General features: G+C 71.4%; 55 protein-coding genes (2 of these 55 cut by a window edge). 13 read left to right on the top strand and 42 right to left on the bottom strand.

The window, feature by feature from the left end; all coding sequences use genetic code 11:
- Together NP095_RS01975 and NP095_RS01970 are read right to left on the bottom strand one after the other, a co-directional pair.
- Window positions 1–137, bottom strand: the 5' end (the start) of a protein-coding gene (locus NP095_RS01975) for an ABC transporter permease (protein ID WP_232417702.1). It extends 922 nt beyond the left edge of the window; the window shows 137 of its 1059 coding nt (coding positions 1–137); it begins with the start codon at window positions 135–137; its stop codon lies off the left edge, out of view.
- The gene (locus tag NP095_RS01970) at window positions 134–1036 is read right to left on the bottom strand and encodes an ABC transporter ATP-binding protein (protein WP_232417703.1); all 903 of its coding nucleotides are present in this window, start codon (window positions 1034–1036) and stop codon (window positions 134–136) included. Before NP095_RS01970 ends, NP095_RS01975 begins: the two co-directional genes overlap by 4 nt.
- 95 nt (window positions 1037–1131) lie before the next feature.
- Between NP095_RS01970 and NP095_RS01965 the strand changes: the two genes are divergently transcribed.
- The gene (locus NP095_RS01965; RefSeq protein WP_232417704.1) at window positions 1132–1740 is read left to right on the top strand and encodes a hypothetical protein; all 609 of its coding nucleotides are present in this window, start codon (window positions 1132–1134) and stop codon (window positions 1738–1740) included.
- A 49-nt stretch (window positions 1741–1789) separates the two neighbouring features.
- Here the strand turns inward: NP095_RS01965 and ccsB are convergent, their stop codons facing one another.
- The 15 genes from ccsB to NP095_RS01890 all read right to left on the bottom strand — a co-directional run bounded on the left by ccsB (window position 1790) and on the right by NP095_RS01890 (window position 18664).
- Window positions 1790–2731 (bottom strand): c-type cytochrome biogenesis protein CcsB, encoded by a 942-nt coding sequence (gene ccsB, locus NP095_RS01960; RefSeq protein ID WP_232417705.1) that lies wholly within the window; start codon window positions 2729–2731, stop codon window positions 1790–1792.
- Window positions 2728–4305, bottom strand: a complete 1578-nt coding sequence (gene resB / locus NP095_RS01955; protein ID WP_232417706.1) for a cytochrome c biogenesis protein ResB — start codon at window positions 4303–4305, stop codon at window positions 2728–2730. The genes ccsB and resB overlap by 4 nt, the downstream gene beginning before the upstream one ends.
- The gene (locus NP095_RS01950) at window positions 4302–5063 is read right to left on the bottom strand and encodes a cytochrome c biogenesis CcdA family protein (protein WP_232417707.1); all 762 of its coding nucleotides are present in this window, start codon (window positions 5061–5063) and stop codon (window positions 4302–4304) included. The genes resB and NP095_RS01950 overlap by 4 nt, the downstream gene beginning before the upstream one ends.
- Window positions 5060–5635 (bottom strand): TlpA family protein disulfide reductase, encoded by a 576-nt coding sequence (locus NP095_RS01945; RefSeq protein WP_232417708.1) that lies wholly within the window; start codon window positions 5633–5635, stop codon window positions 5060–5062. The genes NP095_RS01950 and NP095_RS01945 overlap by 4 nt, the downstream gene beginning before the upstream one ends.
- The gene (locus tag NP095_RS01940; protein ID WP_232417709.1) at window positions 5632–6282 is read right to left on the bottom strand and encodes a histidine phosphatase family protein; all 651 of its coding nucleotides are present in this window, start codon (window positions 6280–6282) and stop codon (window positions 5632–5634) included. The genes NP095_RS01945 and NP095_RS01940 overlap by 4 nt, the downstream gene beginning before the upstream one ends.
- Window positions 6283–6298: 16 nt before the next feature.
- Window positions 6299–7618 carry a glutamate-1-semialdehyde 2,1-aminomutase gene (hemL, locus tag NP095_RS01935; RefSeq protein ID WP_232417710.1) on the bottom strand — a complete coding sequence of 440 codons (1320 nt, stop codon included), beginning with the start codon at window positions 7616–7618 and terminating at the stop codon, window positions 6299–6301.
- Between the two features lie 19 nt (window positions 7619–7637).
- Complete coding sequence (hemB, locus tag NP095_RS01930; protein WP_232417711.1) at window positions 7638–8606, bottom strand: porphobilinogen synthase; 969 nt, start codon at window positions 8604–8606, stop codon at window positions 7638–7640.
- An 80-nt stretch (window positions 8607–8686) separates the two neighbouring features.
- Window positions 8687–10294 (bottom strand): bifunctional uroporphyrinogen-III C-methyltransferase/uroporphyrinogen-III synthase, encoded by a 1608-nt coding sequence (locus NP095_RS01925; protein WP_232418553.1) that lies wholly within the window; start codon window positions 10292–10294, stop codon window positions 8687–8689.
- 65 nt (window positions 10295–10359) lie between these two features.
- A complete protein-coding gene (hemC, locus tag NP095_RS01920) occupies window positions 10360–11283 on the bottom strand; it encodes a hydroxymethylbilane synthase (RefSeq protein WP_232417712.1) in 924 nt (307 codons plus the stop codon).
- Window positions 11280–12578, bottom strand: coding sequence for a glutamyl-tRNA reductase (locus NP095_RS01915; protein ID WP_232417713.1), 1299 nt, complete (start codon window positions 12576–12578; stop codon window positions 11280–11282). The genes hemC and NP095_RS01915 overlap by 4 nt, the downstream gene beginning before the upstream one ends.
- 76 nt (window positions 12579–12654) lie before the next feature.
- The gene (locus NP095_RS01910; RefSeq protein ID WP_232417714.1) at window positions 12655–13329 is read right to left on the bottom strand and encodes a redox-sensing transcriptional repressor Rex; all 675 of its coding nucleotides are present in this window, start codon (window positions 13327–13329) and stop codon (window positions 12655–12657) included.
- Between the two features lie 105 nt (window positions 13330–13434).
- Entirely contained in the window at window positions 13435–15480 is a 2046-nt protein-coding gene (locus NP095_RS01905; RefSeq protein WP_232417715.1) for an acyltransferase family protein, read from the bottom strand.
- A 2-nt stretch (window positions 15481–15482) separates the two neighbouring features.
- A complete protein-coding gene (locus tag NP095_RS01900) occupies window positions 15483–16808 on the bottom strand; it encodes a polysaccharide pyruvyl transferase family protein (RefSeq protein ID WP_232417716.1) in 1326 nt (441 codons plus the stop codon).
- A 54-nt stretch (window positions 16809–16862) separates the two neighbouring features.
- On the bottom strand, window positions 16863–17117 hold the full coding sequence (locus NP095_RS01895) for a glutaredoxin family protein (protein WP_232417717.1): 255 nt from the start codon (window positions 17115–17117) through the stop codon (window positions 16863–16865).
- A complete protein-coding gene (locus NP095_RS01890) occupies window positions 17114–18664 on the bottom strand; it encodes a class I adenylate-forming enzyme family protein (protein WP_232417718.1) in 1551 nt (516 codons plus the stop codon). Before NP095_RS01890 ends, NP095_RS01895 begins: the two co-directional genes overlap by 4 nt.
- Window positions 18665–18716: 52 nt before the next feature.
- Between NP095_RS01890 and NP095_RS01885 the strand changes: the two genes are divergently transcribed.
- Window positions 18717–19598 carry an HAD family hydrolase gene (locus NP095_RS01885; RefSeq protein ID WP_232417719.1) on the top strand — a complete coding sequence of 294 codons (882 nt, stop codon included), beginning with the start codon at window positions 18717–18719 and terminating at the stop codon, window positions 19596–19598.
- Window position 19599: 1 nt separating this feature from the next.
- Here NP095_RS01885 and NP095_RS01880 read toward each other — a convergent pair whose 3' ends face one another.
- Window positions 19600–20217, bottom strand: a complete 618-nt coding sequence (locus tag NP095_RS01880; protein ID WP_232417720.1) for a TetR/AcrR family transcriptional regulator — start codon at window positions 20215–20217, stop codon at window positions 19600–19602.
- Between the two features lie 81 nt (window positions 20218–20298).
- Between NP095_RS01880 and NP095_RS01875 the strand changes: the two genes are divergently transcribed.
- Window positions 20299–22614, top strand: coding sequence for an MMPL family transporter (locus tag NP095_RS01875; RefSeq protein ID WP_232417721.1), 2316 nt, complete (start codon window positions 20299–20301; stop codon window positions 22612–22614).
- 226 nt (window positions 22615–22840) lie between these two features.
- Here NP095_RS01875 and NP095_RS01870 read toward each other — a convergent pair whose 3' ends face one another.
- The 9 genes from NP095_RS01870 to NP095_RS01830 all read right to left on the bottom strand — a co-directional run bounded on the left by NP095_RS01870 (window position 22841) and on the right by NP095_RS01830 (window position 29751).
- Window positions 22841–23401 (bottom strand): RNA polymerase sigma factor, encoded by a 561-nt coding sequence (locus NP095_RS01870; protein ID WP_232417722.1) that lies wholly within the window; start codon window positions 23399–23401, stop codon window positions 22841–22843.
- On the bottom strand, window positions 23394–24131 hold the full coding sequence (locus tag NP095_RS01865; RefSeq protein WP_232417723.1) for a hypothetical protein: 738 nt from the start codon (window positions 24129–24131) through the stop codon (window positions 23394–23396). The genes NP095_RS01870 and NP095_RS01865 overlap by 8 nt, the downstream gene beginning before the upstream one ends.
- Before the next feature lie 23 nt (window positions 24132–24154).
- Window positions 24155–25549 carry a lysophospholipid acyltransferase family protein gene (locus NP095_RS01860; protein WP_232417724.1) on the bottom strand — a complete coding sequence of 465 codons (1395 nt, stop codon included), beginning with the start codon at window positions 25547–25549 and terminating at the stop codon, window positions 24155–24157.
- A complete protein-coding gene (locus NP095_RS01855) occupies window positions 25546–26520 on the bottom strand; it encodes an NAD-dependent epimerase/dehydratase family protein (RefSeq protein WP_232417725.1) in 975 nt (324 codons plus the stop codon). Before NP095_RS01855 ends, NP095_RS01860 begins: the two co-directional genes overlap by 4 nt.
- Window positions 26521–26523: 3 nt before the next feature.
- Window positions 26524–26625 carry a 30S ribosomal protein bS22 gene (locus NP095_RS01850; RefSeq protein ID WP_019143756.1) on the bottom strand — a complete coding sequence of 34 codons (102 nt, stop codon included), beginning with the start codon at window positions 26623–26625 and terminating at the stop codon, window positions 26524–26526.
- Between the two features lie 133 nt (window positions 26626–26758).
- The gene (locus NP095_RS01845) at window positions 26759–26944 is read right to left on the bottom strand and encodes a helix-turn-helix domain-containing protein (RefSeq protein ID WP_154595912.1); all 186 of its coding nucleotides are present in this window, start codon (window positions 26942–26944) and stop codon (window positions 26759–26761) included.
- A gap of 211 nt (window positions 26945–27155) precedes the next feature.
- Entirely contained in the window at window positions 27156–28331 is a 1176-nt protein-coding gene (locus NP095_RS01840; protein ID WP_232417726.1) for an acetoin utilization protein AcuC, read from the bottom strand.
- Window positions 28332–28335: 4 nt separating this feature from the next.
- Window positions 28336–29118 carry a pyrroline-5-carboxylate reductase gene (gene proC / locus NP095_RS01835; RefSeq protein WP_232417727.1) on the bottom strand — a complete coding sequence of 261 codons (783 nt, stop codon included), beginning with the start codon at window positions 29116–29118 and terminating at the stop codon, window positions 28336–28338.
- A 66-nt stretch (window positions 29119–29184) separates the two neighbouring features.
- Window positions 29185–29751 (bottom strand): LOG family protein, encoded by a 567-nt coding sequence (locus tag NP095_RS01830; RefSeq protein ID WP_232417728.1) that lies wholly within the window; start codon window positions 29749–29751, stop codon window positions 29185–29187.
- A gap of 81 nt (window positions 29752–29832) precedes the next feature.
- On the opposite strand from NP095_RS01830, the gene NP095_RS01825 reads away from it, so the two are divergent.
- Both NP095_RS01825 and NP095_RS01820 read left to right on the top strand, forming a co-directional pair.
- A complete protein-coding gene (locus tag NP095_RS01825) occupies window positions 29833–30783 on the top strand; it encodes a bile acid:sodium symporter family protein (RefSeq protein WP_232417729.1) in 951 nt (316 codons plus the stop codon).
- Window positions 30780–31127 (top strand): VOC family protein, encoded by a 348-nt coding sequence (locus tag NP095_RS01820; protein WP_232417730.1) that lies wholly within the window; start codon window positions 30780–30782, stop codon window positions 31125–31127. The genes NP095_RS01825 and NP095_RS01820 overlap by 4 nt, the downstream gene beginning before the upstream one ends.
- A gap of 51 nt (window positions 31128–31178) precedes the next feature.
- On the opposite strand, the gene NP095_RS01815 is transcribed toward NP095_RS01820, so the two are convergent.
- Genes NP095_RS01815 through NP095_RS01805 form a run of 3 tightly spaced genes read right to left on the bottom strand, consistent with a single transcriptional unit; the run spans window position 31179 to window position 34889 of the window.
- The gene (locus NP095_RS01815; RefSeq protein WP_306173274.1) at window positions 31179–31973 is read right to left on the bottom strand and encodes a sugar phosphate isomerase/epimerase family protein; all 795 of its coding nucleotides are present in this window, start codon (window positions 31971–31973) and stop codon (window positions 31179–31181) included.
- Between the two features lie 25 nt (window positions 31974–31998).
- Window positions 31999–32910, bottom strand: coding sequence for a Ppx/GppA phosphatase family protein (locus tag NP095_RS01810; RefSeq protein ID WP_232417731.1), 912 nt, complete (start codon window positions 32908–32910; stop codon window positions 31999–32001).
- Window positions 32911–32936: 26 nt separating this feature from the next.
- Entirely contained in the window at window positions 32937–34889 is a 1953-nt protein-coding gene (locus NP095_RS01805; protein ID WP_232417732.1) for an SGNH hydrolase domain-containing protein, read from the bottom strand.
- 47 nt (window positions 34890–34936) lie between these two features.
- On the opposite strand from NP095_RS01805, the gene NP095_RS01800 reads away from it, so the two are divergent.
- The 4 genes from NP095_RS01800 to disA are packed head-to-tail and all read left to right on the top strand — an operon-like array spanning window position 34937 to window position 38867.
- Window positions 34937–35683 (top strand): hypothetical protein, encoded by a 747-nt coding sequence (locus NP095_RS01800; protein ID WP_232417733.1) that lies wholly within the window; start codon window positions 34937–34939, stop codon window positions 35681–35683.
- A gap of 36 nt (window positions 35684–35719) precedes the next feature.
- Window positions 35720–36358, top strand: coding sequence for a VOC family protein (locus NP095_RS01795; protein ID WP_232417734.1), 639 nt, complete (start codon window positions 35720–35722; stop codon window positions 36356–36358).
- A 56-nt stretch (window positions 36359–36414) separates the two neighbouring features.
- Complete coding sequence (gene radA, locus NP095_RS01790; protein ID WP_232417735.1) at window positions 36415–37764, top strand: DNA repair protein RadA; 1350 nt, start codon at window positions 36415–36417, stop codon at window positions 37762–37764.
- Window positions 37765–37805: 41 nt separating this feature from the next.
- Window positions 37806–38867 (top strand): DNA integrity scanning diadenylate cyclase DisA, encoded by a 1062-nt coding sequence (disA, locus tag NP095_RS01785; protein WP_232417736.1) that lies wholly within the window; start codon window positions 37806–37808, stop codon window positions 38865–38867.
- Window positions 38868–38973: 106 nt separating this feature from the next.
- On the opposite strand, the gene NP095_RS01780 is transcribed toward disA, so the two are convergent.
- Window positions 38974–39747, bottom strand: a complete 774-nt coding sequence (locus tag NP095_RS01780; protein ID WP_232418582.1) for a hypothetical protein — start codon at window positions 39745–39747, stop codon at window positions 38974–38976.
- 46 nt (window positions 39748–39793) lie between these two features.
- On the opposite strand from NP095_RS01780, the gene NP095_RS01775 reads away from it, so the two are divergent.
- Window positions 39794–40681 carry an HhH-GPD family protein gene (locus NP095_RS01775; RefSeq protein ID WP_232417737.1) on the top strand — a complete coding sequence of 296 codons (888 nt, stop codon included), beginning with the start codon at window positions 39794–39796 and terminating at the stop codon, window positions 40679–40681.
- Here NP095_RS01775 and NP095_RS01770 read toward each other — a convergent pair.
- The 3 genes from NP095_RS01770 to NP095_RS01760 form a co-directional block, all read right to left on the bottom strand.
- On the bottom strand, window positions 40665–41249 hold the full coding sequence (locus NP095_RS01770; protein ID WP_232417738.1) for a GrpB family protein: 585 nt from the start codon (window positions 41247–41249) through the stop codon (window positions 40665–40667). The two genes, NP095_RS01775 and NP095_RS01770, sit on opposite strands and share 17 nt — an antisense overlap.
- Window positions 41250–41321: 72 nt before the next feature.
- A complete protein-coding gene (locus tag NP095_RS01765; protein WP_232417740.1) occupies window positions 41322–43829 on the bottom strand; it encodes an ATP-dependent Clp protease ATP-binding subunit in 2508 nt (835 codons plus the stop codon).
- Between the two features lie 409 nt (window positions 43830–44238).
- Window positions 44239–45399, bottom strand: coding sequence for a DUF2776 family protein (locus NP095_RS01760; protein ID WP_256766105.1), 1161 nt, complete (start codon window positions 45397–45399; stop codon window positions 44239–44241).
- A 49-nt stretch (window positions 45400–45448) separates the two neighbouring features.
- On the opposite strand from NP095_RS01760, the gene NP095_RS01755 reads away from it, so the two are divergent.
- Window positions 45449–46810 carry a dipeptidase gene (locus NP095_RS01755; RefSeq protein ID WP_232417744.1) on the top strand — a complete coding sequence of 454 codons (1362 nt, stop codon included), beginning with the start codon at window positions 45449–45451 and terminating at the stop codon, window positions 46808–46810.
- On the opposite strand, the gene NP095_RS01750 is transcribed toward NP095_RS01755, so the two are convergent.
- The 3 genes from NP095_RS01750 to NP095_RS01740 all read right to left on the bottom strand — a co-directional run bounded on the left by NP095_RS01750 (window position 46789) and on the right by NP095_RS01740 (window position 50034).
- A complete protein-coding gene (locus NP095_RS01750; RefSeq protein WP_232417745.1) occupies window positions 46789–47805 on the bottom strand; it encodes a heme-binding protein in 1017 nt (338 codons plus the stop codon). The two genes, NP095_RS01755 and NP095_RS01750, sit on opposite strands and share 22 nt — an antisense overlap.
- A 108-nt stretch (window positions 47806–47913) precedes the next feature.
- Window positions 47914–49371, bottom strand: a complete 1458-nt coding sequence (gene lysS / locus NP095_RS01745; protein WP_232418557.1) for a lysine--tRNA ligase — start codon at window positions 49369–49371, stop codon at window positions 47914–47916.
- Between the two features lie 93 nt (window positions 49372–49464).
- Window positions 49465–50034, bottom strand: coding sequence for a 1-acyl-sn-glycerol-3-phosphate acyltransferase (locus NP095_RS01740; protein WP_232417747.1), 570 nt, complete (start codon window positions 50032–50034; stop codon window positions 49465–49467).
- Between the two features lie 193 nt (window positions 50035–50227).
- Here NP095_RS01740 and NP095_RS01735 point away from each other — a divergent pair, with 193 nt between their 5' ends.
- Window positions 50228–50953, top strand: a complete 726-nt coding sequence (locus NP095_RS01735) for a glycerophosphodiester phosphodiesterase (RefSeq protein ID WP_232417749.1) — start codon at window positions 50228–50230, stop codon at window positions 50951–50953.
- 89 nt (window positions 50954–51042) lie between these two features.
- On the opposite strand, the gene NP095_RS01730 is transcribed toward NP095_RS01735, so the two are convergent.
- Genes NP095_RS01730 through NP095_RS01715 form a run of 4 tightly spaced genes read right to left on the bottom strand, consistent with a single transcriptional unit; the run spans window position 51043 to window position 53943 of the window.
- Window positions 51043–51819, bottom strand: a complete 777-nt coding sequence (locus tag NP095_RS01730; RefSeq protein ID WP_232417751.1) for a type III pantothenate kinase — start codon at window positions 51817–51819, stop codon at window positions 51043–51045.
- Window positions 51816–52232 carry an aspartate 1-decarboxylase gene (gene panD / locus NP095_RS01725; protein WP_232417753.1) on the bottom strand — a complete coding sequence of 139 codons (417 nt, stop codon included), beginning with the start codon at window positions 52230–52232 and terminating at the stop codon, window positions 51816–51818. Before panD ends, NP095_RS01730 begins: the two co-directional genes overlap by 4 nt.
- Before the next feature lie 5 nt (window positions 52233–52237).
- Window positions 52238–53086 (bottom strand): pantoate--beta-alanine ligase, encoded by an 849-nt coding sequence (panC, locus tag NP095_RS01720; protein WP_232417755.1) that lies wholly within the window; start codon window positions 53084–53086, stop codon window positions 52238–52240.
- On the bottom strand, window positions 53086–53943 hold the full coding sequence (locus NP095_RS01715) for a Rossmann-like and DUF2520 domain-containing protein (protein WP_232417757.1): 858 nt from the start codon (window positions 53941–53943) through the stop codon (window positions 53086–53088). The genes panC and NP095_RS01715 overlap by 1 nt, the downstream gene beginning before the upstream one ends.
- Before the next feature lie 142 nt (window positions 53944–54085).
- On the opposite strand from NP095_RS01715, the gene NP095_RS01710 reads away from it, so the two are divergent.
- Window positions 54086–55561: a polysaccharide pyruvyl transferase family protein gene (locus NP095_RS01710; protein ID WP_232417759.1), complete on the top strand. Its 1476-nt coding sequence runs from the start codon at window positions 54086–54088 to the stop codon at window positions 55559–55561.
- A 10-nt stretch (window positions 55562–55571) separates the two neighbouring features.
- Here NP095_RS01710 and NP095_RS01705 read toward each other — a convergent pair whose 3' ends face one another.
- Window positions 55572–56307: the 3' end of an Ig-like domain repeat protein gene (locus NP095_RS01705; protein ID WP_232417761.1), read on the bottom strand. Its footprint extends 2756 nt past the window's final position; 736 of the gene's 3492 nt are visible here — the last part of the coding sequence; its start codon lies beyond the right edge, outside the window; it ends in the stop codon at window positions 55572–55574.

Genomic DNA, 56307 nt, shown 5'->3' with positions numbered 1-56307 from the left:
GAGTCGCCCTGATCGGTCAGCAGGCCGCCGAAGAGCACCAGGAACATCAGCGGGAACAGCACGGCCCAGAACAGCGTCATGCGGTCGCGGATGAATCCCAGGAACATCGCGCGCGACAGCGACAGGAAGGCCCTCACGAGCGGTACTCCCGTCCGGTCAGGTCCAGGAAGACGTCCTCGAGGGTCGCCCCCGAGGCGGTGAGCCCCGCCAGGGCGTCACGCCGGGCCAGCTCGGCCAGCACCTCGGCGGGCCGGCGGGTCGAGATCTCGGTGCGGTCGGGGTGGACCCTTACCTGGTCGACGCCGGCGATGGCCGCGGCCTCGCGCTCCTCGATCGCGCCGGGCGCCAGACTGATGCGGGTCGGGGCGTCGAGATCGCGGACCAGCGCGGCCGGCGAGTCGAGCTTGAGCAGACGGCCGTGGTCGATGATGGCGACGCGGTCGCAGAGGAACTCGGCCTCCTCCATGTAGTGCGTCGTCAGGATGACGGTCCTCCCGGACTCGTTGAGGCCCTCCAGGAAGTCCCAGAGGTTTCGTCGGGCCTGCGGGTCCAGTGCCGCGGTGGGCTCGTCGAGGAAGACGATCTCGGGGTCGTGCACCAGCGCGCACGCGATGGACAGCCGCTGGGCCTGGCCGCCGGAGAGCTTCTCGACGGGCGACTCGGCCTTGTCCTCCAGCCCGACCTCGACCAGCAGCTGGTCGACCCGCTCCGCGGGCGCCCCGTACAGGGCGGCGAACGTCGACAGCTGCTCGCGCGCCGAGAGCCGCTCGAAGAACGCCGACGACTGCAGCTGCACACCCAGGCGCCGCTGGAGGGCCGGGTCCCGCTTCCACGGGTCGTGGCCATCGATGGCGACGGTGCCGGCGTCGGGCTTGCGCAGCCCTTCGATCATCTCCAGCGCGGTCGTCTTCCCGGCGCCGTTCGGGCCCAGGAGTCCGAAGAACTCACCGGTCTCGACGGTGAACGTCAGGTCGTCGACGGCCGCCAGGTCTCCGTAGGTCTTGGTGAGGCCGGCGACCTCGATGCGTGCAGCCATGGGGCGACCCTAGACGACCAGAGCGGCCCCAGGTCCTGTCGGGCCGAACCTCCGCATGCAGTGATCCGACTCCACACAGTCGATCGGGGAATCCCTTGAAATTCCAGACTCGCGCCATCGCGGTCGTCCTGACCACCATCATCGTCACCCTGTCCTGCCAGGCGCCCAGCCACGCAGCTGACAAGAACGACCTGTCCCTGCGCTACCGAGCCTTCATCAGCCCGAAGTACACGCCGGCCACCAACCTCGTCCAGAACGGACCATGTACCCCGAAGGGCAAGACGCCCTACCGCTTCTCCGGCGACAACCGGTCGTGGTCGGCCACCAACCCGGGGGCCCGACTCGACATGGTCGTCCTGTTCGATTGGTCGAAGAAGACTGCGAAGGTCACGGTTGGTCTTCCCCTCGAACTTGTACGTGACTCGAAGGGCGCGCTCGTCGAGATCGCGCTCAAGGCGAAGAACCCGTTCTGCGACTCCACCATCAAGCCGATCGCGTCGAAGTTCGTCCTCCGCGTCGAGAAGAAGCGCGTGTCGATCTATGCGGGGAGCGTCCGTGCGGTGCCGAGCCACGAGATCTACGTCAAGCGGCAAGGCAAGAACTACACGACACTCAAGCGGGTGCAGTCCACATCGTTCTCGTGCTTGTTCACGGTGGCCCATTGCACCACAGCACCCTTGACCACGCAGTGGGTCTCCTACTGAGACCTCAGGATGCGGGCGGCTCACACCAGCGACGCCGCCCCCGTCTCTCCTACGCGTACGTGTGCTGACTGAAGACGCCGAACTCCGACGCCATGAGGTTCACCACGTAGTAGCTGAAGATGAACGTGGCGAAGCCGACGAGCGCCAGGTACGCCGCGCGCTTGCCCTTCCATCCGGCAGTGACCCGCGCGTGCAGGTAGCCCGCATAGACGATCCAGGTGATGAGCGCCCAGACCTCCTTGGGGTCCCAGCCCCAGTAGCGTCCCCAGGCCAGGTGGGCCCAGATCGGACCGGTGATGAGGGCACCGAACGTCCACAGCGGGAAGCCGACGGCGTTGAAGCGGAAGGCGAACTGGTCGATGCGGGCCGCGGCCGGGAACCGGCTGAGCACGGGGCCCACGCTTCCGCGATCCTCCGCGCGCTGCTTGATCAGGTAGAGGACGCTGGCCGCGCCGCCGACCATGAACATCGCCGCGGCGACCATGATCGAGCCGACGTGGATGTACTTCCAGAACGTGTTCAGCGCGGGCACCAGCGGGCCGGCGGGCGTGTAGGTCGAGATCGACATCGCCAGGATGAACAGGCACACCGCCAGCACGACACCGCCGAGCCACTGGATCTTCGCGCGCCACACCAGGATCATGTAGACGCTCAGCGCGATCGCGGTGCCGGTGACGCCGAACTCGTACATGTTGCCGAAGGGCGCGCGCTGGGTGGCCAGGCCGCGGGTGACCGAGCTGCCGATCAGCAGCAGTGCGGCCAGGCCGGTGAGCGAGACCGCGATGCCGACGAAGCGGTCGGCCGGGGGCGGCACCTCCTGCGGCGCGACGGCCACGGCGCCACCGGCGCCGGCGCCGACCTCAGCCGCGGCGGGCGTCTGGCGACGGGCGCTGATCCACTCGGCCACGTGACAGAAGAACGCGATGCACACGACCACGAAGCCACCACCGGTCAGGTAGTTCGAGATCTGCGCCAGCTGGTCCGTCGTCATGTGCGTTCCCTGCTCTCCGTGCTGTCATCCAGGCCCGCGCGGAACCGCGCGAGAAACTCGTCGAGATCGGCCGGCAGGTCGTCGCGCGGCACCCGATCGAGCGCTGCCACCTCCACCACGGTACGTGACCCGTCGCGGCGGGCGCGGATCCAGGTGCGCCGCGGCCGTACGAGCAGCGAGCCGCTCAGGCCCACGATTCCCAGGCCGACGCCGAACAGCGGCAGCCACACGACCGGCGTGTGCCCGATCTGCAGGCGGGCGAACTGGCGCAGCTCGACGAACTCGATCGAGCCGCCGCCGGGCAGCTTCTGGCTCTCGCCGGGGCCGAGGTCGATGCGGAAGTTGCCGTCGCCGTCCTTGACCTGCGTCATCTTGGACGTGTCGAGCGAGTAGACGGACTGCGCGGTGCCGTCGTCCAGGCCGAGGTCGCCGGTCCACAGGTTCATGCCGATTCGCGGGTTGAGGGCGCCGGGGAACACCGAGACGGACGGCTCGTCGGGATCGGCCGAGAACGCCGTGGGCAGGAAGAAGCCCTGGAATCCGAGCTGGTCGCCGTCGGCGTCCGGCACCTTCACCACACCGGTGGACGTGTAGGTCGCGTCGGAGGGCAGGAAGGGCACGGGTCCGTCGAACGCGACCTTGCCCGAGGAGTCGGTGATCCGCAGGACCGGGGCGTAGCCCTGGCCGACCAGGAAGACGTCCTCACCGCCGATGGACAGCGGGTGGTTGACCTCGATCGAGTAGTCGCCGCGGTCCTTGCCGCCCTCGGAGTAGGTGCCGGTTACCCGGAAGAGTCTCGGGGCGCCGCGGTTGTTTCCCTCGACGTAGAAGCGGGTCAGCACGTCATCGAGCTCGAGCGACCAGGGCTCGAGGTCCGTGTCGGCGTTGAAGAGCGATCCGGAGGAGAACTCGTCGTACTGCGACAGGGTGTTGCTGAAGCCCTCGCCCTCGGTGATCACGACGTTGCCGCGGTAGCCCCACAGCGAGCCGATGGCCACGCCGACGAGCGCGATGAGGATGCAGATGTGGAAGACCAGGTTGCCCAGCTCGCGCAGGTAGCCCTTCTCGGCCCGCAGCTCGCCGGAGTCACCGTCCTCGACCACGTCGACGCGGGCTCGGCCCAGGGCCTTGCGGCCCGCGGCGAGGACGTCGGAGACGGAGGCGTCGGTCTCGAACTCCGCCGACGCCGGCAGCCGCGAGAAGTTGCGCGGCGCGCGGGGCGGTCGCGTCCGCAGCGCCTTCGCGTAGACCTTGGTGCGCGGCAGGATGCAGCCGATCAGCGAGACCATCAGCAGCAGGTAGATGGCGCTGAACCACACCGACGAGAAGACGCTGAACATGCCCAGCTTCTCCAGCACGGGCGCCAGGTCGGGATGCTCGATGTAGTACCGCGTCACCGCGCTGGCGTCGACGCCGCGCTGCGGGATGAACGACCCCGGCACGGCAGCCACGGCCAGCAGCAGCAGGAGCAGCAGGGCCGTGCGCATCGACGTCAGCTGACGCCACGCCCAGCGCAGGAACTCCAGGGGACGCAATTCGGAGGCGCGCTCGTCGCGCCGTTCGCGGGGGCTCACAGGGGGACCTCGAATCCACCGATCCAGTGCTGCAGGGAGATGACCAGGTCCTGCCACCAGCCCGTCACGAGCAGCACGCCGGTGACGATCAACAGCACGCCGCCGGCGGTGGAGACCGCCCGTTGGTGGCGGCGGACCCAGCCGGTGAGGCGCAGGAAACGACTGAGGAACAGGGCGGCGAGCACGAAGGGCAGGCCGAGCCCGAGGCAGTAGACCAGGGTCAGGAAGGCGCCGCGTCCGGCGGTGGCCTCGTTCGCCGAGAGTGCGAGGACGGCCGCCAGCGTGGGCCCGATGCACGGCGTCCAGCCGACGCCGAAGACGACGCCCAGCACGGGTGCGGCGAGCAGGCCGACCCGGCGGACGCCGTGCGCCCGCACGTCGCGCTGCAGCAGCGGCACGAACCCGAGGAAGGCGACGCCCATCACGACGAGCAGGACGCCCGCGCCGATGGAGATCTCACGCTGGTACGGCAGCAGCTCCTGGCCGACGGCCCCGAAGAGGGCCCCTCCGGCGACGAACACGGCACTGAAGCCCAGCACGAACAGCACGGCGCCCAGCACGATGCGGCGACGTCGCGCCGACTCGAGCTCGGTGACGGCGACGCCCGAGACGTAGGACAGATAGCCCGGAAGCAGCGGCACGACGCAGGGGCTGAAGAACGAGACCAGTCCGGCCAGCAGAGCGACCGGCACCGTGAGGACGAGGTTGCCCGAGGCGGCGGTGTCCAGGAACCAGTCGCCGACGTCGGTCCCGATCACTGGGTGCTCTTCTTGGTCTGCTCGACCAGTCCCCGCAGCGTCGCGTCGGTGAGCTCGCCCATCACGCGGGCGGCGACCTTGCCGTTGGAGTCGACGATCCACGTCGTCGGGATCGCCACCGAGGGCAGAGTGTCGGCGAAGGCGGCCTGGTTGCGGCCGGCGGAGTCGTCGATGCTCGGGTAGGTGATGTCGAACTTGGCGTTGAACGCCTTGGCCGAGGCCGGGTCGTCCTTCGTCAGCAGCCCGACGAACTGGACGTTCTGGTCGGCCAGCTCAGTGGAGGCCTTCTGCAGGGCCGGGGCCTCCTTGCGGCACGGTGCGCACCAGGAACCCCAGAGGTTCACGACCAGCACCTTGCCGGCGAAGTCCTCGGTGCTGATCGACTGCCCGTCGAGGTCCGTGCCGCTCAGCACGGGAGCCGGCTTGCGCTTGCCCGGGTCGATGAAGGTGATCTCGCCGCTGCCGCTGATGAAGCCGTCGTCACCGGTGTCCTTGACGCCGCCGATGCAGGCCGAGAGAACGAGCGCCAGCAGAGCGACCACCGCGAGTCGCGAGAACCGCACGGCAGTCATGCCCCTCCGACGAACTTGCCTCGCAGGGCATCGGGGATGAGGTGACCGGCGGGCTCGCTGTAGACCAGGCCCGTGAACGTGTCGTCCTCGAAGGTCAGGGTCGTGAGGCTGGCCAGGTTGCACTGGCGGTTGCGCGGATCGTGCGCGAAGCGGCCCTTCTCGTAGGACTTTCGCGCGATCCACACCGGCAGCTGGTGCGACACGATGAGTGCCTCGTGACCGCGCGCCGCCTCGCGGGCGTCGTCGATCGCCAGCAGCATGCGGGCGGCGATGTGTGCGTACGCCTCGCCCCAGGACGGGCGGAACGGATTCCACAGCCACGGCCAGAAGCGCGGGTTCAGGAAGGCCTTGGGGCCGACGCCGACGGTGCGGCCCTCGAACTTGTTGCCCGCCTCGATGACGCGCTCGTCGGTGTGGATGGGCAGCTTGAGGATGTCGGCGACCGGGCGGGCGGTCTGCTGGGCCCGCTCGAGCGGGGAGGCGACCAGGTGCGTGATGTCGTTCGACTTCAACGACTTCGCGACCGTGGCGGCCATCTCGTTGCCGAGGTCGGACAGGTTGTAGCCCGCCAGCCGTCCGTACAGGACCCCCGAGGGGTTGTGGACCTCGCCGTGGCGCATCAGGTGGACGATCGTGCGGGTGCTCATCTGGTGTTCCTTCGTGTCAGCGGACCGCTGCTGCCGCCGCGCGCGCGGCGGCGGGCAGGGCCTCGGCCAGTCTAGACAGTGGTGCGGAGTCGACCTCGGGGTCGTGCGCGGCGGACAGGAACCACGCCTCGTAGGCGCTCGGCGGCAGGTAGACCCCCGCGTCGAGCATGGCGTGGAAGAAGGCGGTGTAGGCGGCGGTGTCCTGCGCCTGGGCGCCGGCGAAGTCCGTGACGGGGGTCGAGACGCCCCAGAAGACGCTGAACATCGTGCCGGCGCTCTGCACGACGTGCGGCACCCCGGCCTCGGCCAGCGCGTCGGTCACGAGCTTCTGCACCTGCGACGACGTCGCCGCGAGGCGCTCGTACACCTCGGGGGTGGCCAGCCGCAGGGTCGCGAGGCCGGCGGTGGTCGCGACGGGGTTCCCCGAGAGCGTGCCGGCCTGGTAGACGGGGCCCACCGGGGCGAGCAGGTCCATGATCTCGGCGCGGCCGCCGAACGCGGCTGCGGGGAAGCCGCCGCCCATGACCTTGCCGAAGGTCATCAGGTCGGGCTGCCAGCCCTCGGTCGCGCCGTCGATCTGCCAGTACCCGCTGCGGGCCGCACGGAAGCCGGTCATGACCTCGTCGGTGATGAACAGGGCGCCGTGCTCGGCGCAGGCCTTCGAGAGGTGGGCGTTGAAGCCCGGCTGGGGCGGGACGACGCCCATGTTCCCGGCTGCGGCCTCGGTGATGACGCAGGCGATCTGGTCGCCGTACTGCGCGAACGCCGCGTCGACGGCGGCCGGGTCGTTGTACGGCAGCACGATCGTGTCGGCGGTGACGTGGGCCGGGACGCCGGGCGTGCCGGGGATGCCCAGGGTGACGACACCGGAGCCGGCCTCGGCCAGCAGCGCATCGACGTGACCGTGGTAGCAACCGCTGAACTTCACGACCCGATCGCGACCGGTGAAGCCGCGGGCCAGCCGGATGGCCGACATCGTCGCCTCGGTGCCCGACGAGACCATGCGGACCCGCTCGACCGGCGTGCGGGCGACGATCTCCTCGGCCAGCAGGACCTCGGGCTCGGCGGGGGTGCCGAAGCTGGTTCCCCGGGCGGCGGCGGCCGTGACGGCCTCGATGACCTCGGGGTGGGCGTGGCCCAGCAGCATCGGGCCCCACGAGCCGACGAGGTCGACGAAGCGGTTGCCGTCGGCGTCGGTCAGCCAGGCGCCTGATCCCGAGGCCATGAAGCGCGGGGTGCCGCCGACGGCGCGGAAGGCGCGGACCGGCGAGTTCACCCCGCCCGGCGAGACCTGCTTCGCCCGGGCGAACAGTGCCTCGGATGCCGTGGTGCTCATGTGTGCTCCTTGGGTGCGCTCAGCGGGTCAGGCGGCGAGCGACCTCGGCCGCCCAGTAGGTCAGGACGATGTCGGCGCCCGCCCGGCGGATGGACACCAGCGACTCGTCGATGGCGCGGTCGCGATCGATCCAGCCCTGGGCCGCGGCGGCCTCGATCATCGCGTACTCGCCGGACACCTGGTAGGCGGCGACGGGCAGGTCGACGGCGGCGCGCACGTCGGCCAGGACGTCGAGGTACGACATCGCCGGCTTGACCATCACGATGTCGGCGCCCTGCTCGACGTCGAGGAGGGTCTCGCGCAGCGCCTCACGGCGGTTGGCCGGATCCTGCTGGTAGGTCCGCCGGTCGCCCTGCAGGGACGAGTCGACGGCCTCGCGGAAGGGGCCGTAGAACGCCGAGGCGTACTTGGCGGCGTAGGCGAGCACGACGGTGTCGAGGTGACCCACCTCGTCGAGCGCGGCACGGATGACGGCGACCTGGCCGTCCATCATCCCGCTGGGCGCGACGACATGGGCCCCGGCCGCGGCCTGCGCTACCGCCATCTGGCCGTAGATCTGCAGGGTCGCGTCGTTGTCGACCCGGCCCTGGTCGTCCAGCACGCCGCAGTGGCCGTGGTCGGTGAACTCGTCGAGGCACAGATCGCTCATCACCAGCAGGTCGTCGCCGACCTCGGCGCGGGCGTCGGCGATCGCGACGTTGAGGATCCCGGCAGGATCGCAGGCGCCGGAGCCCTGGGCGTCCTTGCTCTCGGGGACGCCGAACAGCATGACTCCACCGAGCCCGAGCTCGACGGCCTCGGCGTACGCCTTCTTGGCGGACTCGCGCGAGTGCTGCACGACGCCCGGCATGCTCGTGATCGGCCGGGGCTCGGACGCGCCCTCGGCCACGAACATCGGCAGGACCAGCTGCGAGGGCGCCAGCCGCGTCTCGCGGACGAGCCGGCGCATGGCCGCGGACGACCGCAGCCGGCGAGGACGTTCGATCATGCTGCCTCCTTCGGGGCCGGGCTCCGCCCGGTCGCGTGGGGAATCCACGTGACCGGGCAGACCGACCCGACTGACGGGCCTCAGGCCTTGCGGCGCGAGGACGGCTTCTTCTGCGACGGGCGCAGGACGGGCTCGCCGGCCTCGAGGAACTGCACGCGACGCTGCTCGCCGAACTGGGCGAGGGCGTCGGCCAGCTCCTCGGCGGACGGCTGCTCGGCCAGGACGTCGACCCGCAGGCCGTGCTCCTCGGCCGTCTTGGCCGTGGCCGGGCCGATGCAGGCGATGATCGTCGTCGCGTGCGGCTTGCCGGCGATGCCGACGAGGTTGCGCACGGTCGAGCTCGACGTGAACAGCACGGCGTCGAACTTGCCCGACTTGATCGCCTCACGGGTCGGCGCCGGCGGAGGCGAGGCCCGGACGGTGCGGTAGGCGGTGACGTCGTCGACCTCCCAGCCCAGCTCGACCAGGCCGGCCGCGAGGGTCTCGGTGGCGATGTCGGCGCGCGGCAGGAAGACCCGGTTGATCGGGTCGAGCAGCTCGTCGAACGGCGGCCAGTCCTCGAGCAGGCCGCGACCGGACTGCTCGCCCGACGGCACGAGGTCGGGACGGATTCCCCAGGTCTCGATGGCTTGAGCGGTCTTCTCGCCGACGGCGGCGATCTTCAGGCCGCTGAAGGCACGGGCGTCGAGGCCGTACTCCTCGAACTTCTCGCGGACGGCCTTGACGGCGTTGACGCTGGTGAAGGCGACCCACTCGTAGCGACCCTCGACGAGGCCGCGGACGGCCTTGTCCATCTGCTGGGGGTTGCGCGGCGGCTCGACCGAGATGGTCGGGACCTCCTCGGACACGGCGCCGTACATGCGCAGGCGCGCGGCGAGGCTCTGCGACTGCTCCTTGGTGCGGGGCACCAGCACGCGCCAGCCGTACAGCGGCTTGGTCTCGAACCACGACAGCGCCTCGCGCTGCGCGACGATCTCGCCGACGACGATGATCGCCGGCGGCGCCATCTGCGACTTGGCGGCGTCGGTGGCGATGTTCGCCAGCGTGGAGACGACGGTCTCCTGACGGGTCGTCGTGCCCAGGCGGGTCATGGCGACGGGCGTCTCGGGCGAGCGGCCGGCCTCGACCAGGCCGGCGGCGACCTCGCCGATGCGGTTCACGGCCGAGAGCAGGACGAGCGTCTCGTGACGCGCGGCCTCGCTCCAGTCGATGTTCGCGTCGCCGACGCTGACGACCTTGAACTCACGGTGCTGCTTGTCGGTCAGCGGCACGCCGGCGTAGGCCGGGACCGCCGAGACCGACGAGACGCCCGGGACGACCTCGAAGGAGATGCCCGCCTTGGCGCAGGCCATCGCCTCCTCGGGTCCGGTCGCGTACGTGAACGGGTCGCCGACCATGAGGCGCACGACGTGCGCGCCGGTCTTGGCGTGCTTGACGACGAGCTTGCCGCGGGCGGTGTGGTTCAGGAGCTCGCCGGCGGCGTTGGTGCCGCCGTCGACGATCTCGGCGTCGGTCGTGACGAGCGCCTGCTGTTCAGGCGCTTCGATGATCACGACATCGGCCTCGGCCAACAATTCGACGGCTCGGACGGTCAAGAGGCTGGCGTCGCCGGGGCCCGCCCCGACGAAGCTGACCCGCCCGGCGGAGGGCCGGGTGGTCGTCGCGGGAGTCGAGGGGGACGTGGGCATCGCGGAGGTGGTTGACACGCTCTTCCTTGCTTTCATCAGTGGCGGAGTCTCGTGCGAGTGGGAGGTCATGCGGTGGTCGCCGATCCCATGAGTTGATCAGCGCCGTCGGCCAACATCTCCTGGGCCAGGCGACGCCCGAGGGCGGCCGCCTCTGCAGGAGCACCGACGGCGGATCGTCGGATGACAGGTGCGCCGGAGGGATCTCCGACGACGGCGCGCAGCCAGAGTTCATCTCCGTCGTCCCCCCAGACGACGTCGGCGAGGGCTCCGACGGGCGCGGTGCACCCAGCCTCGAGGGTGGCGAGGAGGGTGCGCTCAGCCGTGACGGCGGCCCGGGTGTCCGGGTCGTCGAGCACGGCGAGCAGTGCAGTGGTCGCGTCATCATCGGCGCGGCACTCACAGGCGAGGGCTCCCTGGCCGGGAGCGGGCAGCATCTGGATCGGGTCGAGGATCTCGGTCGCCTCGTCGGCGCGGCCCAGCCGCAGCAGACCGGCGCGAGCCAGCACGATGGCGTCGAGATCACCGCTGGTGACCTTGCCGATCCGGGTGTCGACGTTGCCGCGCAGCGGCGCGGTCTCGATCCCGAGTCCCAGGGCGTTGAGCTGGCTGATCCGGCGCGGGCTGCCGGTGCCGACGCGGGCGCCGCGGGGCAGCTCGCCGAGCGTGAGCCCGTCGCGCGCGATCAGGACGTCGCGGGGATCCTCGCGCTGGGGCACGGCCGCCAGCGTGAGTCCCTCGGCCGGCGCGGTGGGCAGGTCCTTGAGCGAGTGGACGGCCAGGTCGACGCGTCCCTCGAGCAGGGCCTCACGGACTGCCGCGACGAAGACGCCGGTGCCGCCGATCTGCTCCAACGGCGCGCTGGAGCGGTCGCCCAGGGTCGAGATCTCGACGAGCTCGACCTCGACGCCGTGCGCCTCGCGCAACCGGTCGGCGATCCAGCCGGACTGCGTGGTGGCCAACAGGCTGCCACGGGTTCCCAGACGGATCATGAGGCGTCACCTCCCGGGTCGGTGACCGCGTTGACCGCGGCCGGGTCCAGCCGGAACAGGTGCGCCAGGGCATCGGCGTACGTGAGGTTCTCGGGGCCCTCGACGAGCTCCTTGACGCGGACGGTGGGCTGGTGGATGAGCTTCTCGGCGACCCGGCGCATGGCGCGCCGGACCTCGTCGAGCTGCGCCTCGTCGAGTCCGCTGAGGCGCGACTGCAGGCGGGCGGTCTCGGAGCTGACGACCTCGGTGGCCATGGTGCGCAGCGCGACGACGGTCGGGGTGACCTTGGCCTGCTGGCGACCGGCGAGGAAGGCGTCGACCTCGGACTGGACGATGCGGCGGACCTGCTCGACGTCCTCGGCGACCGAGTCGGCGGCGGCACGCTCGGCGAGCACCTCAATGTCGATGACCGAGACGTTGTCGAGAGCGCGCACGTCGGGGGCGACGTCGCGGGGCAGGGCCAGGTCGATGACGGTGAGGTCGCGGCCGTCCGGGGTGGCCCGGGCGATCCGCTCACGGTCGAAGACGAATCCGGTGGCGCCGGTGCACGTGATGAGCACGTCGGCGGCGGACAGCTCGACGTCGAGCGAGTCCCAGCGCACGGCGCTGACGCCGTGGCTGGCCACGAGCTCGACGGCACGCTGGAACGTGCGGTTCGCGATCCAGATCCGGGACGGCTCGACGCCGGACTCGATCAACGTGCGCACCGCCAGGCGGCTCATCGTGCCAGCGCCGGCGATCAGGAACCGGGCCTGCGGCGCGGACACCGCGTCGGATGCGGCGGCCAGGGCTGCGGTGACGATCGAGGGCGCGAGGCGGTCGATGCCGGTCTCGGCGTGACCGCGCTTGCCGATCCGCAGGGCCTGCTGGAACAGCGCGTTGAGTCCGGCGCTCATCGTGGACTCGGCCTGGGCCCGGTGCAGGGCCTCGCGGACCTGCCCGAGGATCTGCGTCTCGCCCAGGATCATCGAGTCCAGGCCGGCGGCCACGCGGAACAGGTGCGCCACGGCGGCCTGGTCGTAGTGGACGTAGATGTGCGGCAGCAGCGCGTCGCGGTGCAGGCCGGACTGGTCGGCCAGCAGCTGCGCGACGTCCTCGACGGAGCCGTGGAAGCGCTCGGCCTCGACGTACACCTCGACCCGGTTGCAGGTGGAGATGACGGCAGCCTCGGTGATGGCCGGGATCTCGAGAGCCTGGTGCGACAGCTTGACCGTCGCATCGGTGTCGAGGGAGACCTGCTCGAGCAGGTCCACGGGCGCGGACTTGTGGGACAGACCGACGACGAGAACACTCATGCCGCCACCCCCGTGGGGACGCAACGGTACGACGGCGACGCCATGAGGTGCCGTCGGTTCACTCGCTGAAGCTCGCTCATGAAAGCACCGCCTCCTCGGCCGGCTCCGCCTGACGGCGGTGATGCGCGTGGTAGCCCAGGATCTGCAGCTCGGCGGCGACGTCGACCTGGCGCAGGTCGACCTCGGCCGGCACCCGCAGGGCGGTGGGCGCGAAGTTCAGGATGCTCGTGATGCCCGCGGCGACGAGCGCGTCGGCCACGCTCTGGGCGGCGGCGGGCGGCGTCGCGATGATCGCCAGCGAGACCTCGCCGACCGCGATGACGTCGGCCAGCGCGTCGATCGCACGGACCTCGTGGCCACCGACGACGGTGCCGACGAGGGCGGGATCGGCGTCGACGACCGCGGCGACCTTGACGCCACGGGCCCCGAAGCCCTGGTAGGCGGCGAGCGCGGAGCCGAGGTGACCGGCGCCGACGATGACGACGGGCCAGGGCTGCGTCTGCCCGACGACGGTGGCGATGTGACCGGCCAGGAAGCGGACGTCGTAGCCGACGCCGCGGGTGCCGTAGGAGCCCAGGTGCGACAGGTCCTTGCGGACGATCGCGGAGTTGACGCCGGCTGCGGTGGCGAGGTGCTCGGACGAGCACACGTCCGTTCCGGACGCGGCGAGCTCGTCGAGGGCACGCAGATACAGCGGGAGCCGGGCGACGGTGGCGTCGGGGATCCCAGCGGGGCTGCGAAGAATGGTCACGGTGCTCCTGCGCCGCGGAATGACGGGAATTTTGGGCCGTGACGCGCCGTCAGTCTAGGAGTTTGGGAACCCTTTCACAAAATCGAGAGCGGCGGCAGCCCTCGTTCACGCGTCGTCACTGACGAGGGTCCCGACCCGCTCCGTGATGCGGTTCCACAGGAACGGAGCGAGCGATCGAGTGAACGTCGCAGTGAAATGATGACCATCGCGATAGACGTTCACGCCGCCGATCATCGAGGGGCAGACGTCGCGCAGGCAGTAGAAGTCCGTCATGTCGATGCGCTCGGCGCCCTCGGTCATCCGGGCCGCGTCACCGAAGGCGTCGCCGTACGGGAACGCGGCCTCGCGGCGCACCGCGCAGGTGTTCTCGTCCCAGCGGTCGACCCGGTTCAGGCACGTCGCCGGAGGCGACTCGTGGTCGGGATTGTCGACCACGGCGGCGACCGGAATCCCCAGCGACGTCGCGGTTTTCCACGCCTCGGACAGACCTCTGGCGCGTTCCTTCGGCGAGCCGGCGAGGTTGCGCGAGTAACCGGTGGTGACGATGAGGTCGATGTCGTCTCGGTTCTCGCGGATCCAGTCCTCGACGTTCTCGCGCCAGGCCGGGCAGGTCTGCAGAACCTCGGGCACGGCGGTGCGACCGGGTAGGTCGGTCGACCACGCGCAGCCGCCCTTGAGCTGGGTGGTGAGGGTGAGCTCGCCGATCTCGGCCAGGCGCAGGAACGCCGGCAGCATCGCGCGGGCGTGGGAGTCACCGAGCAGGACGACGTGCGGGACGCCCGTGGCGTCGCCGAACTCACACGACTTGAGCTCGGTCTCGTCGTTCACGACCCAGCACTCGCGGTGCCCGGCATAGTCGCGCCCCACGTCGGGACCGGCCGGGACGCGCAGCGTGGCCAGCTCGGGGTTGTCGCACTCCCCCGCGGGCGGCATCGAGGCCGCCCCGAAGCACTCGGGCATGTCGGCGTTGACGCGGCGCGTCAGCTCCTCGGCGCGCTGCTCCTCGGCGTCGCCGGCCTGCCAGCCGTACGTCGCCACCGCCACCACGACGGCCGCCGCGGCCAGCGAGGCCAGCCCCGTCACCGCAGGCCGGCGCAGGCCGCCCCGGGTGCCGAAGCGGACGGGGTTCTCGACGTAGCGGACGGTCAGCCACGCCAGCGCGAAGGTGCCGACGAGGATGCCCACGCGCGGGCCGAACCCCAGCTCGCGGTCGAGGATCTCGGGCAGCAGGATCAGCGGCGGCCAGTGCCACAGGTACATCGAGTACGACAGGTCGCCGGTCGTCTGCACGGGGCGCCAGGCCATCAGCGGCGTCGGCGACAGCCGGCCGCTCGGGGCACCCGCCGCGATGACGAGGATCGTCGCCAGCACCGGCGCGATGGCCGCGGTCCCGGGGAACGGGGTCCGCTCGTCGTAGGCCAGCGCGCACACCGCGATGACGCCGAAGCCCAGCCACGACGCCGCGATCGCGGTGCGGCGCGGCAGCCGGATCCGGTCGGCGGCCACCACGAGGGCGAGCACCGCACCGGCCCCGAACTGCCAGGCTCGGGCGGGCGTGGCGAAGTACGCCAGCTGCGGGTGCCGCGAGGTCAGCCACAGCGAGTACACGAAGCTCGCGAGCGTCACCGTCGCCAGGACGGCGAACACGACCGTGTGCCGCGCGCGGCCGGTGCGGCGCGCGACGACGAGTGCGGCGACGACCAGCAGCGGCCAGACCAGGTAGAACTGCTCCTCGACCGAGAGCGTCCAGTAGTGCTGGACGGCCGAGGGGATCCCGTCCGCCGCCAGGTAGTCGATCGAGTCGATCGCCAGGACCCAGTTCTCGACGTAGAGCGCCGAGCCGATGATCTCGCGGAAGTTCTGCGTCCACTGCGCCGGCGGCAGCCACACCAGCACGCCGATCGCCGTGACCAGCAGCACGACGTAGGCCGCGGGCAGCAGGCGACGCGCGCGGCGCGCCCAGAACTGCGCCAGGTCGACACGGTCCTCGCGGTCGACCTCGCGCAGCAGGTGACCCGTGATGAGGAAGCCCGAGATGACGAAGAAGACGTCGACGCCGATGTAGCCACCGCTGAGGCGACCCGGCCACAGGTGGAAGCCGACGACCGCCAGGACGGCGATCGCCCGCAGGGCCTGGATCTCGGGACGCATCGTCAGCGGGTGCGGCGCAGCCGGCTCAGCAGTCCTCCGCGCGGGGACTCCGCGGCGGCCAGGCGGGTTTCGAGCTCCTCGATGCGCGCCGTCGCGCGGGCGATGTCGCGATGCGCGGCGCGGGCGGTGTTCCAGGCCCGCAGGTCCAGGATCTCGGGCTCGCTCGAGCGCGGCCGGATCACGAGGCCGGGGCGGACCTCGACCTGCGCGACGGCGCGGTCGAAGGGAGCCTCGCCGGCCGGGAGGTCCAGCACGTGGCGCAGGCCGTGACGCTCCAGGAAGCCGGCGAACCGGGCCAGCCGCTCGGGGTGGTTGGCGATCAGCGGCTTGTAGTCGGAGGACTCGAAGAGTCGCTGCGGCGTGTGCTCGCGCGTCTGCGCCGACACGTGCGTGTGCGGGATCTCGAAGTACTCGCACAGCTCACGCGTGCGGCTGTCGTGCACGATCACGTGGGCGGGCGTCCCGGCCAGCAGCGACGTGATGTTGCCGTGGATGCGGTGTCCGACCGTGAAGTCGCGGTCGGCCATCGAGTCGATCCACGTCGGCGCATGGCAGTGGAAGACCGTGTGGTTGTCCCGGATCGCCCGGTGGAGCACTGACGACGGGTACTCCGGCGACGCAGCCTTGACCGCCGGACCACCCAGCATCGCGTCGAGGTCCCTGCGGTCCTGCGCGACGTACTCGGTCCTGGGGTGACGCTTGAAGACGTCGTTGACCCACCCGGCCGGGATGGGGACGCTGGGCGTGAGGTTCAGGCTGACCTTGGTCTGCTTGCCGAACGTCGGGACCGTGTCGCGGATGCTGAGGTCGCCTCCGCGCAGGAACATCGACGGGCAGCCGATCACGTCGACCTCCGAGAAGCCGAGCGAGTTCAGGTAGCCGGCGGTGCGCTCTCCGCGGACCCCGAGAGCCGGGCCGCGGGCCAAGATGGCGCGCATGAACCGGCGGGCGGCCTCGTCGACCTCGTCGGTCGTCTCGACGGTCCCGTCGAGCGCGAACTGACCGCCGACGCCCAGGATCGTCACCGGGACGGTGAGGCGCTCGATGGCCTGCGTCAGTGCGGTCAACTGGGGCAGGTAGTCCGGCCGGAAGGCGTTCGCGAGGGGGATGACGACGTGACGGCCCTCGTCGTTGAGGCGGTCGACGCTGCGCATCAGCGTGTTCAGGTTGTTGGTCTCGACGTCCACCCCGTCGACGGTCAGCGTCCGCTGGGCGGACGCCGCGAAGATCAGGTTGCCGGAGTTCCGGCCGAATCCCGAGCGGAAAACACCCATGGACGGAGGACGCAGCGGGTCGACGTACCGGCGGACGTAGATGCGATCGGACACGGCGTCAAGTCTCGCCGATCCGGTCAACCCGGACGTCGGCGGCCTCCGGTCGGGCTACGCGAGGGCCGAGCGCAGGCGGGCCGGGTCGACGCGCCAGAAATCGTGCTGACGGCCGTCGACGAACGTGACGGGCACCTGGTCGGTGAACCGCTGCTGCAGGTCCGGGTCGGCGTCGATGTCGACCCGGGCCCAGGAGTCGCCGGTCTCGGCGACGATCTGGGACACGACCTGCTCGGCCACCTCACACAGGTGGCAGCCCTCGCGGGAGTAGACGACGACCCGCGCGTCGTCGGCATGCGGGACGGTCACGTCAGCTCCTTGCGGGCCAGGGCGCGCAGCCGGCCCTTGGCCACCTTGCCCGTCGGCGAGTGCGGCAGCGCGGCGACGACCAGGATCCGCGACGGGACCTTGAACCGCGCGAGTCGCTGCGCGGCCAGCTCGCGCACGGCGGTCTCGACGGGGGCGGCATCGCCCTCGGGGTCCTCGGGGACGACGAACGCCACGACGGCCTCGCCGGTACGGTCGTCGGGCACGCCGATCACCGCGACGGACGCGACGCCCGGAGCCTCCGCGACCGCCTCCTCGATCTCGGAGGGGTAGACGTTGAAGCCCGAGACGGTGATCGTCTCGCGCAGTCGGTCGACCAGGACGAGGTTGCCGGCGTCGTCGAGCAGTCCGATGTCGCCGGTCCCCCACCAGCCCTCGGCGTCGGGACCGTCCTCGCCGTCGGGCCAGTAGCCCGAGAACAGGTTGTCGCCGCGGACGAAGATCTGGGCCGGGTCACCCGGGGCGGCGCGCTGGCCGAGGAAGTCGCGCAGGGCGATCTCGACCCCGGGCAGGGGGCGGCCGACGGATCCCGCCGGCGGCACGACGCCGGGCTCGCGACCGTCGCCGACGGTGGTCGTCACGACGGGCGCGGTCTCGGTGAGGCCGTAGCCCTGCTCGACGGGCTGACCGGACAGGGCGTGGAACGCCTCGGCGAGCTCGGGATCGAGGGCCGAGGCGCCCGACACGATCAGGCGGACACCGGCGAGGGCCTCGCGCAGTCCCTCCAGACCGACCCAGGCCGAGATGACCGGAGGGGCCACCGGCAGGTTCGTGATGCCGTGCTCGGCGATCTCGGAGAGGAGGCCGGACGGGTCGAACTCCTCGACCAGCACGACCGCGGCGCCCGCGCGCACCGACAGCGACAGGACGCAGTTCAGCCCGTAGACGTGGAACATCGGCAGCAGGCCCAGGACGACGTCGTCGGGCGTGATGACCGGCGGGTGGTCGATCCGCAGCAGCTGGTCGATGTCGGCGCTGAGCGCGCGGTGCGTCAGCATCACGCCGCGGGGCAGGCCTGTCGCGCCGGAGGTGAACAGCACGACGGCCAGCGACTCGGGATCGGCGGGCGCCACCGGGGTGCTGTCGACGGCGTGCTCGAGCAGGGCACCGAAGCGCAGCTCGCCCTCCTCAGGTGCGGCGCGGTGCACGACGATGAGCGACTCCCCCGTGTCCGCCTGGCGGACCTGGGTGATCGACTGGGCGTCGCCGACGACGATCTTGGGAGCGCAGGCCTCGACCATGCGCGAGATCTCACGCGGGGTGGCGCGTGGGTTGATGGGGACGGCGACCATGCCGCCGCGCAGGACGCCGTAGTAGGCGACGGCGAGGTCGATGCCGTTCGCCATCACCAGGGCGACGCGCTGGCCGGCGAGGACGCCACGGCTGAGCAGGGTCTGGGCGACGCGATCGGCCCACTGGTCGAACTCGGCCCAGGTGACGTGGCGATCGGTGCGCGGTTCGATCAGGGCGATGCCCTCGGGGTCACGACGCGCGGTCTCCCGCAGATCGTCACTGACATTGACGGCCATGGCGCCGAGTCAACCACATCCCGATGCTCGCCTTCGTGGATACAGTGACGCCATGTCTCCGCGCCACGCAGCAGATCCGCCCCGGAATCTGCAGGCGCGCTCGATCCTGGCCGGTCAGGCCGCGGCGGCCGCCGCCGAGGTCGAGCAGGCGCTGGCGCAGCCGGCCGACCCGACCGCAGCGGCGTTCTTCGACGTCGACAACACGATCATGCAGGGAGCCTCGATCTTCCTGTTGGCTCGCGGGCTGCACGAGCGGAAGTTCTTCTCGACCCGTGACATCGCCCGCGCCGCCTGGCAGCAGGCCTACTTCAAGTACGTCGGCGTCGAGGACCCCGAGCACATCAGCCAGGCGCGCAACGCGGCGCTGGAGTTCATCGCCGGTCACGAGGTCAGCGAGCTCGAGGAGATCGGCGAGGAGGTCTTCGACCAGTACATGGCGCAGAAGATCTGGCCCGGCACCCGCGCGATGACCCAGTGGCACCTCGACCGCGGCGAGCGGGTGTGGCTCATGACCGCCGCCCCCGTCGAGATCGCTCAGGTGATCGCCCGCCGGCTGGGGCTGACCGGTGGGCTCGGCACGGTCGCCGAACACGTCGACGGCGTCTACACCGGGCGCCTCGTCGGCGAGATGCTGCACGGCGAGAGCAAGGCCGTGGCCGTGCGCGCGCTGGCCGAGACCGAGGGCCTCGACCTCTCGCGCTGCCACGCCTACTCGGACTCCTTCAACGACATCCCGATGCTGTCGCTGGTCGGCCACCCGTGTGCCGTCAATCCCGATGGCGCCCTGCGGTCGCACGCCAAGGAGAACGGCTGGCTGATCCGGGACTACCGCACCGGACGCAAGGTCGCCTCGGCCGGCGCCAAGGCGGCCGCCGCGGGCGCCGCCGGCTCGGCGGCGTGGCTGATCGGACGCCAGCTGCGGCGACTGCGGTAGGTCAGTCCCGCGCGATCGGCGGTCGCCGACGGCTCTCCGGCGAGTTCAGGCGGTCGTAGTCCTGCTCCGTCAGCGACGGCAGGGGGCCCTCGACCTCGGGGGACAGCGCCTGCAGCAGCATGGCGAGGTACCGGCGGCGGACGGACTCACTCGAGACCGGGGAGTTGAGCCCCAGCACCACCATCCGCAGCAGCCAGTAGATGTCGAGCGGCTCGAGGTCGTGACGCAGGACGCCACGCTCCTGGCCGCGCCGGAGCAGCTCGACGAACGGCTCGGCCAGGTCGTCCAGGGCCTCGTCGGTCACCTGGCTGACGCCCACCTCGCCCAGCACCGGCGTGTAGCGGCTCACCACCTCGACGAAGCGCGCCGCGACGTCCAGCAGGTCGGCGTCCTCGTCCTCGGTGTCCTCGACCAAGGGCATCAGCTCGTCGGCGAAGATGCGGCCGAACGCCGCGCTCTCGAGTGCCGCCCGGTTCGGGAAGTGGCGGTAGACGGTGGCGATCCCCACGCCGGCCTCGGCCGCGATCTGGTCCATCGACGGGGTGGCGTCGTCGGCCCACAACCGCTGGATGGCGTCCACGATCCGCTCGGCGTTCGCCCGCGAGTCACGGCGTGACATACGTCTCCTACCCCTGGCTGGTTCGACTTCACCGCCCATCCTACGATGTGAGAGTCACCTATCACTTCGTGAGGAAGACCTGTGTCCACTCTTCTGTATCGCTGGGGCAAGACCGCCTTCGCGCACCCGTTCCGCTTCCTGGGCGTCTGGCTCGTCCTGCTCGTCGTCATCATCGGATCGATCGTCCTGAACGCTCCGAAGCTCAGCACCGAGGTGACGATCAACGGCGTCCCCGCCCAGAACGTGCTCGAGCAGCTCGAGGACGAGATGCCGGCCGCCGCCGGCGGAGCGGGCCAGATCGTCTACCGCGCCCCTGACGGAGCCTCCTTCTTCGACCCGCAGCTGGCCGGCGCCCTGGCGCAGTCCATGGACGGGATCTACGACGACGAGTACGTCGTGAACCCCGCGGCCCTCGCCGGATCGGAGCAGGACCAGGCCGCGGCGCAGAAGCAGGTGGCCGCCCAGGTGAAGGCCGCCGAGCAGGCGACCGCCGCCGTCCGCGCCGGCCGCACGCTGGACCAGCCCGTGCCCCTCGTGGTGCAGGACCAGCTGGTCCCCGGCGTGACGATCTCGCCGAAGGGCGACGTCGCCATGGCGCAGTTCCAGTTCACGAAGCAGACGATGGACCTGCCGACCGGCGCCATCGAGGAGACCCTCGACGCCGCTGAGGAGCCGCTGGAGGGCACCGGCATCGAGGTGCTCCCGGGCGCCTCGCTGCAGGAGATCCCCGAGGTGGTCGGCCTCGGCGAGGTCGTCGGCATCGTGGTCGCGGCCGTGGTGCTCTTCCTGGTGCTGGGGTCCGTCGTGGCCGCCGGCCTGCCGCTGGTGACCGCCCTGCTGGGCGTCGGCGTCGGCGTGGGTGGCGCGTACGCGCTCGGCCACTTCTACGAGCTCGGCTCCATGAGCGTCGTCCTGGGCCTGATGCTGGGCTTGGCCGTGGGCATCGACTACGCCCTCTTCATCGTCAACCGCCAGCGCCGTCTCATCATGCGCGAGCGGCTCAGCGCCCACGAGGCGACCGGTCGCGCGGTGGGCACGGCGGGCAGTGCCGTGTTCTTCGCCGGCACCACGGTCGTCATCGCCCTGGCGGCCCTCACCGTCATCGGCATCAGCCTGCTGACGATCATGGCGATCATCGCCGCCGCCACGGTCGCGGTCGCGGTCGCCGTCGCGTTGACCGCACTGCCCGCGCTGCTCGGCCTGGTCGGCGAGCGCATCGTGTCGGACAAGGCCCGCGCGAAGTTCGCCGAGCGCGAGTCGGCCGGTGTCGACCACGCCACGGCACGGCGCTGGGTGACCTTCCTGTCGAAGAACCGCTTCCTCGCGGCCGGCGCCGTGGTGGTCATCACGCTGCTCATGGCGATCCCCGCCACCGACATGCGTCTGGGCCTGCCGTCGGGCGAGAACTACAACTCGGGCACGGACCAGCGCGAGAGCTACGCGGCCGTCACCGACTCCTTCGGCGAGGGCCTCAACGGTCCGCTGCTGGTCGTGCTGTCGTCCCGCTCCGACGAGCCGGTCGACCAGCGCGCCGCCGGCGCGATCGTGGCCGAGCTGGGCGAGGTCAAGGACGTCGCCGCGGCGTCCCCGTCGGGCATGAGCGAGGACGGCCGCACGGTCCTGGTCTCGCTGGTCCCGAAGGGCGGCCCCACCGATCCCTCGACCGAGACCCTCGTGCACGAGCTGCGCGACCTCAAGGGCGACATCGCATCCAAGTACGACGTGAACCTGGGCATCACCGGCCAGGCCGCGATGGGCATCGACATCGCCCAGAAGATGAGCGACGTCATGCCGATCTACCTGGCGATCGTCGTGGTGCTCTCCCTGATCGTGCTGACGATCGTGTTCCGCTCGATCATCGTGCCGCTCAAGGCGACCGCCGGCTTCCTGCTGACGATCCTCGCCACGCTGGGCGCCACCACCGCCGTGTTCCAGTGGGGGTGGCTCAACAACCTCTTCGGGCTGGACTCGACCGGTCCGGTCATGGCGCTGCTGCCGATCCTCGTGACCGGCATCGCCTACGGCCTGGCGATGGACTACCAGGTGTTCCTGGTGTCGTCGATGCGCGAGTCGTGGGTGCACGGGCACGGTGGCCGCGAGTCGGTGATCGACGGCTTCACGCACTCGAGCCGCGTCGTCGTCGCGGCGGCGGTCATCATGACCGCCGTGTTCGCCGGCTTCATCTTCAACGGCGACCCGATGATCAAGCAGATCGGCTTCGCCCTGGCGATCGCGATCGCGATCGACGCGTTCCTGGTGCGCATGACGCTCGTGCCGGCGCTGATGGCCATGTTCGGTGACCGCGCGTGGCGGCTGCCGGCCTGGCTCGACCGGGCGCTGCCCGACCTCGACATCGAGGGCGATCAGCTGCTCAAGAGCCTCGGCGCGAAGGAGTAGTCCGCCGGCTGCGACGGGAAAGATGCGCGGGCGTGTAACGCCTGGGCGACCTCGTGACAGGTAGCCAGTGTCGGCAGTCCTTGGGACTGCCCCCTGGACCCCTCCGCGCCGGCGACCCCGCACCGCCGGCTCGGAGGCCCGCCTCGCAGCACGATGAGGCGCCGGGCCGGTCCGTCCAACCCCCGGGCGGGCCGGCCTCTCTCATGTCCGGCCTTCGGACTCCCCTTCAGCCGCGGGGCGCGGGGCGCACCCGGACACCCGGCACGTACCCCGAGCGGGCGAGCCGGCGGAGTCCGCGGTGACGGGCCACGCGCAGCGCGACGGCGCTGACGCCCAGGACCTCGGCAGCGGCGTGCGGGCTCCACCCGAGACCGTCGACCAGTCCCACCGCCGCCCGCTCCCGCGGCGGCAGCTGCGCCAGCACGAGGCGCACCCAGTCCTGCTGGACCACCTCGGCCCCGTGATCGGGCACCGTGTCGAGCAGGTCGCCGACATCCTCGGGACGGGTGTTGCGTCGCTGCCACGTCCGACGCGACGTCGCGCTGAGCCGCCGGGCGATCCCGAAGAGCCAGCCGCCGAAGTCGTCGCAGGAGCCCTCGAACTGGGCGATCTTCTCGGCTGCCACGGACCACGCCTGGCTGGCCACGTCCTCGGCGGCGGCGGCCGTGTCGCCCGTGGGCCGGGTCTGGAGCCACGCCACCAGCCGCCCCGCGTGGGCGCGGTAGAGCTCGCGCCAGGCCTCGGGGTCGCCCTGCTTGGCCCGGGCGACGACGGAGTCGTCAGTCATCGCCGGCGCCCCGATCGTTCCCGCCCCGACCGTCCGGTCGATCGCGATCGGTCCCGCCCCGACCGTCCGGTCGATCGCGGTCGGTCATGCCCCACTCGCCCCGGTCCTCGCGCCGCTCGTTCCGCCGGTCGCCATCGTGGTCCCACTGGCCGCGGCCTTCGAACCTCTCGTCGCGATCCTGGCGTGGTCGGGACTTCTCGGGCCCGCGGCCGCGGTCGCGCCCGCGGTCGCCCTTCACGTCGCGGCGCCACCGACCCTGGTCGCGGCGGGACTCCTCCGGCGCCGCGCGGCGCGCGTCGGGGCGCCTCTCCTCCCGTGCCATGCTCCGCGCCGGGCGATCCACGATCCGAGGGGCCTCGCGATCGGCTTCGGGGGTTGATGCGGGAAGTCGGGCGGGAAGCCGGGAGGCCACCTCGGCTCCGGGAGCCGCAGGTGCGCCGCGAGCCGGCTGGCCCACGTGGCGATCCCGCGGCGGGTCGGGCGCGACGGCGGCCGGCTTCAGCGGCGACGCCGGCAGCAGCGGGACCTCGATCGCGCCGACGGCCCACGCCCCACCTGCCGAGATCGCGCTGACGCCCAGGAAGGACGCTGCGACGATCGCGAGCCGGTGTCGTCGCGCCGCCCGCGGAGAGCCGTTCAGTCGCGCGGTCGCGGCCAGCCGCTGGACGACGTCCTCGGACGGCTCCAGGGTGGGCGCGTCGAGCCGCAGGTCGGGACGTCCGTGGGACATACCGTGCCTCCTGGCTCGATCGGTCAGATGAAGGGGTTGCCGCGCTCGACGAGCAGGTTGTAGAGCGTCTGCTGGATCGTCTCGCGCACCTGGTCGGTGACGTTGAACAGCAGCATCGGGTCGTCGGCGGACTCGGGCGGATACGCGTCGGTGCGGATCGGCTCACCGAACTCGATGATCCACTTGCTCGGCAGCGGGACGAGTCCCAGCGGGCCCAGCAGCGGGAAGAACGGCGTGATCGGGATGTACGGCACGCCCATCAGCCGGGCGAGCGACGGGATGTTGCCGATCAGCGGATAGATCTCCTCGGCTCCGACGATCGAGACCGGGATGATCGGCACCTGGGCCCGCATGGCCGACGAGACGAAGCCGCCGCGACCGAAGCGCTGCAGCTTGTACCGCTCGCTGAACGGCTTGCCGACGCCCTTGAAGCCCTCGGGCCACACGGCGGCGAGCTCGCCGGAGGTCAGCAGTCGCTCGGCGTCCTCGGCGCAGGCCAGCGTGGCGCCCATCTTGCGAGCGATCTGGCCGACGTAGGGCAGCCGGAAGACCAGGTCGGCGCCCAGGGGACGGATGGCCCGGCCGGTGTGCTTGCGGACCGCGTAGCCGGTGATGAGGCCGTCGACGGGCACGGTGCCCGAGTGGTTGGCCACGAGCAGGGCGCCGCCGTCGGCGGGGATGTTCTCGATACCGCGGACCTGCAGGCGGAACCAGCTCTCGGCCAGCGGCTCGACCAGGTGCGACAGGAGATCGACCACTTCGGGGTCGAGGCCGAACTCGTCGACCGAGTAGTCGCCCGAGAGGCGCCGACGCAGGCTGCCGGCGATGTCGCCGATCTTGGCCTGCCAGTCGGTTCCGAGCAGTCGGCGGGCGCCCTCGGCGAACGCGGCGGCGACGTCCTCGGGATCGAGGTCGGCGGTGGCCTCGTACGGGGGCGCCTGCGGGCCGGGCCCCTCGTCCTCGGGGACGGAATGCAGGTGCCGATGACGCGACGAGGAGGTCGGGTCCTCGGCGGGATCGGGGCCCACGGACTCGCGCACGCCGGACGGCTCCGCCGGCTTCGCGGCGGCCGTCTGCTTCGCGGTCTTCTTGGCGGCGGGCTTCCTCGCCGACGTGGTCTTCTTCGCGGTCGGCTTCTTCGCCGCGGTCGGCTTCTTCGCGGTCGGCTTCTTCGCCGTCGTGGTCTTCTTCGTCGCCGCAGTCTTCGCCGTGGCAGCGGCCTGGGGCGCGGCCTTCTTCGCGGTGGCGGACTTCGTGGGGGCGGACTTCTTCGCATCGGCGGTCTTCTTGGCCGCGGGCTTGCGCGCCTGTCCCGCCGCAGGCCCGGCGAGCGACCGGGCGGCGCGCGACGGGGACGTCGAGCCGTTGCCGCGACCGGCGGGACCGGACGTGCCGATCCCCTTGAGGTTGTCGTTCATCGCGTGATCCCCCATGCGTGCAACAGACCCGGGCGCGCCGATTCTGCGTACCACTCGAAGGTCTCGCGCGTCGTGTGCCGGGGACTGTAGCCGAAGATCTCACGCAGGGCGGTGGTGTCCAGCACGCGGCCGTACGTCAGCAGCCGGTGCACGCCCGGCGACACGTCCGAGCCCATGAAGTGCACCATCTGGCGCAGGACCGAGCCGAAGCCCAGCGGCGGGATGGGCAAGGTGGGCTTGCCCAGCATGCGCGCGGCCTGCGTCAGCATCAGGACACCGTCGCCGGCGACGTTGAACGTGCCGGGGTGGTCCTCGAGCGCGGCGCGCGAGATGACCTCCAGCGCGTCGTCGGGGTGCAACAGCTGCAGGCGGGCGTCGAAGCCCATCGGCACCGGCAGGACGGGGTTCGAGAAGTACGTTCCCAGGACCGTCGTGAAGTGGGGAGAGAGCCACTGCGCCATGCGCAGGGTCGTCACACTCACGTCGGGGCGCCGCCGAGCGAAGCCGCGGGTGTACCCCTCGACCTCGACGATGTCCTTGGCGAAGCCCGACTTGGTGCCGCCGCGGGCCGTCGCGGACTCGGTGAACACCGCCGGGTCGCGCGGCGACGCGCCATAGACGGCGGCGCTGCTGGCCAGGACGACCCGGCGGACCGCCTCGGCCCGCTGGCACGCCGCGAGGACCTGCATCGTGCCGATGACATTGATCTCCTTGGTGGCGCTTCCGCCACCGCGCGAGCGCATCGGCGCCAGGTCCATGTGGACCACGGTGTCGATGTCCTCGACGGCGAGAACCTTGGAGATGACCGGCGTGCGGATGTCCGCACGCACGAATTTGACTGACCCGAGATCGTCGGTGGGCAAGGTCGTGTCGACTGCTACGACCCTGACGTCACCCGCTTCAGCGATGCGCCGCGCGGCATGTGCCACGCCGGGCGTGGCCGCGCCCGTGACGAGGACGACCCCGGACATCGGTCACTTGCCCAGACGGCGACGCTGCACGCGAGTGCGCTTCAGCATCTTGCGGTGCTTCTTCTTCGACATCCGCTTACGGCGCTTCTTGATGACAGAACCCACGACTCACCTCAATCTGATCTTTCACACACAGGACAGACCAAACACTAGGCGATCGCACCCACCAGGCGCACACGCGGTGGCGTCGGCACGGCTGTCGCCCCGGCGGTCCGCCCCCCGCGAACCGCCGGACGCGTCAGCCGGCTTGGTAGAACGACTTGCTCAGCAGTTCCTCGACCGCGTGCTCGGGCACACGGAAGGAACGGCCCACGCGCACGGCCTCGAGTTCGCCGGAATGCACGAGTCGGTACACCGTCATCTTCGAGACGCGGATCTGGTCCGCGACCTCGGCAACGGTCATGAAACGGGTTCCCTCAGACATCTCCACACCATCCTCCCAGGGGCACGCGCGCTCTCCGGCTTCCCCACCGGAGAGTGAGCGCGCGTGCTTGTTGTGAAGACTAGTGGCAGATGAGTCCGGTGGGAACACATTATTTGAAACTCATCCGCGCCCGGCGTACCTTACGCCAAACCGGGCACTCTTCTGTACCGCCCGCGTACAGTGAAACACCCAGTTACACCGGGAAATTACCTCAATACGAGGGATCGAGACCATTCAGAGGAAAAGTTTCCGTGCGGGTCGCCTGGATCGAGCGATCGAGCCAGGACGCGGGGTCGTAGCCCTCTTCCCACGGGCGGTACAGGGCCCGCCGGCCGTCGGTCATCCGTGTCGGCGCGGGCTGCCCGCGCAGCTCCTCGACCGCCCGGCGCCACGCCTCCGGCGTCTCGGTCTCGGGCGGGAGCGGGTTGCCGCTGACGATCGCGAGCAGGTGGCCCCACGCCCGCGGCACGACGTCGACCACCGCGTAGCCGCCACCGCCGGTGGCCAGCCACTTCCCGTCCGTGAGCTCCTCGGCCAGGTCGCGCACGGCCAGGTACGAGGCGCGCTGGCCGTCGACGCTGAGCATGAGGTTGGTCAGCGGATCGTCCATGTGCGAGTCGCAGCCGTGCTGGCTGACGATCACCTCGGGGCCGAACTCGCGCACGATCGCCGGGACGACCGCGTGGAAGGCGCGCAGCCAGCCCGCGTCGGAGGTGCCCGGCGGCAGCGGCACGTTGACGGCCGACCCCTCGGCCCCCTCGGCGCCGACCTCGGTCGAGTAGCCGGTGCCCGGGAAGAGCGTCTTGGGCGACTCGTGCAACGAGATCGTCAGCACCCGCGGGTCGTGATAGAAGATCGCCTGCACGCCGTCGCCGTGATGGGCGTCGACGTCGATGTAGACGATCTTCTGGGCGCCGTGGTCGAGCATCCACTTGATGCCCATCGCGACGTCGTTGTAGACGCAGAACCCGCTGGCTCGGCCCGGCATGGCGTGGTGCAGGCCGCCGCTGACGTTGATCGCGCGCTTGCGCTCGCCGGTCCAGACCAGCCGCGCCGCCTCGAGGCTGGCGCCGGCGATCAGGGCGCTCGCCTCGTGCATGCCGCGGAAGACCGGGTTGTCCTCGCTGCCGAGGCCGTGCGCGGCGTCGGTGTGCGTCGGGTGCTTGCTGAGGTTCACGACGCGCTCGACGTAGTCGTGCGTGTGGACGCTCAGCAGCTCCTGCTCGGTGGCCTGGCGGGCGCCCACCACGTCGAGGCCCTCCAAGACGCCGAGCTCGTCGGCCAGCGCCATCGTGAGCTTGACCCGAATGGGCGCCATCGGGTGCGAGGGTCCGAAGTCGTACTCGGTCAGGCGTTCGTCGAACACCACGACGGCGCGCTCTTCCATGGCGTCAGCCTAGTTCCGCGGATCGGGCGGCGGCGGCACGAACGCCGGCACGGATGCCCTCGCCCACGCCCCGGTCGTCGAACGTGGTGATCGCGGCGTGCGTGGTTCCGTTCGGCGAGGTCACCCGGCGCCGCAGCTCCGCCGGCGGGTCGTCGGACCCGGCGAGCAGCTCCGCGGACCCCAGGAGCGTCTGCACGGTGAGGGTGCGGGCCGCCTCCGGGTCGAGGCCGGCATCGATCCCGGCCTCGATCATCTGCTCGGCGAGGTAGAAGACGTAGGCCGGACCCGAGCCGGACACGGCGGTCACGGCGTCCTGGCGCGACTCGTCGACGACGACCACCTCTCCGCCCGACCCGAGCAGGTCGACGACGGTGTCCAGTCGGTCGTCGGACACCCGGCTCCCCGGGGAGACCCCGAACATCCCGCGGCCGATCACGGCGGGCGTGTTGGGCATGGCGCGCACGACCGACACCGAGTCCGGCAGGGTCTCCTCGATGGTGGCCGTCCGCACGCCCGCGGCGAGCGAGACCACGGTCGCCTCGGGGTCGAGGGCGCTCGCGAGCACCGGCAGCACCGTCGCGACGTCCTGCGGCTTCACCACGAGCAGGACCACGTCGGCGCCCGCGACGGCCTCGACGTCGGCCGCCGTGGCCCGGCCCTGGGCCTCCAGCTCGGCGCGGCGTTCCGGACTGCGCTCGACCACGACGATGTCGTCGTGACCGGCACGTGCCATCGCCTCGACCAACGTGCCACCCATGACGCCGCCACCGACGACCGCGATCCTCATGGGGCTGAGCCTAGTTCCCCGGCGTGCCACAGGGACCGCGACCCGAGAATGCGTGCCGCGCGACGCTCAGCGTGCGATGCCGAGCACCGCCAGCGCCTCGTCGACCGTGTCCACGATGACGCACAGATCGTGGTCCGTGTCGCTGACGAACCCCTCGGTCACGCCGTGGGCGACGATGTCGCGCAACGGCCCGTAGTACCCCTCGACGTCGACCACGACGATCGGCTTGTCGTGGATGCCCAACTGGCGCCACGTGAGGATCTCGAAGAACTCCTCGTAGGTGCCGAGTCCGCCGGGCAGGACCACGAAGGCGTCCGACAGCTCGTGCATGAGGGCCTTGCGCTCGTGCATCGTGTCGACGACGTGCAGGTCGGGCTCGCCGGGGCGACCGCCCTCGCGCTCCAGCAGCGACTTCGGGATGACGCCGATGGCACGGCCGCCGGCGTCCTTCGCGGCCCGCGAGGCGGCGCCCATGATGCCGATCGTGCCGCCGCCGAACACCAGGTTCACCCCGGCCCCGGCCAGGGCCGCCCCGAACTCCTGCGCCGCCCGGACGTACTCGGGCCTGGCTCCGTCGCGCGCGCCACAGAAGAGACACACGGCGCGGACTGCTCTCTCGCTGCTGGGGCTCACGGTGTCAGTCTGCCGGGAACCACCGTCCCGTGCCGCGGAACCGGCGCGTGATGGCGCGCACGGCGGGCCTATCGTGTCCGCGTGCGCATCGACCCCTTCATCGTGATGATCCTCGGTCTCGCCGGGCTCGGGATCGTGCTCCCGGCCCAGGGCACCGTGCTGGAGGTCGTCTCGGTCCTGGTCCAGGTCGGGATCGTCGCGCTGTTCTTCCTCTACGGCGCTCGGCTCTCCACCGGCGAGGTCGTGCACGGCCTGAAGGTGTGGCGCGTCCACGCGGTCATCGTCGTCTCGACGTTCGTCCTGTTCCCGCTGCTGGGGCTGGCCCTGTCCCCCTTGGCGCCGGCGCTGGTCTCGCAGCAGCTGCTGGCGGCGCTGGTCTTCGTGTGCCTGGTCCCGTCCACGGTGCAGTCCTCCGTGGCGTTCACGTCCATCGCCGGCGGAGACCGGGCGATCGCGGTCGTCGCGGCGTCGGTCTCGAGCCTGCTGGGCGTGTTCCTGACCCCCCTGCTGGTGGCGCTGATGCTGGGCGGCGACGTCCACGTCGACGCCCGGGCGGTCCTGCGGATCATCGGCCTGCTGCTGCTGCCGTTCCTGGCCGGACAGGTGGCCCGCCGGTGGCTGCGCCCGTGGCTGCTGCGCCATGACGTGGGCCTGCGCCGCTTCGACCGGTCGACCGTGCTGCTCGTGGTCTACGCCGGCTTCAGCCGTGGCACCAACGCCGACGTGTGGCAGGTGCTGGACTGGACCGACGGCCTCGTCGTGGCGGCGGTCTGCGTCGCGCTCCTCGCGGTGTCCTCGGCGGTGTGCTGGTTCGCCGGCCGGCGCTTCGGGCGCGGGGCGCAGGTGGCCGTCTACTTCTGCGGCACCAACAAGTCCCTCGCCGCCGGCCTGCCGATGGCCAGCGTGCTGTTCTCGGCCGCCACGTTCCCCCTGATGATCCTGCCGCTGATGGTCTACCACCAGCTGCAGCTGATCGTGGGCTCCGTCATCGCCACGAGACTGTCGGCGGACGGTCGTAGCGTGACGCCATGACCGTCACCGTTGGCATGATCACGTGCGACACGACCGACGCCCTGGCGTTGGCCACCTGGTGGGCCGAGCAGACCGGCGGCATCATCACCGAGGAGAACGAGGGCTGGTACGTCATGGTGGCCCTCCCCACCGGTCTGGTGCTGGGCTTCCAGAAGGTGGACGACCCGACACCGGGCAAGAACCGGCTGCACCTGGACGTCGTGACCGACGACCTGGCGGCCGAGGTCGAGCGGCTGCGAGCCGCCGGCGCGGGGGTCGTCGCCGAACGCGGCGACGACAGCTTCCGCTGGGTCACGATGACCGATCCCGCGGGCAACGAGTTCTGCGTCGCACCGCGGCACTGAGCCGTCTCGAACCGGGCCGTCTCGAACCGGGCCGTCTCGAACCGGGCCGCCTCAGACGGGCGTGGGCGCCAGGTGCAGTCGCGCGAAGGCCAGCGCCTCAAGCAGGTCGGCATCGCGGTCGTCGGCCTTGCGGGTGTTGACCTCCACCACGACGTGACCGGTGAATCCCTGGTCGGCCAACCGGCCCAGGATCCGGTCGCAGCCCTGGGCGCCGCGGCCGGGGATCAGGTGCTCGTCCTTCATCGACCCCGACCCGTCGGTCAGGTGGATGTGGGCGAGCCGGTCGCCCAGGTCCTCGATGAGCTGTCCCGAGTCGATCCGGGCGGTGGCGCTGTGCGAGAAGTCGACCGTGACGTTCTTGTAGTCGAACGGCACCGGGTCCCAGCCGGGCGCGTAGGCCTGGAACTCACGCTTGCCCGAGCGCCACGGGTACATGTTCTCGACGGCGAAGGCGACGTCGTACTCGTCCTCGAGCCGGGCGATGCCCTCGACGAACCCGCGGGCGTACTCGCGCTGCCACCGGAACGGCGGGTGCACGACCACGGTGTCGGCGCCGACGTCCAGCGCCATCTCGGCACTGCGGTGCAGCTTGCCCCACGGATCGGTGCCCCAGACCCGCTGCGTCACGAGCAGGCACGGGGCGTGGATCGAGACGATCGGGATGTCGTGCGCCTGGGCCAGGGCCTTGACCGCCGTGGTGTCGGCGCTGACCTCGTCGAGGCCCACCATCACCTCGACCCCGTCGTAGCCCAGTCGGGCGGCGGCCTCGAAGCCCGCCGCCGTGCCGTCCGGATAGACCGAGGACGTCGACAGCGAGACCATCGGGTGACTCGAGCGCTGGCTCACGACACCCAGCCTAGAACGGTGCCGGTCACAGGTGGTCCAAGTACTCGATCAGGACGCCCTCGCGCAGCGCCCACGGGCAGATCTCGAGCTCCTCGATGCCGCACAGCTCCATCGCGGCCTCGGCCACCATCGCCCCCGCGCGCATCTGGTGCACCCTCGTCGCCGAGACGCCGGGCATGGCCGCGATCTCCTGGTCCGAGGCGCCGCGCAGCTGACGGCCCAGCGTCACCAGGTCGCGGTGCGCGAGCCGACGACGCACGTACGGCCCTGCCCCGTAGGGCGCGGCGCCGCACATGCGGGCCAGCGAGCGAAACGTCTTGCTCGTGGCCACGGCATGATCGAAGCCGCCCCCGCGCAGCAGGCCGCCGGCGACCGCCCCGATCTCGCGGCGCACCTCGCGGCGAAGGTCGTCGTACTCCAGTCCGCGATCGAGCCACTCGCGCGTGAGCCGGCCGGCGCCCAACGGCAGGGACACCGCGGTGTCGGGCGTCTCGTCCGAGCCCACGGCCAGCTCGAGTGAGCCGCCGCCGATGTCGAAGACCCCGAGCCGGCCCGACGACCAGCCGAACCAGCGGCGCACCGCCAGGAACGTCAGGCGGGCCTCGTCCTCGCCGGGCAGGATCTGCAGCCGGATGCCGCTCGTGCGGGCCACCCGCTCGATGACCTCCTCGGCGTTGCCCGCGTCACGCACCGCCGAGGTGGCGAACGCCAGCACCCGCTCGGCGCCCTTGTCCTCGGCCTGGGAGCCGGCCTCGACGACGTACTTGACCAGCCGATCGATGCCGTCGGCGGTCAGGTGGCCGTCGGCGTCGAGGTTCTCGGCCAGGCGCAACGGCTCGCTGAACGAGTGCGCCGGAATCGGTGGGCCGCCGCGGAAGGCGTCGACGATGAGCAGGTGGCCGGTGTTGGAGCCGATGTCGAGGACGCCGATGCGCATGAGCCACAGTCTGACACCGGGGACCCTCACCCCGCAGCGGAGCGGCGCGCGTCGTCCAACACCCCGGTGCGAGCGATCTCGCGGTAGAGCGGTGCCGCCAGCGTCCCGGCGTAGGTCGCCGAGACGTGGTTGTAGTCGCGGTAGACGTTCACGCCGCCGGTGACGGCGGGACAGACGTCCTCGCCGCAGAAGAACGGCAGAGTGTCGACGAAGTGCGCTCCGTCGACCTCGGCCACCGCCGGCTCGAAGGGATCGAAGTCGGGCACGACGTCGTCCCGCGCGACGTCGCAGCGCGCCCAGGCGTCCGGGTCGGTGGCGCTCAGGCACTCCAGGGTGGCCTCGGGCAGCCGCGGGTTGTCGCGCAGCGCCACGATCGGCACCCCGGCTCGCACGGCCGGCTCCCAGGCCTCGACCAGACCTCGGACCTGGTCGCCCTCGGAACCCTTCATCCGGCCGGAGTACGCCGTGGTGACGATGACGTCGTACTCGGCCGCGTGCTGCTCCAGCCACATCGTCAGCTTGGCTCGCCACTCGTGGCACAGCGGGCCGCGGAGGGGGTCCTTGCTGTCGCGCAAGGGCAGCGTCGACCACGCACAGCTGGCCTTGGTGGCGGCGGTGACGTCCAGGACGCCCTGCTCGGCCAGGCGCCGGAACGCCCCCAGCAGGACGCGCGCGTGCGAGTCGCCCAGGACCAGCACCCGCGGCCCCTCCCCCCCGAGGTCGCAGAGGTTCAGGTCGGCGTCGGCGGGTTGGGACCAGCAGTCGAGGTAGGCCTCGAAGTCGGATGCGGCGCGGTCCAGCGGCGGGTGCAGAACGCCCTCGAGCTCGCGGTTGCGGCAGTCGCGGCCCTCGACCTGTGCTGCGATGGTCAGCGCGCCGAAGCACTCGGGGACGTCGGCCCCCAGCAGGGCCTCGGTCCGGGCGGCGTCCGTCTCGATGGCGTCGAGTCGCTCGAATCCCGGAGCCGTCACGAGGACAGCGGCCAGGACGCAGACGCCCGCCAGAGCCGCCCAGGCGACACCGTGCCGGACGACCGACCTCACCGACGCGACCAGCGCCCACGTCAGGAGCGCCACCGCACCCACCATGACGAGCAGGCCCGCGCGGTCGCGCAGGCCGAGGTCGCGGTCCGCGGCCTCGGGCGCCAGCCACAACGCCGGCCACGCCCAGCAGAACCCGGCCCACGCGAGCCAGGCGAACCACGTGGCGACCCGTCCGCGCAGCAGCCCGCCCGGCGATGCCGAGGAGCGGGCGGTCCCCACGAGGACGGCGCCCGCCGCCACTCCGGCGAGCACCTCGAGCCTCGGTCCCGCCCCGAGCAGCGCCATCGCCCCCAGCCCGATCGCGGCGAGCCAACCCGCCGCGGCGACGATCGGACCACCCGGGAGCGTCCGCCTCGCCGCCAGCAGCGCCACGAGAACGCCGCAACCGACCGGCCAGAACCGCGCGGCGGCCAGGTCGTCGCCGCCCACGACCCACCAGCCGAAGGACGCTGCGGACAGCACCGCCACGACAACCAGGCCCGGCCGGGTGCCCCGGCGGTTGACGAGCGGCCTCAGCACCAGCAGCAGGAGCGCCGACTGCGCCAGCAGCGCGACGATCCAGAAGCCTGCGACGGGCGAGTCCCGGTCGATCGGCCCGAGGTTGACGATCCCGGTCGCGGCATCGCGCACGTCATGCAGGGGCTCGGCCCACTCGCGCAGCTCGACGAGGCGCTGGACGGCGATCCCGGTGGCGACGAGGACGAGCAGGGGCGGCACCGCGAGCCGCAGCCCGGTCGCGACGACGGCGCCGAGCGGGCGGTCGCGTTCCACCAGCAGCAACTGCGCCATGAGGGCGCCGGCAGCCACCAGCAGGACCTCCGCGCCGGCCGAGGCGCCGGGCAGCCGGCCGGGCCAGTACGCGCCCAGCACGAGCAGCACCATCGCGCCCCCCGCGATGGTGCACCAGCCCGTCGTGATCCGTCCCCAGCTCGTCACGATCGTCAACCCTAGGCGGCCATGGAGCCGTGACCTAACCTGTGTCCGTGGCTGAGGTCGACCTGGGATTCCCCCGCTCCTTCGTGGAGTTCGCGAACCCCGACGACCCCGCGGAGGTCTTCCGGTGCGACCTGACCTGGCTGACCTCCCGGTGGACCTGCATCTTCGGCGCCGGGTGCCCGGGCATCTACGCGACGGCGCCCGACTCGGGCTGCTGCACGCTGGGCGCCCACTTCAGCGACGAGGACGACCACACCCGGGTGGCCGCGTTCGTCGAGCAGCTCGACCCCACCGAGTGGGAGCTGCACGACGTCGGCCGCCGTGACGGCTGGACCGAGCGCGATGCCGACGGCGAGCTGAAGACCCGCGTGGCCGACGGCGCCTGCATCTTCCACAACTCGCGCGACTTCCCCGGCGGTTACGGCTGCGCCCTGCACGCCCATGCGCTGGCGACGGGCCTCGAGCCCCACACGACGAAGCCCGACGTGTGCTGGCAGCTGCCGCTGCGGCGCGAGTTCCGCGAGGTCGATCCCGGCGACGGGTCGACCTACACCGAGGTCAGCATCGGCGAGTACACGCGCGCCGGCTGGGGTCCGGGCGGAGCCGATCTGGACTGGTACTGCTCGTCGAACACCGACGCGCACGTCGGCGCCGACCCGGTCTACATCGGCAACCGCGCGGAGCTGACGGCGCTCATGGGCGAGGCCAGCTATCTCGAGCTGGTCGGGCACTGCGACCGGTTCGTCGCCGCGGGGCGGCCCGTGCCGCATCCTGCGGACCGATCACGACCCTGAGGTTCGAGCCGAACCGGGGACCGGCAACAATGCCCTATGCACCTCGATCATCTGTCGTTCGCCGTCGGTCCCGCCGGTCTCATGGCGACCACGAGCGAGTTGAGTGAGAAGTTCGGCACCGTGTTCCTGGCCGGGGGTGTCCACCCGCGCTTCGGCACGAACAACATGATCCTGCCGCTGAAGAACCGGCAGTACCTCGAGGTCGTCGAGGCACTCGAGCACCCCGCCTCCGACAAGGCGCCGTTCGGCCAGGCCGTCAAGGCCCGCTCCGAGCTCGGCGGCGGCTGGTTGGGCTGGTGCGTCTCGGTGGACGACATCGGACCGGTCGAGCACCGGCTCGGCCGTCACGCCGTGCCGGGCAACCGGCACCGCCCGGACGGCTACAACCTCACGTGGCAGCAGATCGGCATCCACGGCATGCGCGCCGATCCGCAACTGCCGTTCGTCATGTCCTGGGACGTGCCGCCCGAGGAGCACCCCTCGCAGATGGCCGACACGGGGATCGCCCTGACCGGGCTCGAGATCGCCGGCAGCCCCGAGCGGCTGTCCGACTGGATGGGCGAGCCCGCCGTCGGCGCCCTGGAGGACATCGAGGTCCGCTGGGTCGCCCCCAACGGCGCTCCCGGCATCCTGGCGGCCGAGTTCGACACCCCGAACGGCCCGGTCCGCATCTGAGTCCCGGCCGGTGCATGACGCGCCGGTCTGTCGGTCCCCGCGCCTAGGCTGAGGCCATGCCTCCCAAGACCCCCTCCGCCTTCGCCTGCACCGAGTGCGGCTGGACCACCGGCAAGTGGGTCGGCCGCTGCGGCGAGTGCCAGGCCTGGGGCACGGTCGACGCCGTCGGCGCCAGCTCCCGCTCCGGCCGCACGTCCGCCGCGCCGGTCTCCACTCCCGCCGTCCCGATCGCCCAGGTCGCGGCCACCGAGGCGGCCGCCGTGGGCTCGGGCATCCCCGAGCTCGACCGCGTGCTGGGCGGCGGCGTCGTCGCCGGAGCCGTGATGCTGATGGCCGGCGAGCCGGGCGTCGGCAAGTCCACCCTGCTGCTCGAGGTCGCGGCCCGCTGGGCCCGCGCCGGCCGCCGCACGCTCTACGTCTCCGGCGAGGAGTCCGCTGCTCAGGTGCGGCTGCGCGCCGAGCGCACGGGCGCCCTGGCCGACGAGCTGTTCCTCGCCGCCGAGACCGACCTCGGCGGCCTGCTCACCCACATCGACGCGGTGAAGCCCAGCCTCCTCATCGTCGACTCGGTCCAGACCATCGGCTCGTCCGCGATCGAGGGCGTGCCCGGCGGCGTCACCCAGGTGCGCGAGGTCGCGGCCACCGTCATCGGCCGGGCCAAGGCCGAGGGCATCGCCACGCTGTTGGTCGGCCACGTCACCAAGGACGGCTCGGTCGCCGGTCCGCGCGTGCTCGAGCACCTCGTCGACGTCGTGCTGCAGTTCGAGGGCGACCGCACCAGCCGCCTGCGCCTGCTGCGCGCCACCAAGAACCGCTTCGGGCCCGTCGACGAGATCGGCTGCTTCGACCTGGTCGACGCGGGCATCGTCGAGGTCCCCGACCCGACCGGCCTGTTCGTCTCGCGCCACGAGTCCCCCGTGCCGGGAACGTGCGTCACGGTGACGATGGAGGGCCGCCGCCCGCTGCTGGCCGAGGTCCAGGCGCTCGCGGTGGCCGCCACCACCCCGTCGCCGCGGCGCTCCTCCAGCGGCCTGGACTCCTCGCGCGTGGCGATGCTGCTGGCCGTGCTGAGCAAGACCGGCGTCTCGCTGGGCAACCAGGACGTCTACACCGCGTCCGTCGGCGGCGCCCGCCTGCACGAGCCGTCGGTCGACCTGGCGGTCGCGCTCGCGGTCATCTCTGCGGCCGGCGGCTCGCCGTTGCCCGGCGGACTGGTCGCGATGGGCGAGGTGGGGCTGGCCGGCGAGGTCCGGCCGGTGCGCGGCCTCGAGGCCCGTCTGCGCGAGGCGGCCCGCATCGGCTTCACCCACGCGATCGTCCCCCGCGGCACCGAGGACCTCGGACGCGTCGGGCTCAACGTGCTCCGCACGGGAGATCTCACCGCCGCGCTACGGGCACTGCCCTAGGATGATGCCGATCACGTGCGTGGCCGAAAGTGGGGATTCTCGTGGCGGTTCCGGACCTGCGGGCGACACTGGCATCCGTCGCGCCCGGAACAGCGCTGCGTGAGGGCCTCGAGCGGATCATGCGCGGGCGCACCGGCGCCCTGATCGTCATCGGTCACGACCGCGTCATCGAGTCGATCTCGACCGGCGGCTTCGCCCTCGACGTTCCGTTCACCGCCACGGGCCTGCGCGAGCTGGCCAAGATGGACGGCGCGATCATCCTGGACTCGTCGGCCTCGCGGATCATGCGCGCCGCCGTGCACCTCATGCCCGACCCGTCGATCCCCACGACCGAGTCCGGCACCCGTCACCGCACCGCCGAGCGCGTCGCCCGCCAGTCGGGCATCCCCGTCATCTCGGTGTCCGCCTCGATGACGATGATCGCGCTCTATCTGGGCGACCAGCGCTACGTGCTCGAGGAGCCCACCACCGTCGTCAGCCGCGCCAACCAGGCCCTGCAGACGCTCGAGCGGTACCGCACGCGCCTCGACGAGGTCTCCGACGCGCTGTCGGCCCTCGAGGTCGAGGACCTCGTCACCGTCCGCGACGTCACCGCCGTCGCCCAGCGCCTCGAGATGGTGCGACGGATCTCCGACGAGATCGAGACCTACGTGCTCGAGCTCGGCTCGGACGGACGCCTGCTCTCGCTGCAGCTCAACGAGCTCGTCGGCGGTGTCGACGCCGAGCGCACGCTCGTCGTGCGCGACTACCTGCCAGCCGGCTCCGACGCCCAGGCCGAGAAGGTGCTCGACGCCCTGGCCGACCTGGAGTCCCAGGAGGTGCTCGATCTGGGCATCGTCGCCGCCGCGCTGCAGATCGGCGACGGCAACTCGCTCGACGCGTCGGTGTCGCCGCACGGCTACCGGCTGCTGGCCCGGATCCCCCGCCTCCCTCCGTCGGTCGTCGAGCGGCTGATCATGCACTTCGGCACCCTGCAGCGACTGCTGGGCGCCAGCTTGGACGACCTCCAGGCCGTGGAGGGCGTCGGCGAGCTGCGCGCCCGCGGGGTCCGCGACGGCCTGTCGCGCCTCGCCGAGTCCAGCATCCTCGAGCGCTACGTCTGACGGACTGCGGTCACGCGTCCCGGTGGTGCGCCACCGGACGTCGCTCGAGGCCTGCCTCGAGCGCTACGTCTGACGGACTGCGGTCACGCGTCTGACCGTCCGCGCCTCAGCGCGGGGCGGTGGCCGTCGAGCTCGGCTTGGGCTTCGGCTTCGGCTGCGGGGACGGCTTCTTCGTCGGCTCGGACGTCGCCTTCTTGGTGGGCTCCGCGCCGGGCTTCTTCGTCGGGGTCGGCGACGGCTTGGGCGCGGGGGTCTCCGGGGCGCGGCGGGCGAGCTTGAACGTGGCCTCGCCCGGCTCGCCGCCGTAGGTGCCGATCTTGAGCGTGTAGGTGCCCGGGGGCGCGAAGCCCTCGCTCGTGCCGCACCCGGCGCCCGAGCCCCGGCCGGTCCACTCGACCGGCGCCACGGTGCTCCAGCCCGCGGGGATGGACACGGACTGGTCGAAGAAGGCCGCGCGGCACACCGACGAGTCGTAGATGGGCGCCCGCTCGGTGTCGACCACGACCAGCAGCTCGCTGGCGCTGGGCCGGAACGTGCAGGCCGTGCCGTCGAGGGACGTCAGCATCAGGTCGATCGCCACGGGACCGCCGGCGAACTGTCCGCCGGGCACCGACGGCACGATGCGCACGTTCTCGGGCTCGCAGACGGCCTCGTCGGTCTCGATCGCCACGGCCACCTGGTCCGCGGGCGGAGTCGTCGGCGGCGCCGTGCTGGCGGTCGTGGGGGTCGGGGTGGGACTGGTCGCCTCGGCCGGGCCGGCGTCGTCACCGCGGACCAGGCCGATCAGCTGCAGGACGCCCCACACGATGGCGATGAGCACGGCCAGCACGAGCAGGCGTCGACGCCAGTACACGTCCCGTCCGACTCGTGGGTTGCTCACCGGTCCACGTTATCTGGCCGTCGCGGCGTGAAAGGATCGACGCGCCATGCCTGCGCACACTCCCCCCGTCAGCGAGCTGCACCGACGCATCCTCGACTGGTTCGACGAGCATCGCCGGGCCCTGCCGTGGCGTGACGATCCCGAGCCGTGGCGCGTCATGGTCTCGGAGTTCATGCTGCAGCAGACCCCGGTCGTCCGGGTGCTGCCGGTCTTCGAGGCCTGGCTCGAGCGGTGGCCCACGCCGGCCGCGCTCGCCGCCTCGTCGTCCGGCGACGCCGTCCGCGCCTGGGGCCGCCTCGGCTATCCCCGCCGGGCGCTGCGACTCCACGCTGCCGCGGTCGCGATCGTCGAGCGTCACGACGGCCGGGTGCCCGACTCCTACGACGAGCTGCTGCTCCTGCCCGGGGTGGGCGACTACACGGCGGCCGCGATCGCCTCGTTCGCCCATGGCCGTCGCGCGGTCGTGCTGGACACCAACGTCCGCCGGGTGTTCGCGCGCGTCGTCGAGGGCGTGCAGTACCCGGCCGCCGGCGTGGTGCGGGCTGAGCGCGACGTGGCGGCGTCCCTGCTGCCCGACGACGAGGCGACGGCGGCCCGCTGGGCCGCCGCGACGATGGAGCTGGGAGCGGTCGTGTGCACGGCCCGGTCCCCGCAGTGCGACGCGTGCCCGGTCTCGGACCTGTGCCGGTGGCGGGCGCTGGGACATCCCGAGCACGACGGCCCGCCGCGCCGTGGACAGGCGTGGCACGGCACCGACCGCCAGTGCCGCGGCCGGCTGATGGCGGTCGTCCGCGAGGCGCACGGCCCCGTCGCTCCCGAGCTGCTGGTCGCCGCGTGGTCCGAGGCGGCCCAGCGCGAGCGGTGCGTGGACTCGCTGCTCGACGACGGCCTGCTGGACCTCGACGCCGAGGGTCGCTTCATCCTGCCCGGTTGATCGCCCGCACCAGGATCTCGCGCAGGACCTCCTGCTTGCGGGCGTTGTACTCCATGACGTGCCCGCCTGCGGCCGCCGCGGCGCGTTTCGCGGACGCGTAGCGCTCCCGGTCCTGCGGGTGCGTGCGCAGCCAGTCCCGGAAGATCAGGTGGCGCTGCGGCTCGGCCGCCTCAGGGCCGAACACGTGCACGTTCGCGCGGGGGTCCGCGTGGCGGAACAGGCGATGGCCCTGCCACCACGGCTCGCGCACCGCGAGCACGAAGCCCGCGGCCTCCAGCGCCGGGACGTAGGCGGCCTCGTCGTCCGGGTCGGGCACCGTCACGTCGACGTCGACGATCGGCTTGGCGGGCAGCCCCGACACGGACGTCGACCCGACGTGCTCGATCCGCAGCGCCACGGCGCCCAGGGCTCGGCTGATCCGGCCGGCGAGGTCCGCGTACTGCTCGGCCCACCGCGGATCGTGCTCGACGATCGTCAGGTCCCGGCCGGGCCCGGCGCCCGCCACCCACGGGCTCTCGCCGGGCGGCGGGGCGTCGTCGTCGAACTCGAGCAGGCGGTCGCGGTCCACGGGCTCGACGCTACCCACCCCCGGACGCACGAAGGCCCGGGCCGATGGCCCGGGCCTTGCGTGGGTGATGCGTCAGTTGTCCTCGGAGCCGGCGCCAGCCTCGACGGCCGGCGGCACCTCGGGCAGCTCCAGATCGGCCTTCGACGTGCCGGTGAAGGTGAACTCACCGTCGACGACGTCGACCAGGATGATCTGACCGGGGCGCACCTCTCCGTAGAGGAGCTTCTCGGCCAGGACGTCCTCGACCTCGCGCTGCACCGTGCGGCGCAGCGGTCGGGCGCCGAGCACCGGATCGAAGCCGTCGGCCGACAGCTTGATCTTCGCCGCCGTGGTCAGCTCGATGTCGATGTCCTTCTCGGCCAGACGGGCCTCGAGGGAACCGACCATCATGTCGACCATCTGCAGGATCTCCTCCTGCGTCAGCGGCGGGAACACGATGACCTCGTCGACGCGGTTCAGGAACTCCGGACGGAAGTGCTGCTTGAGCTCCGTCGCGACGCGCTCCTTCATCTTCGAGTAGGTCCCCGCGACGTCGCCGGCCTGGGAGAAGCCCAGGTTGACACCCTTGGAGATCTCACGTGCACCGAGGTTGGTGGTCATGATGATCACGGCGTTCTTGAAGTTGACGACGCGACCCTGACCGTCGGTGAGGTGACCCTCCTCGAGAATCTGCAGCAGCGAGTTGAAGATGTCCGGGTGGGCCTTCTCGATCTCGTCGAACAGGACCACGCTGAAGGGCTTCCGCCGCACCTTCTCGGTGAGCTGGCCACCCTCTTCGTAGCCGACGTAGCCCGGAGGCGAACCGAACAGCCGCGAGACGGTGTGCTTCTCGCTGTACTCGCTCATGTCGAGCTGGATGAGCGCCTCGTCGTCGCCGAACAGGAAGTTCGCCAGCGCCTTGGACAGCCACGTCTTGCCGACACCCGAGGGTCCGGCGAAGATGAACGACCCACCGGGACGGCGGGGGTCCTTCAGGCCGGCACGGCCGCGGCGGATCGCCCGGGACAGGGCCTTGATGGCCTCGTCCTGACCGATGACGCGCTTGTGCAGCTCGTCCTCCATGTGCAGCAGGCGGCTGGACTCCTCCTCGCTGAGCTGGCCGACCGGGATGCCGGTCGCCTTGGCCAGGACCTCGGCGATGAGGTGCTCGTCGACGACCGCGACCTGGTCGAGGTCGCCGGACTTCCAGGCACGCTCACGCTCGTGCTTGGCGGCGATGAGCTTCTTCTCCTCGTCGCGCAGGCTGGCGGCGAGCTCGAAGTCCTGGGCGTCGATCGCGCCCTCCTTGCGGCGGCGGACGTCGGCGATCTGCTCGTCGAACTCCTTGAACTCCGGCGGCGTCGCGGCGCGACGGATGCGCAGTCGCGCGCCCGCCTCGTCGATCAGGTCGATCGCCTTGTCCGGCAGGAACCGGTCGCTGACGTAGCGGTCGGCCATCGTCGCGGCGGCGACCAGCGCGTCGTCGGTGATCGAGACGCGGTGGTGCGCCTCGTAGCGATCCCGCAGACCCTTGAGGATCTCGACGGAGTCGGCCACCGACGGCTCGTTGACCAGCACCGGCTGGAAGCGACGGTTCAGCGCCGCGTCCTTCTCGAAGTGCTTGCGGTACTCGTCGAGCGTCGTCGCGCCGATCGTCTGCAGCTCGCCACGCGCCAGCATCGGCTTGAGGATGCTGGCCGCATCGATCGCGCCCTCGGCGGCACCCGCACCCACCAGGGTGTGGATCTCGTCGATGAACAAGATGATGTCGCCGCGCGTGCGGATCTCCTTGAGCACCTTCTTGAGGCGCTCCTCGAAGTCGCCGCGGTAGCGCGAGCCGGCCACGAGGGCACCGAGGTCAAGCGTGTAGATCTGCTTGTCCTTGAGCGTCTCGGGCACGTCGCCACGGACGATGTCCTGCGCCAGCGACTCGACGACGGCGGTCTTGCCGACGCCGGGCTCGCCCACGAGGACCGGGTTGTTCTTGGTGCGGCGGCTGAGCGTCTGCATGACGCGCTCGGCCTCGTCGTCCCGGCCGATGACCGGGTCGAGCTTGCCCTCGCGGGCCGCCTGGGTCAGGTTGCGACCGAACTGGTCCAGCACGGCGCTGGACGCCGCGGCGGGCGCCTCGGACGCAGCACCGGAGGCCTCGGCCTCCTTGCCCTGGAACCCGCTGACCAGCTGGATGACCTGCTGGCGGACGCGGTTGAGATCGGCGCCCAGCTTCACGAGGACCTGGGCGGCGACGCCCTCGCCCTCGCGGATCAGGCCGAGCAGGATGTGCTCGGTGCCGATGTAGGTGTGACCCAGCTGCAGCGCCTCGCGCAGGCTGAGCTCGAGCACCTTCTTGGCTCGTGGGGTGAATGGAATGTGGCCGCTGGGTGCCTGCTGGCCCTGGCCGATGATGTCCTCGACCTGGCCGCGGACGGCCTCGAGTGAGATGTCGAGGCTCTCCAGAGCCTTGGCAGCAACGCCCTCACCCTCGTGGATGAGGCCCAGCAGGATGTGCTCGGTGCCGATGTAGTTGTGGCTGAGCATGCGCGCTTCTTCCTGCGCGAGCACCACGACTCGTCGGGCCCGGTCGGTGAATCTCTCGAACATGTCGTCCCCTCTGCTGGACTGGTCTTTTCAGCATAGACGGCTCCACGTGACCCGCCTCGCCATGTCCAGATGCTTAACTCAACCGTCACAGCCTGCCAGGGCTTCCGTTGTTCGCTGTGGGCGGAATGGCGGGGACGCTCAGCGCATCAGCGCCTCACGATTCTGGGGTGCGACCGCTTTCGCCGCGTCCGTCGCCGGCTTGCCGACCAGCACCGTCCTCACCGATCTGGGTGCGGCCCACGGGCACGACGCGGCCGCTGGGCCGGACCAGCCAGAGATGAGGCTCCGTGCACGTGGATGGAGTCGCCCTCGAAGCGGATGTCGGTCATGTCGGTGGTCCAATCGGGAAGGGTGGGTCGTCTTCGGGGAGAACCACCCTGAGCCGGTTGATACCGCCGGGCCGCGCCGCTCAGTCGGAGGAGGAGCCGGACGTGCCGCTCTCCAGGATCGAGACGATCGAGTAGAGCGTGAAGCAGATCGCGCCGAGCCCGGTGAGGACGCGCGCCGCGACGAACACGTTCGAATCCGTCACCGCCGCCTGGAAGACGAACGCCGCCAGGAACAGGCACGACAGGGCGGTCACGACCGGTATGAGGGGCACCCGGTTGGCCAGCGCGAAGGTGCGCCGCCACACCAGGGCCAGCAGTCCCACCTTGCTCAGGATGCTGAAGCACACCAGGCCCAGACCGATCATCACGAAGCCGGGCGTCCGGTAGTAGGGCTCCCGGTCCAGGACGAGCAGCACGATCCCCCACACCGAGCTGAGCGAGCCCATCGCGATCACGAGCCATGGCCACGCCGTCCGGTCGCGCGCCCCGTACTGGTCCTGGATCTGGCGCACGATGCTCACGACCAGACCGATCAGGCTGGTGCACACCATCGCGATGCCGGCCAGGACGTGACCGACCGTGAACCGTGACGGGGTGACCGTCTGGGTGAGGTTCACGATCGAGAGGCCCCAGGCGATCAGGGCCAGGACGACCGGGACGGCACACAGCACCGCGGCCGCCGCGCTCGGGAAGGCCCCGTCCGGCGGAGCGCCGCCGGCGGCCCGGGCGGAGTTGGCCGGGATCAGCGAGAACTTCGTGGAGGCGGTGGCGACCGTGGCGACGCAGGCGCTGATCAGGCCCAGACCGAGCACGACGTGGCCCGAGACGTAGTCCGGGTCGGCGCCCTGGGAGCTGGCGCCGGAGAACACCGAGATGCCATAGCCGGCCGCCACGGCGGCGCTGGCGTAGCCGAGCACGGGGTAGAGCACGCGATCGACCGCGTTGAATCGGCCGATCAGCTGGCGGATGATCGTGGCCGCGGTGCAGAACAGGCAGACGCAGATCGCCGCGAGGAAGGTGACGACCCGGCCGGCGACGAGATTGCCCGGCTGGTCGCCCGCGTTCCACACGTACGTGCCCAGGCCGACGCACACCGCCGCCATCGCCAGCGGGATCACCCGGAACAGGACGCTGATCCAGTAGTTCACGAAGCGCACCACCTCACGGTCGGCAGGGCGCTCGGGGACGTCCCGGGCCCAGCGCTGCCCTTTCAGGATGTGGGGCTCCTGCGCTGCCGGCAACGCGAGCCCTCGCGGAGCACGTCGGTCCCCCCGACCTAAGTTGGATGTCATGACTCTCGACATCCGCGCCACGGTCCAGCAGCTTCTTCCCGGGATCCGTCGCGATCTCGAGGACCTCGTCCGCATCGAGTCGGTCAGCGCCGATCCCGCCCGCGCCGCGGAGGTCCAGCGCAGCGCCGAGGCCGTGGCCGCGCTGCTGCGCGCCGAGAGCTTCGACGACGTCGAGATCGTCAGCGCTCGTGAGGACGGCGGCGCTCCCGCGGTCATCGGCCACAAGGCGGGCCCGGCCGGGGCGCCCACCGTGCTGCTCTACGCGCACCATGACGTCCAGCCCGAGAACGACCATGCCGAGTGGGACTCCGCGCCCTTCGAGCCGACCGAGCGCGGCGACCGGCTCTACGCGCGCGGCGCCGCGGACGACAAGGCCGGCATCGCCGCGCACCTGGGCGCCCTGCGGGTGTTCGGTGACGACCTGCCCGTGAGCGTCACGATGTTCATCGAGGGCGAGGAGGAGGTCGGCTCCGACACCCTGCCCGAGCTGCTGCGCCGCCACCACGACCGCCTGGCCGCCGACGTCATCGTGATCGCCGACTCCGGCAACTGGGACATCGGCGTGCCCGCGCTGACCACGAGTCTGCGCGGGCTGGTGCGCGCGGACATCGAGGTCCGCACCCTGACCCACGCCGTCCACTCGGGGATGTGGGGCGGCCTCGTGCCCGACGCGCTCATCACCCTCAGCCGGCTCATCGCCTCGTTCCACGACGAGGCGGGCAACCTGCTGATCGAGGGCCTGCACAGCGGGCCGGCAGCCGACGTCGACTACCCCGAGGAGCGCCTGCGCGCCGAGTCGGGCGCCAACCCGGGCATGGAGTGGATGGGCTCGGGCTCGGCCGTCGAGCGGCTCTGGACCAAGCCGGCTCTCGCGATCACCGGGCTGGACGCGCCGCAGGTCGAGGGCGCCAGCAACACCCTGGTTCCCTCGGCCCGCGCGAAGGTGTCGCTGCGCATCGCGCCGGGCGACACCGCCGCCAACGCCGTGGAGTGCCTGCGCCGCCACTGCGAGCAGCACGTCCCGTGGGGCGCCGAGCTGACGTTCACCGTGGTCGACACCGGCGAGGCGACCGCCATCGACGCCACCGGACCGGCGTACGACGCGGCGCGTGAGGCCTTCACCGAGGCGTGGGACGGGACCGCCCCGGTCGACATGGGCGTCGGCGGGTCGATCCCGTTCATCGCCGAGTTCCTCGAGACGTTCCCCGACGCCAGCGTCCTGGTCACGGGGGTCGAGGATCCCGACACCCGCGCCCACGGCGCCAACGAGGGGCTGCACCTGGCCGAGTTCGAGCGCGTGGTGCTCGCCGAGGCGCTGCTGCTGCGCAATCTCGGATCTCAGGACGCCATCACGGAGTAGCCACCGGGACCCGGAACCGGCGTCTCGTCGACCTTCGTCATCGTGTTGATGCTGACGTGGGGCCACTTGATCCGGCCGGGGCCGCCGTCGAACCGGGGGAAGAAGTCCAGCTGGACGACCTGCACGTACTGCAGCCGCAGGTCGGTGCCGCCGTCCTCGCGCCGGACCTCCTGGATCCAGAAGGTCGACTTCATCTCCGAGGCGTTCGCCTGACGGACGATGAAAGGGATGTTCGAGATCCCTCCGGTGGACACGGTGCTGTCGAACTCGAGCTTGGTCGTCCGGATGATGTCGACCCCCTCGTTCGCCACCTCCAGCAGGGCGGTCGGGTCCGTCGGGTCGAACAGGCTCCGGAACGGGTTGTCGTGGAAGCGCCGGTAGGGAGCCAGGTAGGGGTTGGCCTCGATGTCCTGGTCGACGCCGAGCGGTAGGGCGTTGACCGGCGGGACGGTCGGGGGTCCGTCCTCGACCACGGCGGTCCCCAGCCCCAGCACCGAGTCACCGTGCGGGATCGTGGCGAGCCGGGCGATGTCGACACTGTCCTCGTTCAGCGGGTCGGACATGTTCAGGAACAGACCCGGCTCGTGATGGATCGCGCCGCCGGGCTGCCCCGCCAGGCCAGACGACGGGAAGTCCTCGCCGACCAACTGGTTGATGCCCTGCTCGTAGTCCAGCGCGACCAGCAACTGGTCCGCGTTCGGCGTCACGCCGTCCGCGACCGGCCCGATGCCGCGGTTCGGCACCGCCTTGTCGACGAGGCTGAAGATCAGCCGCTCGTTGTACTGGTGCAGCAGCAGCCGGTACGCCGGCCGGAACGTCGCGCCCTCGGGCGGCCCGAACGGCAGGGCGATCATGTTCCAGCCGCGGCCGGGCAGGTGGGGCTCGTTGGCCCACACGCCGGGCAGCAGCGCGAAGGGGCCGAGATCCTCGTCGCCGGTGACGGCCGCGGTGACGCTGCGCTCCTGCGACTGCAGCGAGCGGAGTTGTTCGGACATGGTTCTCATGACGCACCTCGGGGTGTCGAAGGACTCCGCCTCCGACGCCCCGAGGACGCCCCTGCGGACTGTCGTCGATGACGAGATCAGCCGCAGATCCGGTGATACCTACTCGCGGCGCTGCACCGGGAAGAGGATGGCCTCGCGGATGCCGATGCCCTGCAGCAGCATCACCAAGCGGTCGACGCCCAGGCCGATACCGCCGGCCGGCGGCATGCCGAACTCCAGCGCCCGCAGGAAGTCCTCGTCGACGTCCATCGCCTCGGGATCGCCGGCGGCGGCCAGGCGCGCCTGCTCCTCGAGCCGCTCGCGCTGGATCACCGGGTCGTTGAGCTCGGAGTACGCCGGCGCCAGCTCGACGCCGTTGATGATGAGGTCCCACGCCTCGACCAGGCCCGGCGTGCTGCGGTGCTTCTTGGCCAGCGGCCGCACGGCCTCGGGGTAGTCGCACACGAACGTCGGCTGGATCAGGGTGTGCTCGACGAGCTTCTCGAACAGCTCCAGCACGACCTCGCCGGCGCCCCAGCCGTCCTGCAGCGCCACGTCGTGGCGGTCGGCCAGCTCGCGCAGGTGCTGCTCGGAGGTCTCGATGTCGACGGTCTCGCCGACAGCCTCGCCGACCAGCTCGTGGATCGTGGCGCGACGCCACGGGGCCTCGAGGTCGATCGACGAGCCGTCACGGCCCGTCACGACGGTCTTGCCGACGGCGCGCGCGGCATCGACGACCAGGTCCTGCACGAGCGTGGCCATCGTGTCGTAGGAGCCGTACGCCTCGTACGCCTCGAGCATCATGAACTCGGGGTTGTGCGTGTTGTCGACGCCCTCGTTGCGGAAGGTCTTGCCGATCTCGTAGACCTTGTCGATGCCGCCGACCAGCGAGCGCTTGAGGTGCAGCTCGAGGGCGATGCGCAGCAGCTGCGGCTCGTCGAACGCGTTCAGGTGCGTGTGGAACGGACGCGCCGCGGCGCCGCCGTTGGTGTGCTGCAGGACGGGCGTCTCGACCTCGATGAACCCGTGGCGGTCCAGCGTGGCGCGCAGCGACTTCAGCACCGCCGCCTTGACCCGCACGTTCTGGCGAGCCTCCTCGCGGACGATGAGGTCGAGGTAGCGCATCCGGGTGCGGGCCTCGTCGGACAGCGGCTTGTGCTCGACCGGCATCGGGCGCAGCGTCTTGGCGGCCAGCTGCCAGCTCGTGGCCATGACCGACAGCTCGCCGCGGCGGCTGGTGATGACCTCGCCGGTGACAGCCAGGTGGTCGCCCAGGTCGACGAGCGACTTGAACTGCGCCAGCGACTCCTCGCCGACCTCGGCCAGCGACAGCATGGCCTGGATCTCGGTGCCGTCGCCCTCGCGCAGGCGGACGAAGCAGAGCTTGCCGGTGTTGCGCAGGAAGATGACGCGGCCGGTGATCGAGACGACCTGGCCGGTGTGGGCGTCGGGGCCCAGCTGCTCGGGATCGTTGGCGTCGACGATCTCGCGAATCGTGTGCGTGCGCTCGACCAGCAGGGGGTACGGATCGACGCCGGCGTCCAGCATCCGCTGGCGCTTCTCCCGGCGCACCCGCATCTGCTCGGGCAGGTCGTCCTCGGGAAGTTCAGGCGTCTGGGTCACGAGGCCCGAGTCTAGTTGCACCCCACCGACGCCCGGTGGGGACCGTGCTCAGCCCTCCTCGGCCAGGCGCGGCATGACGCGGCGCTCGGGACGGACGCCCCACTTGTCCGCGTAGAAGGCGCGCATGACGTCCATGTCGGCCTTGACGTCGCCGGTCAGGCGGATCGTGGGACCGAGGCCGGCGGTCATGGTCTTGCTGTCGCAGTACCCCAGCGTCACGGGCAGGTCGCCCTCCATCGCGATGCGGTAGAAGCCGGACTTCCAGCGCTCGACGCCGCCGCGGGTGCCCTCCGGGGTGATGACGACCTGGAAGTCGTCACCGGCCTTGGCACGCGCGATGAGGTCGTCGACCACGCCCACGGGGTTCTTGCGGTCGACCGCGATGCCACCCAGGGCGCGCATGAACGGGCCGGCCGGGCCGCGGAAGAGCTCCTTCTTGCCCAGGAAGTACGGCCGGAAGCCGCACTTCCACGCGATGGCCAGCATGAGCACGAAGTCCCAGTTGGAGGTGTGCGGTCCCGCGAGCAGGATGCCCGAGCCCTTCGGCGCCGGCTCGGAACGGAAGTTCCACCGGCTGACGGACCAGAACACGTCGGCGATCAGGCGCAAGATCCTCATGCCGGGAGGCTAGCGCGCGGGGCGGAGCTCAGTCGGCGCGGTCCGCCCGGCCGAGCGCCGCGGCGATCCGGGCGAGCGCGATGCGGCCCACGCTCTCGGCGGCGCCGGCCACCTCTGACTCGTCGGTTGGAATTGGGCGGACACACAGGTGGCGTTTACCTGACGGTCAGGTTCGCGAGCCATCGTGGATGGCATGAGTGATGACCTGCGGATCTACGGCCACCGTGGCCAGAGCGCCACGCATCCGGAGAACACCGTCCCGGCCCTGCGTGAGGCCGTGCGGCTGGGCGCCCATGGCGTCGAGTTCGACGTCCAGCCCACGGCCGACGGCTCGATCGTGCTGATGCACGACCGGTCCCCGATGCGCACCACGAACCTGCGCGACGTGCATCGTTCCAAGGTGGGCCTCTCGGTCCAGCGGTTCACGCTGGGCGAGATGGCCCGCCTGGACGCCGGCAGCTGGAAGTCGCCGACGTTCGCCGGAACCCCGGTGCCGACGCTGCGCGACGTGGTGAAGGCCTTCCGTGACACCGACGTGCGGTTCGCCGTCGAGCTCAAGCCGGCGCCCGTCGACCCGCGCGCCTACGTCCGTGCGGTGCTCGACGAGCTCGGCGGCCGCGCCGACGTGACGCTGATGAGCTTCGACCGCTCGCTCGCGGAGGCGGCCCTGCCCGTCCACCCACTGGTGGGCCTCGTGTCGCGGCGCCAGCCGGCGACTCAGGACCTCGGTCGGTACGACGAGTTCCACGTGAACGCCCGCCGCGTCGACGCCAAGCTCGTCGAGCGGGTCCACCGCGCCGGCGGCAAGGTGACCGCCTGGACGGTCGACGACCAGCGCCAGATCGAGCGTCTGCGCGCGATGGGCGTGGACGCCGTCACGACGAACGACGTCGCGGCCGCCCTGCCCGCCCTCGTCTGACTCCCCGCCGCTCCCGAGATTTGCTCCTGTTCCTACCTTTCAACCCGATTGAAAGGTGGAAATCAGAGCAAATCTCGAGGTGGGGCGAGTCAGCGGTTGCGGGCGGCGACGAGGCGCAGGCCCTCGAGCGTGAGCTTGGGGTTGCGGGCCGTGATGGTCTCGCACTCGCTCAGGACGACGGCGGCGTGACTGCCGGTCGCGATGACCGAGACGTGCTCGGGATCCTCGCCCAGCGAGTCGATCATCCGCTCGACGATGGCGTCGATGAGGCCCGCGAAGCCGAAGACCGTGCCGGACTGCAGCGCCTCGACCGTGTTCTTGCCGATCACGTCGCGCGGCGTCGTGATCTCGACGCTGCGCAGCTGGGCGCTGCGCCGGGCCAGAGCCTCCAGCGAGACCTCGACGCCCGGTGCGATCGCCCCTCCGAGGTACCGGCCCTCGGCGTCGATGGCGTCGACGACCGTGGCCGTGCCGGTCAGGTCGACGACGATCGCCGGACCGCCGTAGAGCTCCTGGGCCGCCAGCGCGTTAACGACGCGGTCGGTGCCGACCTCGCGCGGGTTGTCGGTGTGGATCGGCACGCCGGTCTTGACCCCCGGCCCGACGACCCACACGGGCACGTCGGCGTAGTACCGGCGGTAGGCCTTCCGCAGGGCCACCAGCAGGGCCGGCACGGTGCAGCACATGGCGATCTCGTCGATCTCGGGCAGACCGGCCCGACGGACGAAGCCGTCGACGACCAAGAACCACTCGTCGGACGTGCGGCGCTCGTCCGAGGCCACCACGAAGTCGGCGACCAGCTCGTCGCCGTCGAACAGCCCGATGGCGGTCTCGGCGTTCCCGGCGTCGATCGCCAGCAGGGTCACACGGTCACCAGGTCGCCCCGCTTGAGCCCGGAGTCCGCCGGGACCTCGGCGGCGTCGTGACCCAGCGTGACGATGCGGTTGTCGGCGTCGACGAACACGACGCTGGGCTGCAGCTCACGGGCCTCGGCGTCGCCGACCTGGGCGTACGCGATCAGGATGACGATGTCGTCGGGGTGCACGAGGTGCGCGGCGGCGCCGTTGATGCCGATGATCCCCGAGCCGCGGGGCCCGGCGATCGTGTAGGTCTCGAGGCGGGCGCCGTTCGTGACGTCGACGATGTGCACGAGCTCACCGGGCAGGATGTCGGACGCGTCGAGCAGGTCCTCGTCGACGGTCACCGAGCCGACGTAGTGCAGGTCGGCCTGGGTCACCGTGGCGCGGTGGATCTTGGACTTCATCATGGTGCGCAGCATCGGGGTCACTTCCCTTGGTTCTTCGCGGTCCCGAGCGGGATCGCACAGTTGTCGAGCAGGCGCGGCTGGCCCACTCGAGCGGCCACCAGCAGCCGCGCCTCCCGGCCGGGCTCCGCCGGTCCGAGGTCGGGGCTGGTGAGCACGAGGTAGTCCGGGTCGATGCCGGCGTCGGCCAGCACCTTCTCGGCGGCATGGAGGACGGCCTCGGGGCCGTCAGGACCGGCGGCGGCGCCGGCGCGCAGCGCGGCCGAGATGGCAGCGGCACGCTCGCGGTCGGACGCGGTCAGGTAGCGGTTGCGCGAGCTCATCGCGAGGCCATCGTCCTCGCGGACGGTGGGGCAGCCGACGACCTCGACGCCCAGGCACAGCTCGCGCGCCATGAGGCGGATCAGGCTCAGCTGCTGGTAGTCCTTCTCGCCGAACACGGCGACGTCGGGACGCACGAGGCCGAACAGCTTGGCGACGACGGTGAGGACCCCGCGGAAGTGGGTGGGCCGCTGGGCCCCCTCGAGCATGGTCGCGCGCGGGCCCGGGTCGACGGTGATGATGTCGTCGAGCCCGTGCGGGTACATCTGCTCGACGGTCGGCGCGAAGACGACGTCGACGCCTTCCGCGTCGCAGCGCTCGAGATCGGCCTCGAAGGTGCGCGGGTACGCGTCGAGGTCCTCGCCCGGGGCGAACTGCGTGGGGTTGACGAAGATCGAGACCACGAGGGTGTCGGCCAGCGGACGCGCGTGGCGCATCAGGCTGGCGTGGCCGTCGTGGAGGGCGCCCATCGTGGGGACGAGCGCGACGGTGCCGGCACCGGCTGTGGCGGCGCGGAGCTCGGCGGTGGTGCGGACGACGGTGGGCATCAGCGGACCTTCTCGCGGATGACGGCGGTGCGGACCGCGTCGGCCGTGTCGGTGTCGATCCGGCCGGTGGACTCGGCCCGGTCGGCGGTGGCGGTGGCCAGCGCCGCGTACGTGCGCCGCACGGACGGATCGTTCAGCTGCGCGACGTGCGCGCGGACGGTGTCGACGTCGCCGCGGGCGACGGGGCCGGTCAGCGCGGCGTCGCCGTAGGCCAGCGTGTTGTCGAGCGCGGCCGTCAGCAGCGGGCGCAGCACGGCGGCCGGGTCCTCGGCGCCGATCTGGCGCAGCAGGTCCATCGCCTGCGTCACGATCGTGGTCAGGTGATTGGCGCCGTGCGCCAGCGAGGCGTGATAGGTCGCGCGGTCGGCCTCGTCGACCCACATGACCGAGCCGTCGAGGGCCGCCACGAGGGTCTCGGCGACGTCGCGGACGCCGGGCTCGGCGGTGACGCCGAAGACGCACGCGCGCTCGAGGTCGACCTCGGTGCCGGTGAAGGTCATCGCCGGGTGCAGGGCCATCGTGCGGGCGCCGGCGCGGACGAAGGGCGCCAGGACGGCCAGCCCGTGACGGCCGCTGGTGTGCGCGACCAGCTGGCCGGGGCCCACGTGGGGCGCCAGCTCGGCGGCGACGTCGGCCAGCAGGTCGTCCGGGACGGCCAGGATGACGATCTCGGCGCGCTCGACGACCTCGGCGGGCTCGAGCACGGGGACGTCGGTGAGCAGCGTCTGCACGCGCAGCTGCGAGGCAGCCGAGCGTCCGCTGACGCCGACGAGGTGGTGGCCGGCTCGCTGGAGCCGGGCGGCGAGGACAGCACCGACACGGCCGGCGCCGACCACACCCACGCTGGGGTGCGACATGTGTGTTGCCTTTCGTTCCAGTCCCGAGTGGGTACCAGACAAAGTGACGCCGTCACTGTACCCCGGCGACACTGACCGCCACCATCGGGTGTGACCGGCGACATGTCGCCCTGCGTACCCGGGGCTCTGCCACACTGACGGCATGGCTCGGATCCTGATCCGCGCGGGCAAGGACCCGTTCACGGCAGTCGTACCCGAGACGACGCTGACGCAGGACGTCTTCAACTCCAACAGCGGCAACTACCTCTTCCAGCACTCCGTGTGGAAGGCGCTCGACGTCGCGCCCCACGAGCTGGTCGCCAACTCGACCCTCAGTGAGCGCCGGGCGGCATCGCCCGACGACGCGGCGCGCATCAACGAGGAGTTCGACCACTTCGTCATCCCGATGGCGAACTCCTTCCGGCCCGACTTCGCCGACAAGCTCGAGAACCTGACCCGCCTGATCGAGCAGCTGACGATCCCCACGACGGTGATCGGCATCGGCGCCCAGGCGCCGGCCGACCGATCCTTCGACGCCCTGGCCGACGTACGGGACGTGACGCAGCGGTTCGTCACCGCAGTCCTGGACCGCTCCGCTTCCATCGGCGTCCGCGGCGAGTTCACCCGCGACTTCCTCGTCCACCTCGGGTTCCCGGCCGACTCGGTGGACGTGATCGGGTGCCCGTCGCTGTTCCTGCACGGTCCCGACCACCAGGTGCACCGCAAGGTCGAGTCGCTCGGAGCGGACTCGGCGCTGGGCCTCAACCTGACCCCCGAGGTGCCGGGCATCGGTGCCTTCGCGACCGAGCAGGCCGCGCGCCACCCGAACCTGACCTACGTCGGGCAGGACCAGCACGACCTGCGCCTGCTGCTGTGGGGTGTCACGCACCCGCACGTGACCGACCCGCTCGTGCCCGCGCACCTGCGGCACCCGCTGTACCAGCAGGACCGGATGCGGCTCTTCGTCGACACCTGGACCTGGTACGACTTCCTCGCCCAGCAGGAGTTCGTCTACGGCACGCGGTTCCACGGCAACGTCGCCGCACTGCTGGCCGGCACGCCGGCGATGATGCTGGCACACGACTCGCGCACGCTCGAGCTGGCGGAGTACCACCGGATGCCCCACCGGCTGCAGCCTCACTTCGACTCGCCGATCAGCGTCGAGGAGCTGTATGAGGCCACCGACCTCACCGCCTTCAACGCCGCGATGCCCGAGCGGTTCTCGCGCTACGCCGCGTTCCTCGAGCGCAACGGCCTCGAGCACCGCTGGCAGCCCGGCCGCGACGCGACGCAGTTCGACACCCGCCTGGCCGAGGCCTCGTTCCCGCCCGCGGTGCACACGCTGGCGGCACCCGACCTGTCCGAGGTCGCCTCACGCCTGGAGTGGCTGCGGCACGCGTCGGTGATCGACCTGACCCGCCACCCCCAGCGCTACGAGTACCCGTTCAACACCCCGACCTACCAGGGCGCGGGGACCCGGCACGCCCGCCTCGGCGACCAGCGCGATGCCAAGCTCAAGCGGCAGCAGGAGCGGATCGACGACCTCACCGCGCGGCTCGTCCGGCTCGAGACGATGACCCTGCGCGGCTTCCTCGCCCGGGTCGCCCGCAAGGCGCGCTCGCTCCTCCGCCGCGGCTGACCCGCCGCCCTCAGGAGCAGTAGAAGCCGCCCTGCGGGCACCGGTTCACGACGGAGAACCGCCCCGACACCGATCGTCCAGTGGTCAGTCCGGTCGCGGTGACCGTCTTGGGCCCCCACGTGATCCCGACGTCGAAGGTCTTGACGTAGACGCCCTTCGCGTCGGCTCGGGCGCCCTCGGCGGAGATGCGCAGGCCGAGGTACCGCACCTCGACCTTCTCGCCGGGTCGCAGGTTGCGGACGGTGATCCGCTGGTCGTCGGACGCGCGCACCGAGGACTCGCGCAGGCTCAACGTCAGCGCCTTCGCCCGAGGCTTGACCTTCACGACCTTGATCCGTCGCGTGCCCGTGCGGTCCGTCAGCGAACCGGAGACCCGGACGAGTCGCTTGCCGGCCTTGGTCGAGGCAGGCACGCGCACCGTGCGCTTGACCCTGCCGGCCGACGACGCCTTGCCCGACGCGACCTTCTTGCCGCCGATGCGGACGGTGTAGACCTCGCGAGGAGCCAGGCCCGAGGTCGAGACGGAGAACGTGCGCCCCGCCTTCACGCTCGCGCGGGCCTTCAGCTTCAGCTTCTTCGGCGGGAGGGCGACCTGGATGGCGACCTGCGCGGTCGTCGTTCCCGCGGCGTTCGTCGCCGACAGGACGTACGTCTGCGTGCCGGCGCGTGCGGGCTTGACGGTCTCGTTCCCCGAAGCCGCCTTCGTCCCGGACCAGGCGCCGGAGGCCTTCAGCGTGACGGCGTCG

The organism is Aeromicrobium duanguangcaii, from assembly GCF_024508295.1.
In the GTDB taxonomy this organism is placed as follows: domain Bacteria; phylum Actinomycetota; class Actinomycetes; order Propionibacteriales; family Nocardioidaceae; genus Aeromicrobium; species Aeromicrobium duanguangcaii.
Note: the sequence above shows the minus strand (reverse complement) of the source record. Positions and strands in the feature narration are given on the sequence as shown.

Excerpts from the sequence above, each read along its gene's own strand:
- hemL (WP_232417710.1), bottom strand. The coding sequence starts at position 7,618 with ATGAGCACCACGGCATCCGAGGCACTGTTCGCCCGGGCGAAGCAGGTC.
- hemB (WP_232417711.1), bottom strand. The coding sequence starts at position 8,606 with ATGATCGAACGTCCTCGCCGGCTGCGGTCGTCCGCGGCCATGCGCCGG.
- NP095_RS01865 (WP_232417723.1), bottom strand. The coding sequence starts at position 24,131 with ATGTCCCACGGACGTCCCGACCTGCGGCTCGACGCGCCCACCCTGGAG.
- panD (WP_232417753.1), bottom strand. The coding sequence starts at position 52,232 with ATGCTGCGCACCATGATGAAGTCCAAGATCCACCGCGCCACGGTGACC.
- NP095_RS01860 (WP_232417724.1), bottom strand. The coding sequence starts at position 25,549 with ATGAACGACAACCTCAAGGGGATCGGCACGTCCGGTCCCGCCGGTCGC.
- NP095_RS01890 (WP_232417718.1), bottom strand. The coding sequence starts at position 18,664 with ATGGCCGTCAATGTCAGTGACGATCTGCGGGAGACCGCGCGTCGTGAC.
- NP095_RS01740 (WP_232417747.1), bottom strand. The coding sequence starts at position 50,034 with ATGAGGATCTTGCGCCTGATCGCCGACGTGTTCTGGTCCGTCAGCCGG.
- NP095_RS01775 (WP_232417737.1), top strand. The coding sequence starts at position 39,794 with ATGCCTGCGCACACTCCCCCCGTCAGCGAGCTGCACCGACGCATCCTC.
- NP095_RS01885 (WP_232417719.1), top strand. The coding sequence starts at position 18,717 with ATGTCTCCGCGCCACGCAGCAGATCCGCCCCGGAATCTGCAGGCGCGC.
- NP095_RS01970 (WP_232417703.1), bottom strand. The coding sequence starts at position 1,036 with ATGGCTGCACGCATCGAGGTCGCCGGCCTCACCAAGACCTACGGAGAC.
- panC (WP_232417755.1), bottom strand. The coding sequence starts at position 53,086 with ATGCCCACCGTCGTCCGCACCACCGCCGAGCTCCGCGCCGCCACAGCC.
- NP095_RS01870 (WP_232417722.1), bottom strand. The coding sequence starts at position 23,401 with ATGACTGACGACTCCGTCGTCGCCCGGGCCAAGCAGGGCGACCCCGAG.
- NP095_RS01905 (WP_232417715.1), bottom strand. The coding sequence starts at position 15,480 with ATGCGTCCCGAGATCCAGGCCCTGCGGGCGATCGCCGTCCTGGCGGTC.
- NP095_RS01715 (WP_232417757.1), bottom strand. The coding sequence starts at position 53,943 with ATGTCGCACCCCAGCGTGGGTGTGGTCGGCGCCGGCCGTGTCGGTGCT.
- NP095_RS01710 (WP_232417759.1), top strand. The coding sequence starts at position 54,086 with ATGGCTCGGATCCTGATCCGCGCGGGCAAGGACCCGTTCACGGCAGTC.
- ccsB (WP_232417705.1), bottom strand. The coding sequence starts at position 2,731 with ATGACGACGGACCAGCTGGCGCAGATCTCGAACTACCTGACCGGTGGT.
- NP095_RS01925 (WP_232418553.1), bottom strand. The coding sequence starts at position 10,294 with ATGCCCACGTCCCCCTCGACTCCCGCGACGACCACCCGGCCCTCCGCC.
- NP095_RS01845 (WP_154595912.1), bottom strand. The coding sequence starts at position 26,944 with ATGTCTGAGGGAACCCGTTTCATGACCGTTGCCGAGGTCGCGGACCAG.
- NP095_RS01915 (WP_232417713.1), bottom strand. The coding sequence starts at position 12,578 with ATGAGTGTTCTCGTCGTCGGTCTGTCCCACAAGTCCGCGCCCGTGGAC.
- NP095_RS01795 (WP_232417734.1), top strand. The coding sequence starts at position 35,720 with ATGCACCTCGATCATCTGTCGTTCGCCGTCGGTCCCGCCGGTCTCATG.
- NP095_RS01840 (WP_232417726.1), bottom strand. The coding sequence starts at position 28,331 with ATGGAAGAGCGCGCCGTCGTGGTGTTCGACGAACGCCTGACCGAGTAC.
- NP095_RS01820 (WP_232417730.1), top strand. The coding sequence starts at position 30,780 with ATGACCGTCACCGTTGGCATGATCACGTGCGACACGACCGACGCCCTG.
- NP095_RS01735 (WP_232417749.1), top strand. The coding sequence starts at position 50,228 with ATGAGTGATGACCTGCGGATCTACGGCCACCGTGGCCAGAGCGCCACG.
- NP095_RS01940 (WP_232417709.1), bottom strand. The coding sequence starts at position 6,282 with ATGAGCACCCGCACGATCGTCCACCTGATGCGCCACGGCGAGGTCCAC.
- NP095_RS01810 (WP_232417731.1), bottom strand. The coding sequence starts at position 32,910 with ATGCGCATCGGCGTCCTCGACATCGGCTCCAACACCGGCCACCTGCTC.
- NP095_RS01855 (WP_232417725.1), bottom strand. The coding sequence starts at position 26,520 with ATGTCCGGGGTCGTCCTCGTCACGGGCGCGGCCACGCCCGGCGTGGCA.
- NP095_RS01765 (WP_232417740.1), bottom strand. The coding sequence starts at position 43,829 with ATGTTCGAGAGATTCACCGACCGGGCCCGACGAGTCGTGGTGCTCGCG.
- NP095_RS01880 (WP_232417720.1), bottom strand. The coding sequence starts at position 20,217 with ATGTCACGCCGTGACTCGCGGGCGAACGCCGAGCGGATCGTGGACGCC.
- hemC (WP_232417712.1), bottom strand. The coding sequence starts at position 11,283 with ATGATCCGTCTGGGAACCCGTGGCAGCCTGTTGGCCACCACGCAGTCC.
- proC (WP_232417727.1), bottom strand. The coding sequence starts at position 29,118 with ATGAGGATCGCGGTCGTCGGTGGCGGCGTCATGGGTGGCACGTTGGTC.
- lysS (WP_232418557.1), bottom strand. The coding sequence starts at position 49,371 with ATGCGGGTGCGCCGGGAGAAGCGCCAGCGGATGCTGGACGCCGGCGTC.
- NP095_RS01945 (WP_232417708.1), bottom strand. The coding sequence starts at position 5,635 with ATGACTGCCGTGCGGTTCTCGCGACTCGCGGTGGTCGCTCTGCTGGCG.
- NP095_RS01755 (WP_232417744.1), top strand. The coding sequence starts at position 45,449 with ATGACTCTCGACATCCGCGCCACGGTCCAGCAGCTTCTTCCCGGGATC.
- radA (WP_232417735.1), top strand. The coding sequence starts at position 36,415 with ATGCCTCCCAAGACCCCCTCCGCCTTCGCCTGCACCGAGTGCGGCTGG.
- NP095_RS01750 (WP_232417745.1), bottom strand. The coding sequence starts at position 47,805 with ATGTCCGAACAACTCCGCTCGCTGCAGTCGCAGGAGCGCAGCGTCACC.